Annotated in this window: 62 protein-coding genes, 9 tRNA genes, 5 rRNA genes and 2 other annotated features (2 of these 78 running past the window's edge); all 76 genes read left to right on the forward strand. The window is 41.0% G+C overall.

Annotated elements, in window-relative coordinates:
- Positions 1–1823: ribosomal RNA gene (locus tag NSQ69_RS00440) — 23S ribosomal RNA — on the forward strand (it extends 1099 nt beyond the left edge of the window).
- Between the two features lie 101 nt (positions 1824–1924).
- Positions 1925–2040: ribosomal RNA gene (gene rrf / locus NSQ69_RS00445) — 5S ribosomal RNA — on the forward strand.
- 5 nt (positions 2041–2045) lie between these two features.
- A tRNA-Val gene (locus tag NSQ69_RS00450) sits at positions 2046–2121 on the forward strand.
- 4 nt (positions 2122–2125) lie between these two features.
- A tRNA-Thr gene (locus NSQ69_RS00455) sits at positions 2126–2201 on the forward strand.
- Between the two features lie 14 nt (positions 2202–2215).
- Positions 2216–2291, forward strand: a tRNA-Lys gene (locus NSQ69_RS00460).
- 14 nt (positions 2292–2305) lie between these two features.
- Positions 2306–2386, forward strand: a tRNA-Leu gene (locus NSQ69_RS00465).
- A 29-nt stretch (positions 2387–2415) separates the two neighbouring features.
- A tRNA-Gly gene (locus NSQ69_RS00470) sits at positions 2416–2490 on the forward strand.
- A gap of 16 nt (positions 2491–2506) precedes the next feature.
- A tRNA-Leu gene (locus NSQ69_RS00475) sits at positions 2507–2595 on the forward strand.
- Between the two features lie 3 nt (positions 2596–2598).
- Positions 2599–2672 (forward strand) — tRNA-Arg (locus tag NSQ69_RS00480).
- A 7-nt stretch (positions 2673–2679) separates the two neighbouring features.
- A tRNA-Pro gene (locus NSQ69_RS00485) sits at positions 2680–2753 on the forward strand.
- A 9-nt stretch (positions 2754–2762) separates the two neighbouring features.
- A tRNA-Ala gene (locus NSQ69_RS00490) sits at positions 2763–2838 on the forward strand.
- Positions 2839–2915: 77 nt separating this feature from the next.
- Positions 2916–4467: ribosomal RNA gene (locus tag NSQ69_RS00495) — 16S ribosomal RNA — on the forward strand.
- 146 nt (positions 4468–4613) lie between these two features.
- Positions 4614–7535 (forward strand): 23S ribosomal RNA (locus NSQ69_RS00500).
- A gap of 49 nt (positions 7536–7584) precedes the next feature.
- Positions 7585–7700, forward strand: a 5S ribosomal RNA gene (gene rrf / locus NSQ69_RS00505).
- Together the 16S, 23S and 5S rRNA genes with 9 tRNA genes alongside form the textbook arrangement of a ribosomal RNA operon.
- A 213-nt stretch (positions 7701–7913) precedes the next feature.
- A complete protein-coding gene (gene ctsR / locus NSQ69_RS00510) occupies positions 7914–8375 on the forward strand; it encodes a transcriptional regulator CtsR (protein ID WP_002029353.1) in 462 nt (153 codons plus the stop codon).
- 169 nt (positions 8376–8544) lie between these two features.
- Positions 8545–9093, forward strand: coding sequence for a UvrB/UvrC motif-containing protein (locus NSQ69_RS00515; RefSeq protein WP_341098865.1), 549 nt, complete (start codon positions 8545–8547; stop codon positions 9091–9093).
- A gap of 4 nt (positions 9094–9097) precedes the next feature.
- Entirely contained in the window at positions 9098–10162 is a 1065-nt protein-coding gene (locus NSQ69_RS00520; protein ID WP_341098866.1) for a protein arginine kinase, read from the forward strand.
- A 22-nt stretch (positions 10163–10184) separates the two neighbouring features.
- Positions 10185–12620: an ATP-dependent protease ATP-binding subunit ClpC gene (clpC, locus tag NSQ69_RS00525; protein ID WP_002063405.1), complete on the forward strand. Its 2436-nt coding sequence runs from the start codon at positions 10185–10187 to the stop codon at positions 12618–12620.
- Positions 12621–12714: 94 nt separating this feature from the next.
- Positions 12715–14091, forward strand: coding sequence for a DNA repair protein RadA (radA, locus tag NSQ69_RS00530; protein ID WP_002169331.1), 1377 nt, complete (start codon positions 12715–12717; stop codon positions 14089–14091).
- Between the two features lie 3 nt (positions 14092–14094).
- Positions 14095–15168: a DNA integrity scanning diadenylate cyclase DisA gene (disA, locus tag NSQ69_RS00535; RefSeq protein WP_000392162.1), complete on the forward strand. Its 1074-nt coding sequence runs from the start codon at positions 14095–14097 to the stop codon at positions 15166–15168.
- A 160-nt stretch (positions 15169–15328) separates the two neighbouring features.
- Positions 15329–16432 (forward strand): PIN/TRAM domain-containing protein, encoded by a 1104-nt coding sequence (locus tag NSQ69_RS00540; protein WP_002063406.1) that lies wholly within the window; start codon positions 15329–15331, stop codon positions 16430–16432.
- A gap of 16 nt (positions 16433–16448) precedes the next feature.
- Positions 16449–17129, forward strand: coding sequence for a 2-C-methyl-D-erythritol 4-phosphate cytidylyltransferase (ispD, locus tag NSQ69_RS00545; protein WP_002009811.1), 681 nt, complete (start codon positions 16449–16451; stop codon positions 17127–17129).
- Positions 17130–17242: 113 nt separating this feature from the next.
- Positions 17243–17719: a 2-C-methyl-D-erythritol 2,4-cyclodiphosphate synthase gene (ispF, locus tag NSQ69_RS00550; RefSeq protein WP_000488386.1), complete on the forward strand. Its 477-nt coding sequence runs from the start codon at positions 17243–17245 to the stop codon at positions 17717–17719.
- Positions 17720–17808: 89 nt separating this feature from the next.
- A complete protein-coding gene (gltX, locus tag NSQ69_RS00555; RefSeq protein WP_262449843.1) occupies positions 17809–19266 on the forward strand; it encodes a glutamate--tRNA ligase in 1458 nt (485 codons plus the stop codon).
- Between the two features lie 47 nt (positions 19267–19313).
- Positions 19314–19559 (forward strand) — a binding site (T-box leader).
- A gap of 137 nt (positions 19560–19696) precedes the next feature.
- Positions 19697–20362, forward strand: a complete 666-nt coding sequence (gene cysE / locus NSQ69_RS00560; protein WP_002169329.1) for a serine O-acetyltransferase — start codon at positions 19697–19699, stop codon at positions 20360–20362.
- Entirely contained in the window at positions 20343–21740 is a 1398-nt protein-coding gene (cysS, locus tag NSQ69_RS00565; protein WP_002091500.1) for a cysteine--tRNA ligase, read from the forward strand. Before cysE ends, cysS begins: the two co-directional genes overlap by 20 nt.
- A gap of 2 nt (positions 21741–21742) precedes the next feature.
- The gene (locus tag NSQ69_RS00570) at positions 21743–22150 is read left to right on the forward strand and encodes a Mini-ribonuclease 3 (RefSeq protein ID WP_002063411.1); all 408 of its coding nucleotides are present in this window, start codon (positions 21743–21745) and stop codon (positions 22148–22150) included.
- Positions 22147–22890 (forward strand): 23S rRNA (guanosine(2251)-2'-O)-methyltransferase RlmB, encoded by a 744-nt coding sequence (rlmB, locus tag NSQ69_RS00575; protein WP_002091503.1) that lies wholly within the window; start codon positions 22147–22149, stop codon positions 22888–22890. The genes NSQ69_RS00570 and rlmB overlap by 4 nt, the downstream gene beginning before the upstream one ends.
- Positions 22891–22893: 3 nt before the next feature.
- Positions 22894–23406 (forward strand): NYN domain-containing protein, encoded by a 513-nt coding sequence (locus NSQ69_RS00580; protein ID WP_002169327.1) that lies wholly within the window; start codon positions 22894–22896, stop codon positions 23404–23406.
- Between the two features lie 67 nt (positions 23407–23473).
- Entirely contained in the window at positions 23474–24133 is a 660-nt protein-coding gene (locus NSQ69_RS00585) for an RNA polymerase sporulation sigma factor SigH (RefSeq protein WP_002009799.1), read from the forward strand.
- A gap of 128 nt (positions 24134–24261) precedes the next feature.
- Positions 24262–24408, forward strand: coding sequence for a 50S ribosomal protein L33 (gene rpmG, locus NSQ69_RS00590; protein ID WP_012260172.1), 147 nt, complete (start codon positions 24262–24264; stop codon positions 24406–24408).
- A 32-nt stretch (positions 24409–24440) separates the two neighbouring features.
- The gene (gene secE / locus NSQ69_RS00595) at positions 24441–24620 is read left to right on the forward strand and encodes a preprotein translocase subunit SecE (protein ID WP_002009797.1); all 180 of its coding nucleotides are present in this window, start codon (positions 24441–24443) and stop codon (positions 24618–24620) included.
- Between the two features lie 131 nt (positions 24621–24751).
- Positions 24752–25285 carry a transcription termination/antitermination protein NusG gene (nusG, locus tag NSQ69_RS00600; protein ID WP_002009795.1) on the forward strand — a complete coding sequence of 178 codons (534 nt, stop codon included), beginning with the start codon at positions 24752–24754 and terminating at the stop codon, positions 25283–25285.
- A 168-nt stretch (positions 25286–25453) separates the two neighbouring features.
- A complete protein-coding gene (gene rplK, locus NSQ69_RS00605; RefSeq protein WP_001085872.1) occupies positions 25454–25879 on the forward strand; it encodes a 50S ribosomal protein L11 in 426 nt (141 codons plus the stop codon).
- Between the two features lie 180 nt (positions 25880–26059).
- Positions 26060–26752 (forward strand): 50S ribosomal protein L1, encoded by a 693-nt coding sequence (gene rplA, locus NSQ69_RS00610; RefSeq protein ID WP_002009792.1) that lies wholly within the window; start codon positions 26060–26062, stop codon positions 26750–26752.
- Positions 26753–26801: 49 nt separating this feature from the next.
- Positions 26802–26947 (forward strand) — a sequence feature (ribosomal protein L10 leader region).
- Positions 26948–26986: 39 nt separating this feature from the next.
- Positions 26987–27487 carry a 50S ribosomal protein L10 gene (gene rplJ / locus NSQ69_RS00615; protein ID WP_002009790.1) on the forward strand — a complete coding sequence of 167 codons (501 nt, stop codon included), beginning with the start codon at positions 26987–26989 and terminating at the stop codon, positions 27485–27487.
- Positions 27488–27554: 67 nt separating this feature from the next.
- A complete protein-coding gene (gene rplL, locus NSQ69_RS00620) occupies positions 27555–27914 on the forward strand; it encodes a 50S ribosomal protein L7/L12 (RefSeq protein WP_002009788.1) in 360 nt (119 codons plus the stop codon).
- A 76-nt stretch (positions 27915–27990) separates the two neighbouring features.
- Complete coding sequence (locus tag NSQ69_RS00625; RefSeq protein WP_002124684.1) at positions 27991–28590, forward strand: class I SAM-dependent methyltransferase; 600 nt, start codon at positions 27991–27993, stop codon at positions 28588–28590.
- 291 nt (positions 28591–28881) lie between these two features.
- Positions 28882–32415, forward strand: coding sequence for a DNA-directed RNA polymerase subunit beta (gene rpoB, locus NSQ69_RS00630; protein WP_002113316.1), 3534 nt, complete (start codon positions 28882–28884; stop codon positions 32413–32415).
- 37 nt (positions 32416–32452) lie between these two features.
- Positions 32453–36064 (forward strand): DNA-directed RNA polymerase subunit beta', encoded by a 3612-nt coding sequence (gene rpoC, locus NSQ69_RS00635; RefSeq protein ID WP_002009783.1) that lies wholly within the window; start codon positions 32453–32455, stop codon positions 36062–36064.
- 113 nt (positions 36065–36177) lie between these two features.
- Positions 36178–36426 (forward strand): 50S ribosomal protein L7ae-like protein, encoded by a 249-nt coding sequence (locus NSQ69_RS00640; protein ID WP_000121833.1) that lies wholly within the window; start codon positions 36178–36180, stop codon positions 36424–36426.
- A 114-nt stretch (positions 36427–36540) separates the two neighbouring features.
- Complete coding sequence (gene rpsL, locus NSQ69_RS00645) at positions 36541–36963, forward strand: 30S ribosomal protein S12 (protein WP_001142341.1); 423 nt, start codon at positions 36541–36543, stop codon at positions 36961–36963.
- 29 nt (positions 36964–36992) lie between these two features.
- Complete coding sequence (gene rpsG / locus NSQ69_RS00650; protein ID WP_001137492.1) at positions 36993–37463, forward strand: 30S ribosomal protein S7; 471 nt, start codon at positions 36993–36995, stop codon at positions 37461–37463.
- 206 nt (positions 37464–37669) lie between these two features.
- A complete protein-coding gene (gene fusA, locus NSQ69_RS00655; RefSeq protein ID WP_002113318.1) occupies positions 37670–39748 on the forward strand; it encodes an elongation factor G in 2079 nt (692 codons plus the stop codon).
- Positions 39749–39865: 117 nt separating this feature from the next.
- Positions 39866–41056, forward strand: coding sequence for an elongation factor Tu (gene tuf / locus NSQ69_RS00660; protein ID WP_002009778.1), 1191 nt, complete (start codon positions 39866–39868; stop codon positions 41054–41056).
- 400 nt (positions 41057–41456) lie between these two features.
- Positions 41457–41765: a 30S ribosomal protein S10 gene (rpsJ, locus tag NSQ69_RS00665; protein ID WP_001040595.1), complete on the forward strand. Its 309-nt coding sequence runs from the start codon at positions 41457–41459 to the stop codon at positions 41763–41765.
- Positions 41766–41799: 34 nt separating this feature from the next.
- Complete coding sequence (gene rplC, locus NSQ69_RS00670) at positions 41800–42432, forward strand: 50S ribosomal protein L3 (RefSeq protein WP_000160209.1); 633 nt, start codon at positions 41800–41802, stop codon at positions 42430–42432.
- Positions 42433–42457: 25 nt separating this feature from the next.
- A complete protein-coding gene (gene rplD / locus NSQ69_RS00675) occupies positions 42458–43081 on the forward strand; it encodes a 50S ribosomal protein L4 (RefSeq protein WP_001127261.1) in 624 nt (207 codons plus the stop codon).
- Positions 43081–43371 (forward strand): 50S ribosomal protein L23, encoded by a 291-nt coding sequence (gene rplW / locus NSQ69_RS00680; protein ID WP_001205557.1) that lies wholly within the window; start codon positions 43081–43083, stop codon positions 43369–43371. Before rplD ends, rplW begins: the two co-directional genes overlap by 1 nt.
- Before the next feature lie 28 nt (positions 43372–43399).
- Positions 43400–44230: a 50S ribosomal protein L2 gene (gene rplB / locus NSQ69_RS00685; protein WP_000511584.1), complete on the forward strand. Its 831-nt coding sequence runs from the start codon at positions 43400–43402 to the stop codon at positions 44228–44230.
- Between the two features lie 60 nt (positions 44231–44290).
- Positions 44291–44569, forward strand: a complete 279-nt coding sequence (rpsS, locus tag NSQ69_RS00690; RefSeq protein WP_000124452.1) for a 30S ribosomal protein S19 — start codon at positions 44291–44293, stop codon at positions 44567–44569.
- Between the two features lie 17 nt (positions 44570–44586).
- Positions 44587–44928, forward strand: a complete 342-nt coding sequence (gene rplV, locus NSQ69_RS00695) for a 50S ribosomal protein L22 (RefSeq protein WP_002009773.1) — start codon at positions 44587–44589, stop codon at positions 44926–44928.
- A 3-nt stretch (positions 44929–44931) separates the two neighbouring features.
- A complete protein-coding gene (gene rpsC, locus NSQ69_RS00700) occupies positions 44932–45591 on the forward strand; it encodes a 30S ribosomal protein S3 (protein ID WP_002009771.1) in 660 nt (219 codons plus the stop codon).
- Between the two features lies 1 nt (position 45592).
- Positions 45593–46027, forward strand: a complete 435-nt coding sequence (gene rplP, locus NSQ69_RS00705; RefSeq protein WP_000928969.1) for a 50S ribosomal protein L16 — start codon at positions 45593–45595, stop codon at positions 46025–46027.
- Positions 46017–46217, forward strand: a complete 201-nt coding sequence (rpmC, locus tag NSQ69_RS00710; protein WP_002091523.1) for a 50S ribosomal protein L29 — start codon at positions 46017–46019, stop codon at positions 46215–46217. The genes rplP and rpmC overlap by 11 nt, the downstream gene beginning before the upstream one ends.
- Before the next feature lie 20 nt (positions 46218–46237).
- On the forward strand, positions 46238–46501 hold the full coding sequence (rpsQ, locus tag NSQ69_RS00715; protein ID WP_002091526.1) for a 30S ribosomal protein S17: 264 nt from the start codon (positions 46238–46240) through the stop codon (positions 46499–46501).
- A gap of 43 nt (positions 46502–46544) precedes the next feature.
- Positions 46545–46913: a 50S ribosomal protein L14 gene (gene rplN, locus NSQ69_RS00720; RefSeq protein ID WP_000615912.1), complete on the forward strand. Its 369-nt coding sequence runs from the start codon at positions 46545–46547 to the stop codon at positions 46911–46913.
- A 38-nt stretch (positions 46914–46951) separates the two neighbouring features.
- Positions 46952–47263, forward strand: a complete 312-nt coding sequence (gene rplX / locus NSQ69_RS00725; RefSeq protein WP_000558201.1) for a 50S ribosomal protein L24 — start codon at positions 46952–46954, stop codon at positions 47261–47263.
- Positions 47264–47289: 26 nt separating this feature from the next.
- Complete coding sequence (gene rplE, locus NSQ69_RS00730; RefSeq protein WP_002091528.1) at positions 47290–47829, forward strand: 50S ribosomal protein L5; 540 nt, start codon at positions 47290–47292, stop codon at positions 47827–47829.
- Between the two features lie 33 nt (positions 47830–47862).
- The gene (gene rpsN / locus NSQ69_RS00735) at positions 47863–48048 is read left to right on the forward strand and encodes a 30S ribosomal protein S14 (protein ID WP_001085700.1); all 186 of its coding nucleotides are present in this window, start codon (positions 47863–47865) and stop codon (positions 48046–48048) included.
- A gap of 29 nt (positions 48049–48077) precedes the next feature.
- The gene (rpsH, locus tag NSQ69_RS00740) at positions 48078–48476 is read left to right on the forward strand and encodes a 30S ribosomal protein S8 (protein WP_002009764.1); all 399 of its coding nucleotides are present in this window, start codon (positions 48078–48080) and stop codon (positions 48474–48476) included.
- A gap of 32 nt (positions 48477–48508) precedes the next feature.
- On the forward strand, positions 48509–49048 hold the full coding sequence (gene rplF, locus NSQ69_RS00745) for a 50S ribosomal protein L6 (RefSeq protein ID WP_002009762.1): 540 nt from the start codon (positions 48509–48511) through the stop codon (positions 49046–49048).
- A gap of 31 nt (positions 49049–49079) precedes the next feature.
- Positions 49080–49442, forward strand: coding sequence for a 50S ribosomal protein L18 (rplR, locus tag NSQ69_RS00750; protein ID WP_002009761.1), 363 nt, complete (start codon positions 49080–49082; stop codon positions 49440–49442).
- A 21-nt stretch (positions 49443–49463) separates the two neighbouring features.
- Positions 49464–49964, forward strand: a complete 501-nt coding sequence (gene rpsE / locus NSQ69_RS00755) for a 30S ribosomal protein S5 (RefSeq protein ID WP_002009759.1) — start codon at positions 49464–49466, stop codon at positions 49962–49964.
- A 13-nt stretch (positions 49965–49977) separates the two neighbouring features.
- On the forward strand, positions 49978–50160 hold the full coding sequence (gene rpmD / locus NSQ69_RS00760) for a 50S ribosomal protein L30 (protein WP_002009757.1): 183 nt from the start codon (positions 49978–49980) through the stop codon (positions 50158–50160).
- Between the two features lie 33 nt (positions 50161–50193).
- Positions 50194–50634, forward strand: a complete 441-nt coding sequence (gene rplO, locus NSQ69_RS00765; protein ID WP_002009754.1) for a 50S ribosomal protein L15 — start codon at positions 50194–50196, stop codon at positions 50632–50634.
- Positions 50634–51935, forward strand: a complete 1302-nt coding sequence (gene secY, locus NSQ69_RS00770; protein WP_002124688.1) for a preprotein translocase subunit SecY — start codon at positions 50634–50636, stop codon at positions 51933–51935. The genes rplO and secY overlap by 1 nt, the downstream gene beginning before the upstream one ends.
- A 54-nt stretch (positions 51936–51989) precedes the next feature.
- Positions 51990–52640 carry an adenylate kinase gene (locus tag NSQ69_RS00775; protein WP_002124689.1) on the forward strand — a complete coding sequence of 217 codons (651 nt, stop codon included), beginning with the start codon at positions 51990–51992 and terminating at the stop codon, positions 52638–52640.
- Positions 52640–53386, forward strand: coding sequence for a type I methionyl aminopeptidase (map, locus tag NSQ69_RS00780; protein WP_000582542.1), 747 nt, complete (start codon positions 52640–52642; stop codon positions 53384–53386). Before NSQ69_RS00775 ends, map begins: the two co-directional genes overlap by 1 nt.
- Positions 53387–53454: 68 nt before the next feature.
- Positions 53455–53673, forward strand: coding sequence for a translation initiation factor IF-1 (gene infA, locus NSQ69_RS00785; RefSeq protein WP_001029884.1), 219 nt, complete (start codon positions 53455–53457; stop codon positions 53671–53673).
- A gap of 35 nt (positions 53674–53708) precedes the next feature.
- The gene (gene rpmJ, locus NSQ69_RS00790) at positions 53709–53822 is read left to right on the forward strand and encodes a 50S ribosomal protein L36 (RefSeq protein ID WP_000868344.1); all 114 of its coding nucleotides are present in this window, start codon (positions 53709–53711) and stop codon (positions 53820–53822) included.
- Between the two features lie 21 nt (positions 53823–53843).
- Complete coding sequence (rpsM, locus tag NSQ69_RS00795; protein WP_002009746.1) at positions 53844–54209, forward strand: 30S ribosomal protein S13; 366 nt, start codon at positions 53844–53846, stop codon at positions 54207–54209.
- Positions 54210–54233: 24 nt separating this feature from the next.
- Complete coding sequence (gene rpsK, locus NSQ69_RS00800) at positions 54234–54623, forward strand: 30S ribosomal protein S11 (RefSeq protein WP_002009745.1); 390 nt, start codon at positions 54234–54236, stop codon at positions 54621–54623.
- Between the two features lie 180 nt (positions 54624–54803).
- Positions 54804–55748 carry a DNA-directed RNA polymerase subunit alpha gene (locus NSQ69_RS00805; protein ID WP_002009743.1) on the forward strand — a complete coding sequence of 315 codons (945 nt, stop codon included), beginning with the start codon at positions 54804–54806 and terminating at the stop codon, positions 55746–55748.
- Positions 55749–55783: 35 nt separating this feature from the next.
- The gene (gene rplQ, locus NSQ69_RS00810; RefSeq protein ID WP_000331490.1) at positions 55784–56146 is read left to right on the forward strand and encodes a 50S ribosomal protein L17; all 363 of its coding nucleotides are present in this window, start codon (positions 55784–55786) and stop codon (positions 56144–56146) included.
- A 104-nt stretch (positions 56147–56250) separates the two neighbouring features.
- Positions 56251–56285, forward strand: the 5' portion of a protein-coding gene (locus tag NSQ69_RS00815; RefSeq protein WP_002009740.1) for an energy-coupling factor ABC transporter ATP-binding protein. Its footprint extends 808 nt past the window's final position; the window shows 35 of its 843 coding nt (coding positions 1–35); the start codon lies at positions 56251–56253; its stop codon lies off the right edge, out of view.

A 56285-nucleotide genomic window follows, 5' to 3' on the forward strand; every position in this document is an offset into this window, starting at 1 on the left:
AGGATGTTGGCTCAGAAGCAGCCACCATTTAAAGAGTGCGTAATAGCTCACTAGTCGAGTGACTCTGCGCCGAAAATGTACCGGGGCTAAATACACCACCGAAGCTGCGAATTGATACCAATGGTATCAGTGGTAGGGGAGCGTTCTAAGTGCAGTGAAGTCAGACCGGAAGGACTGGTGGAGCGCTTAGAAGTGAGAATGCCGGTATGAGTAGCGAAAGACGGGTGAGAATCCCGTCCACCGAATGCCTAAGGTTTCCTGAGGAAGGCTCGTCCGCTCAGGGTTAGTCAGGACCTAAGCCGAGGCCGACAGGCGTAGGCGATGGACAACAGGTTGATATTCCTGTACCACCTCTTTATCGTTTGAGCAATGGAGGGACGCAGAAGGATAGAAGAAGCGTGCGATTGGTTGTGCACGTCCAAGCAGTTAGGCTGATAAGTAGGCAAATCCGCTTATCGTGAAGGCTGAGCTGTGATGGGGAAGCTCCTTATGGAGCGAAGTCTTTGATTCCCCGCTGCCAAGAAAAGCTTCTAGCGAGATAAAAGGTGCCTGTACCGCAAACCGACACAGGTAGGCGAGGAGAGAATCCTAAGGTGTGCGAGAGAACTCTGGTTAAGGAACTCGGCAAAATGACCCCGTAACTTCGGGAGAAGGGGTGCTTTCTTAACGGAAAGCCGCAGTGAATAGGCCCAAGCGACTGTTTAGCAAAAACACAGGTCTCTGCGAAGCCGTAAGGCGAAGTATAGGGGCTGACACCTGCCCGGTGCTGGAAGGTTAAGGAGAGGGGTTAGCGTAAGCGAAGCTCTGAACTGAAGCCCCAGTAAACGGCGGCCGTAACTATAACGGTCCTAAGGTAGCGAAATTCCTTGTCGGGTAAGTTCCGACCCGCACGAAAGGTGTAACGATTTGGGCACTGTCTCAACCAGAGACTCGGTGAAATTATAGTACCTGTGAAGATGCAGGTTACCCGCGACAGGACGGAAAGACCCCGTGGAGCTTTACTGTAGCCTGATATTGAATTTTGGTACAGTTTGTACAGGATAGGCGGGAGCCATTGAAACCGGAGCGCTAGCTTCGGTGGAGGCGCTGGTGGGATACCGCCCTGACTGTATTGAAATTCTAACCTACGGGTCTCATCGACCCGGGAGACAGTGTCAGGTGGGCAGTTTGACTGGGGCGGTCGCCTCCTAAAGTGTAACGGAGGCGCCCAAAGGTTCCCTCAGAATGGTTGGAAATCATTCGTAGAGTGCAAAGGCATAAGGGAGCTTGACTGCGAGACCTACAAGTCGAGCAGGGACGAAAGTCGGGCTTAGTGATCCGGTGGTTCCGCATGGAAGGGCCATCGCTCAACGGATAAAAGCTACCCCGGGGATAACAGGCTTATCTCCCCCAAGAGTCCACATCGACGGGGAGGTTTGGCACCTCGATGTCGGCTCATCGCATCCTGGGGCTGTAGTCGGTCCCAAGGGTTGGGCTGTTCGCCCATTAAAGCGGTACGCGAGCTGGGTTCAGAACGTCGTGAGACAGTTCGGTCCCTATCCGTCGTGGGCGCAGGAAATTTGAGAGGAGCTGTCCTTAGTACGAGAGGACCGGGATGGACGCACCGCTGGTGTACCAGTTGTTCTGCCAAGGGCATAGCTGGGTAGCTATGTGCGGAAGGGATAAGTGCTGAAAGCATCTAAGCATGAAGCCCCCCTCAAGATGAGATTTCCCATAGCGTAAGCTAGTAAGATCCCTGAAAGATGATCAGGTTGATAGGTTCGAGGTGGAAGCATGGTGACATGTGGAGCTGACGAATACTAATAGATCGAGGACTTAACCATATAATATGAAGCAATGTTATCTAGTTTTGAAAGAATATAAAAAACTTGTTGACTTTCAAAAGTTAATGAGTTATAATAATTCTTGTCTTAAATGAATATAGTCTGGTAATGATGGCAGAGAGGCCACACCCGTTCCCATACCGAACACGGAAGTTAAGCTCTCTAGCGCCGATGGTAGTTGGGACCTTGTCCCTGTGAGAGTAGGACGTTGCCAGGCAATTCGGAGGATTAGCTCAGCTGGGAGAGCACCTGCCTTACAAGCAGGGGGTCGGCGGTTCGATCCCGTCATCCTCCACCATTTAGCCGACTTAGCTCAATTGGTAGAGCAACTGACTTGTAATCAGTAGGTTGGGGGTTCAAGTCCTCTAGTCGGCACCAGTTTTTAATTGTACGAGCCATTAGCTCAGTTGGTAGAGCATCTGACTTTTAATCAGAGGGTCGAAGGTTCGAATCCTTCATGGCTCACCATTTTAATGAAATATGCGGGTGTGGCGGAATTGGCAGACGCACTAGACTTAGGATCTAGCGCCTTTGGCGTGGGGGTTCGACTCCCTTCACCCGCACTTTTAATAAAATAACTCAAACATGTCTTGCGGAAGTAGTTCAGTGGTAGAATACAACCTTGCCAAGGTTGGGGTCGCGGGTTCGAATCCCGTCTTCCGCTCCAATTTTCAGTATGACATGCCGGGGTGGCGGAACAGGCAGACGCACAGGACTTAAAATCCTGCGGTGGGTGACCACCGTGCGGGTTCGACCCCCGCCCTCGGCACCATATGCGCCCGTAGCTCAATTGGATAGAGCGTTTGACTACGGATCAAGAGGTTAGGGGTTCGACTCCTCTCGGGCGCGTTTTTTTCGGGAAGTGGCTCAGCTTGGTAGAGCACCTGGTTTGGGACCAGGGGGTCGCAGGTTCAAATCCTGTCTTCCCGATACTTGTTTGGGGCCTTAGCTCAGCTGGGAGAGCGCCTGCCTTGCACGCAGGAGGTCAGCGGTTCGATCCCGCTAGGCTCCACCAAAAAAGTTCTTTGAAAACTGAACGAAACAAACAACGTGAACGTCAATTTTTATTTTTAGATGCTAGACAAACTAACTTTATTGGAGAGTTTGATCCTGGCTCAGGATGAACGCTGGCGGCGTGCCTAATACATGCAAGTCGAGCGAATGGATTAAGAGCTTGCTCTTATGAAGTTAGCGGCGGACGGGTGAGTAACACGTGGGTAACCTACCCATAAGACTGGGATAACTCCGGGAAACCGGGGCTAATACCGGATAATATTTTGAACTGCATAGTTCGAAATTGAAAGGCGGCTTCGGCTGTCACTTATGGATGGACCCGCGTCGCATTAGCTAGTTGGTGAGGTAACGGCTCACCAAGGCGACGATGCGTAGCCGACCTGAGAGGGTGATCGGCCACACTGGGACTGAGACACGGCCCAGACTCCTACGGGAGGCAGCAGTAGGGAATCTTCCGCAATGGACGAAAGTCTGACGGAGCAACGCCGCGTGAGTGATGAAGGCTTTCGGGTCGTAAAACTCTGTTGTTAGGGAAGAACAAGTGCTAGTTGAATAAGCTGGCACCTTGACGGTACCTAACCAGAAAGCCACGGCTAACTACGTGCCAGCAGCCGCGGTAATACGTAGGTGGCAAGCGTTATCCGGAATTATTGGGCGTAAAGCGCGCGCAGGTGGTTTCTTAAGTCTGATGTGAAAGCCCACGGCTCAACCGTGGAGGGTCATTGGAAACTGGGAGACTTGAGTGCAGAAGAGGAAAGTGGAATTCCATGTGTAGCGGTGAAATGCGTAGAGATATGGAGGAACACCAGTGGCGAAGGCGACTTTCTGGTCTGTAACTGACACTGAGGCGCGAAAGCGTGGGGAGCAAACAGGATTAGATACCCTGGTAGTCCACGCCGTAAACGATGAGTGCTAAGTGTTAGAGGGTTTCCGCCCTTTAGTGCTGAAGTTAACGCATTAAGCACTCCGCCTGGGGAGTACGGCCGCAAGGCTGAAACTCAAAGGAATTGACGGGGGCCCGCACAAGCGGTGGAGCATGTGGTTTAATTCGAAGCAACGCGAAGAACCTTACCAGGTCTTGACATCCTCTGAAAACTCTAGAGATAGAGCTTCTCCTTCGGGAGCAGAGTGACAGGTGGTGCATGGTTGTCGTCAGCTCGTGTCGTGAGATGTTGGGTTAAGTCCCGCAACGAGCGCAACCCTTGATCTTAGTTGCCATCATTAAGTTGGGCACTCTAAGGTGACTGCCGGTGACAAACCGGAGGAAGGTGGGGATGACGTCAAATCATCATGCCCCTTATGACCTGGGCTACACACGTGCTACAATGGACGGTACAAAGAGCTGCAAGACCGCGAGGTGGAGCTAATCTCATAAAACCGTTCTCAGTTCGGATTGTAGGCTGCAACTCGCCTACATGAAGCTGGAATCGCTAGTAATCGCGGATCAGCATGCCGCGGTGAATACGTTCCCGGGCCTTGTACACACCGCCCGTCACACCACGAGAGTTTGTAACACCCGAAGTCGGTGGGGTAACCTTTATGGAGCCAGCCGCCTAAGGTGGGACAGATGATTGGGGTGAAGTCGTAACAAGGTAGCCGTATCGGAAGGTGCGGCTGGATCACCTCCTTTCTATGGAGAATTGATGAACGCAGTTCATCAATAAACGTTGACTTGTTTTGTTTCGTTCAGTTTTGAGAGAACTATCTCTCAAGTTTAAATGTATGTTCTTTGAAAACTAGATAACAGTGTAGCTCATATTTTTTTAATTTTAGTTTGGTTAAGTTAGAAAGGGCGCACGGTGGATGCCTTGACACTAGGAGTCGATGAAGGACGGGACTAACGCCGATATGCTTCGGGGAGCTGTAAGTAAGCTTTGATCCGAAGATTTCCGAATGGGGAAACCCACTATACGTAATGGTATGGTATCCTTACCTGAATACATAGGGTATGGAAGACAGACCCAGGGAACTGAAACATCTAAGTACCTGGAGGAAGAGAAAGCAAATGCGATTTCCTGAGTAGCGGCGAGCGAAACGGAATCTAGCCCAAACCAAGAGGCTTGCCTCTTGGGGTTGTAGGACATTCTATACGGAGTTACAAAGGAACGAGGTAGACGAAGCGACCTGGAAAGGTCCGTCACAGAGGGTAACAACCCCGTAGTCGAAACTTCGTTCTCTCTTGAATGTATCCTGAGTACGGCGGAACACGTGAAATTCCGTCGGAATCTGGGAGGACCATCTCCCAAGGCTAAATACTCCCTAGTGATCGATAGTGAACCAGTACCGTGAGGGAAAGGTGAAAAGCACCCCGGAAGGGGAGTGAAAGAGATCCTGAAACCGTGTGCCTACAAATAGTCAGAGCCCGTTAATGGGTGATGGCGTGCCTTTTGTAGAATGAACCGGCGAGTTACGATCCCGTGCGAGGTTAAGCTGAAGAGGCGGAGCCGCAGCGAAAGCGAGTCTGAATAGGGCGTTTAGTACGTGGTCGTAGACCCGAAACCAGGTGATCTACCCATGTCCAGGGTGAAGTTCAGGTAACACTGAATGGAGGCCCGAACCCACGCACGTTGAAAAGTGCGGGGATGAGGTGTGGGTAGCGGAGAAATTCCAATCGAACCTGGAGATAGCTGGTTCTCCCCGAAATAGCTTTAGGGCTAGCCTTAAGTGTAAGAGTCTTGGAGGTAGAGCACTGATTGAACTAGGGGTCCTCATCGGATTACCGAATTCAGTCAAACTCCGAATGCCAATGACTTATCCTTAGGAGTCAGACTGCGAGTGATAAGATCCGTAGTCAAGAGGGAAACAGCCCAGATCGCCAGCTAAGGTCCCAAAGTGTGTATTAAGTGGAAAAGGATGTGGAGTTGCTTAGACAACTAGGATGTTGGCTCAGAAGCAGCCACCATTTAAAGAGTGCGTAATAGCTCACTAGTCGAGTGACTCTGCGCCGAAAATGTACCGGGGCTAAATACACCACCGAAGCTGCGAATTGATACCAATGGTATCAGTGGTAGGGGAGCGTTCTAAGTGCAGTGAAGTCAGACCGGAAGGACTGGTGGAGCGCTTAGAAGTGAGAATGCCGGTATGAGTAGCGAAAGACGGGTGAGAATCCCGTCCACCGAATGCCTAAGGTTTCCTGAGGAAGGCTCGTCCGCTCAGGGTTAGTCAGGACCTAAGCCGAGGCCGACAGGCGTAGGCGATGGACAACAGGTTGATATTCCTGTACCACCTCTTTATCGTTTGAGCAATGGAGGGACGCAGAAGGATAGAAGAAGCGTGCGATTGGTTGTGCACGTCCAAGCAGTTAGGCTGATAAGTAGGCAAATCCGCTTATCGTGAAGGCTGAGCTGTGATGGGGAAGCTCCTTATGGAGCGAAGTCTTTGATTCCCCGCTGCCAAGAAAAGCTTCTAGCGAGATAAAAGGTGCCTGTACCGCAAACCGACACAGGTAGGCGAGGAGAGAATCCTAAGGTGTGCGAGAGAACTCTGGTTAAGGAACTCGGCAAAATGACCCCGTAACTTCGGGAGAAGGGGTGCTTTCTTAACGGAAAGCCGCAGTGAATAGGCCCAAGCGACTGTTTAGCAAAAACACAGGTCTCTGCGAAGCCGTAAGGCGAAGTATAGGGGCTGACACCTGCCCGGTGCTGGAAGGTTAAGGAGAGGGGTTAGCGTAAGCGAAGCTCTGAACTGAAGCCCCAGTAAACGGCGGCCGTAACTATAACGGTCCTAAGGTAGCGAAATTCCTTGTCGGGTAAGTTCCGACCCGCACGAAAGGTGTAACGATTTGGGCACTGTCTCAACCAGAGACTCGGTGAAATTATAGTACCTGTGAAGATGCAGGTTACCCGCGACAGGACGGAAAGACCCCGTGGAGCTTTACTGTAGCCTGATATTGAATTTTGGTACAGTTTGTACAGGATAGGCGGGAGCCATTGAAACCGGAGCGCTAGCTTCGGTGGAGGCGCTGGTGGGATACCGCCCTGACTGTATTGAAATTCTAACCTACGGGTCTCATCGACCCGGGAGACAGTGTCAGGTGGGCAGTTTGACTGGGGCGGTCGCCTCCTAAAGTGTAACGGAGGCGCCCAAAGGTTCCCTCAGAATGGTTGGAAATCATTCGTAGAGTGCAAAGGCATAAGGGAGCTTGACTGCGAGACCTACAAGTCGAGCAGGGACGAAAGTCGGGCTTAGTGATCCGGTGGTTCCGCATGGAAGGGCCATCGCTCAACGGATAAAAGCTACCCCGGGGATAACAGGCTTATCTCCCCCAAGAGTCCACATCGACGGGGAGGTTTGGCACCTCGATGTCGGCTCATCGCATCCTGGGGCTGTAGTCGGTCCCAAGGGTTGGGCTGTTCGCCCATTAAAGCGGTACGCGAGCTGGGTTCAGAACGTCGTGAGACAGTTCGGTCCCTATCCGTCGTGGGCGCAGGAAATTTGAGAGGAGCTGTCCTTAGTACGAGAGGACCGGGATGGACGCACCGCTGGTGTACCAGTTGTTCTGCCAAGGGCATAGCTGGGTAGCTATGTGCGGAAGGGATAAGTGCTGAAAGCATCTAAGCATGAAGCCCCCCTCAAGATGAGATTTCCCATAGCGTAAGCTAGTAAGATCCCTGAAAGATGATCAGGTTGATAGGTTCGAGGTGGAAGCATGGTGACATGTGGAGCTGACGAATACTAATAGATCGAGGACTTAACCATATAATATGAAGCAAATGTTATCTAGTTTTGAAGGAATATACCTTCATAGTTTGGTGATGATGGCAGAGAGGTCACACCCGTTCCCATACCGAACACGGAAGTTAAGCTCTCTAGCGCCGATGGTAGTTGGGACCTTGTCCCTGTGAGAGTAGGACGTCGCCAAGCAAGATAAAAACACAAGTCTTTTGACTTGTGTTTTTTTGTGTTTCTTTTTACAATTCATAGTAATTTAAAAAATCTTTACTTAAAGAATCGTCCTTTTGATTAAAGACAGGGAAATGTGGCTAGGATAGTGAATAAGCAAAAGAGTTGCAAATTTTTTTAATACGTATATAATTAAAGTCAAAGATAGTCAAAGTCAATAAAGGTGGCGGATAAATGAGAAATATATCTGATATCATTGAGAAATATCTAAAGCAAGTTATTGACTTAAGCAATAATAATGCGATTGAAATCAAGAGGAATGAGGTCGCTGATCGATTCGATTGTGTGCCGTCTCAAATCAACTATGTAATCAATACCCGTTTTACGTTAGAAAGAGGATTTGTAGTAGAAAGTAAACGAGGTGGAGGAGGTTACATTCGCATTATAAAAGTCAAACTGCATGATGATATAGACATTATTGATCAAATGCTTCATATGATTGATCATAGCGTTGCACAAGGAAATGCTGAAAGTATGATTATACGTTTAATAGAAGAAGGAATTATAACAAATCGTGAAGCTAAACTTATGTTAAGCGTACTAGATCGTTCTGTATTATTAATGGATGTTCCTTCTCGAGATGAACTTAGGGCTCGAATATTATGCGCAATGTTAAGAACACTGAAATATAAATAAATATAACTTTTGTTAAGAATGATAGCTAAGGTAATGCAGTTTAATATTGTAGGGATTTTGAAAGATGACATGTGCTTTTACTAAATGGATTAAGGAAAGAGAACAATCTAGTAATGTATGAAAAGTATCATGAGATAGATCGTTCCTGTTGTAAAGGTGGGGGATAGCGATGACTTGTCAAAACTGTAATATAAGACCAGCAACTTTACATTATACAAAAGTAATCAACGGAAAAAAGGCGGAAGTTCATCTTTGCGAGCAATGTGCAGAACAAAGTGGCTATACGTCTTTCTTTCAATCACCGCAGTCTAATTTTTCATTCCATGACCTATTAGCCGGATTATTGCATAGTGAACCAGTAATGTTTGAAGAAGGGCAAGATGCATTTTCAAATGCAAATATATCAAGATGTCCGAATTGTAAGATGACATATGAACAATTTACAAAAGTGGGACGCTTTGGATGTGCTTCTTGTTACGATACATTTAAGGGGCATTTAAAACCATTGTTAAAACGTCTTCACGGTGGGCATACGGATCATTGTGGAAAAATTCCTGAACGTATAGAAGGAAATATCTACTTAAAGAAAGAATTAGATGAACTAAAACTCAATCTGAAACAATATGTACAGAAAGAGGAATTTGAGAAAGCGGCTGAAGTACGAGATAAAATTCGAGGTCTTGTAAATCAGCTTAGTGAGCATAGAGAGGGGGAATAGTTCTATGTCACTGGACAGAATCATGAATGAAGCGATTAGTCCATGGATGAAGGGAGATGGCCCTGATTCTGATATTGTTTTAAGTAGTCGAATTCGTTTGGCTCGTAATTTTAAAAAATATCAATTCTCTACTATGCAAAACGAGGAAGAAGCTAAGCAGATTCATGAGTTATTTAAGAAGAAGTTTATAAAAAAACCTGTAGAACCTTTTGGGGAGTTTGAACTATTAAAAATGAATGAATTAAATCCTCTTCAAAGGAGAGTTTTAGTTGAGAAGCATTTAATTAGTCCAAATCTTGCAGGAACAGAATACGGAGCATGCCTACTATCAGAAAGTGAACATATAAGTATCATGCTTAATGAAGAGGATCATGTTAGGATTCAGTGCCTATTTTCAGGTTTACAGTTATCAGAGGCGCTTCAAAGTGCCAATCAAATAGATAATTGGATCGAGGAGCAGGTTGAATATGCTTTTGATGAATCGCTTGGATATATTACGAGTTGTCCCACTAACGTCGGTACAGGATTAAGGGCTTCGGTAATGATTCATTTGCCGGGACTGGTTTTAGCGAAAAGAATTAACCGTATTATACAAGTAATTCAAAAATTAGGGTTAGTAGTAAGAGGAATATACGGTGAAGGTAGCGAAGCGTTAGGTAATATATTTCAAGTGTCAAATCAAATGACACTAGGGAAATCAGAAGAAGATATTATTGCAGATTTAAAGAGTGTCATTCAACAAATCATCCATCAAGAAAAAACGGCTAGAGAATTAATTGTACAAAATTCAAGCATTGAGCTTGAAGATAAGGTATATCGTTCTTACGGAATACTAGCTAACAGTCGTTTAATTCAATCTGCAGAAGCAGCCACTTGCTTATCAGATGTACGGCTTGGTATTGACTTAGGATATATACAAGGTATATCGAGAAATATTTTAACTGAGTTAATGGTTCTTACTCAGCCAGGCATTTTGCAACAATATGCAGGAGGACCTTTAGGACCAGAAGAAAGAGATTATCGAAGAGCAACCTTAATCCGTGAGCGATTACGAATTGAACAAAATTAAGCGCAAGTAGGAGGCGATTTCTATGATGTTTGGAAGATTTACAGAACGAGCACAGAAAGTATTAGCTTTATCTCAAGAGGAAGCAATTCGCATTGGGCATAATAATATTGGAACAGAACATATTTTACTTGGGCTTGTACGCGAAGGTGAAGGAATTGCAGCAAAAGCGTTAATTGCTCTTGGATTAAGTCCAGAGAAAGTTCAAAAAGAGGTAGAAGCATTAATTGGACGTGGAACGGAAGCTTCTCAAACAGTACATTACACACCTCGTGCTAAAAAAGTTATTGAGTTGTCTATGGACGAAGCTCGTAAGCTAGGCCATTCCTACGTTGGAACAGAACATATTTTACTTGGTTTAATCCGTGAAGGTGAAGGTGTAGCAGCACGCGTTTTAAATAATTTAGGTGTAAGCCTAAATAAAGCAAGACAACAAGTGTTACAACTCCTTGGAAGTAATGAAGCTAGTTCAGGTCACCAGGGTGGTTCATCAACAAATGCGAATACACCTACACTTGACAGTCTAGCACGTGATTTAACAGTTGTTGCACGTGAAAATCGTTTAGATCCTGTTATTGGACGTAGTAAAGAAATTCAACGTGTAATTGAAGTGTTAAGCCGTAGAACAAAAAACAATCCAGTATTAATTGGAGAACCTGGTGTAGGTAAGACAGCAATTGCGGAAGGATTAGCACAGCAAATTGTAAATAATGAAGTTCCTGAAACTTTAAGAGATAAGCGTGTTATGACATTAGATATGGGTACAGTTGTTGCTGGAACAAAATATCGTGGTGAATTTGAGGATCGTTTAAAGAAAGTGATGGATGAGATTCGCCAAGCTGGTAACATCATTCTATTTATTGATGAGCTTCATACGTTAATTGGTGCAGGAGGGGCGGAAGGTGCAATTGATGCATCGAATATTTTAAAACCATCTTTAGCACGTGGTGAATTACAATGTATTGGTGCAACAACTTTAGACGAATATCGTAAATATATTGAAAAGGATGCGGCATTAGAAAGACGTTTCCAACCAATTCATGTTGATGAACCAAACTTAGAAGAATCAGTTCAGATTTTAAAAGGTTTACGTGACCGTTATGAGGCGCATCACCGCGTATCTATTACAGATGATGCAATCGATGCGGCTGTAAAACTTTCAGATCGTTACATTACAGACCGTTTTTTACCTGATAAAGCAATCGATTTAATTGATGAGGCTGCATCAAAAGTGCGCTTACGTTCTTATACAACACCGCCAAACTTAAAAGAGCTTGAAGTGAAGCTTGAGGAAATTAGAAAAGAAAAAGATGCAGCTGTACAAAGCCAAGAATTTGAAAAAGCTGCTTCCTTACGTGATATGGAACAACGTTTGCGTGAAAAGTTAGAAGATACAAAGCGTCAGTGGAAAGAGAAACAAGGACAAGAAAACTCAGAAGTAACAGTAGAAGATATTGCAAATGTCGTTTCCACATGGACGCGTATTCCAGTTTCTAAACTTGCACAAACAGAGACAGATAAATTATTAAACTTGGAATCAATTTTACATGATCGTTTAATTGGGCAGGATGAAGCAGTTGTAGCTGTGGCAAAAGCTGTTCGTCGTGCGAGAGCGGGATTAAAAGATCCGAAACGTCCAATTGGCTCATTTATTTTCCTAGGACCTACTGGTGTAGGTAAAACAGAACTAGCAAGGGCATTAGCGGAATCTATGTTCGGTGATGAGGATGCAATGATCCGCATCGATATGTCTGAGTACATGGAAAAGCATTCTACTTCTCGTTTAGTTGGATCTCCTCCAGGATATGTTGGATATGAAGAAGGTGGACAATTAACAGAGAAAGTTCGTCGTAAGCCATATTCAGTTGTCTTATTAGATGAAGTAGAGAAAGCTCATCCTGATGTGTTTAATATTTTACTACAAGTATTAGAAGATGGCCGTTTAACAGATTCTAAAGGACGTACAGTTGATTTCCGTAATACAATTGTTATTATGACGTCTAATGTTGGTGCAGACGCATTAAAACGTAATAAACATCTTGGATTTAACGTACAAGATGAGAGCCGCGATTATTCAGATATGAAAGGTAAAGTAATGGATGAATTGAAAAAAGCATTTCGTCCAGAATTCTTAAACCGTATTGATGAAATTATCGTGTTCCATATGCTTGAGAAAAAACATATTCAAGAAATTGTAACTCTTATGGTGAATCAGTTAGTGAATCGCTTAAAAGAACAAGAGATTGAATTGCATTTAACAGAAGGAGCAATTTCAGCAATTGCTGATAAAGGATTTGATCGAGAGTACGGTGCTCGTCCGCTTCGTAGAGCAATTCAAAAACATGTAGAAGATAGACTATCAGAAGAACTGTTAAAAGGTGCTATTGAGAAAGGACAAAAAGTTATCTTTGATATAGAAGGAGAATCATTTGTCATTCATAGTGCGGAAAAGGTAAAATAAGTATAGACAAACAAAGAGGGCTACGCGATAGCCCTCTTTCTTGTACGAGAAGGATAAACGTTTGTAGATGAAAGTGAAGTGAACTATAAAAGATATGGCTAAAAAGAAAACAAAATTTACATGTCAAGAATGTGGTTATCAGTCGCCAAAATATATGGGGAAATGTCCTGGATGTGGTCAATGGAATACGCTTGTTGAAGAGATGGAACCAGTTGTATCATCAAGACGCCTTAATTATGCCAATGCAATTCAATCAGAAGTAACAAAACCAAGACGCTTAACAGAGGTAGAAACAAAGTCTGAGGCGCGTATTGAAACGAAATTTCAAGAGTTTAACCGTGTACTTGGTGGCGGGATTGTAGATGGATCTTTAGTACTTATTGGTGGAGACCCTGGGATTGGGAAATCAACATTGTTATTACAAATTTCATCGCAATTAGCAGATTCTTTATATGATGTACTATACATATCAGGTGAGGAGTCAGCAAAGCAGATCAAACTTCGTGCAGATCGTTTGCATGTAAAGGGTAGTAATCTATTTGTTGTAGCAGAGACTGATTTACAGAGAATTGCAGCGCACATTGAGGAGATGAATCCAGCTTTTGTTGTTATTGACTCCATCCAGACGATACATTTACCTGAAGTGACGTCAGCCCCAGGGAGTGTAACGCAAGTACGTGAATGTACAGCGGAATTAATGAAACTTGCAAAGACGAAAGGGATTCCTATTTTTATCGTCGGACATGTGACAAAAGAAGGGGCAATTGCAGGACCACGTATGCTAGAACATATGGTTGATGCAGTTCTTTACTTTGAAGGAGATCGTCACCATACATATCGTATTTTGCGAGCTGTGAAGAACCGTTTTGGTTCCACAAATGAAATGGGTATCTTTGAAATGAAGGAACTAGGTCTTGCAGAAGTACTAAATCCTTCTGAAATTTTCCTTGAGGAACGTCCAGTTGGAGTTGCAGGATCCACAGTGGTTGCTTCAATGGAAGGAACAAGGCCGGTTTTAGTAGAAATACAAGCATTAATCTCCCCTACTAGTTTTGGAAATCCTCGAAGAATGGCGACGGGAATTGATCATAACCGCGTTTCACTTATTATGGCAGTGCTAGAAAAAAGAACAGGTTTATTGTTGCAAAATCAAGACGCATATTTAAAAGTTGCGGGTGGCTTGAAATTAGATGAACCAGCAATCGATTTAGCTGTCGCCTTAAGTATTGCTTCAAGTTTCAGAGATAAAGCTACTGCACCAGCCGATGCGGTAATAGGAGAAGTAGGCCTAACTGGAGAAATAAGAAGAGTATCAAGAATTGAACAACGTGTACAAGAAGCAGCGAAATTAGGATTTCAACGTGCTATTATTCCTAGAAAAAATTTGGGAGGATGGACAATTCCAGATGGGATTGAGGTAGTAGGTGTTTCTAATTTAGGAGAAGCGCTTCGTTTGACATTAGGAGGCTAGGCTATGGAGGAAAACAAGCAACGTGTCAAAAGTATGATTAATATTCTACAGCTTGTTGCCCCAGGAACACCACTACGCGAAGGGATAGATAACGTACTTCGTGCGCAAACTGGAGGGCTAATTGTTCTTGGGTATAATGAGCAGATTAAAAGTATTGTTGATGGAGGATTTCACATTAATTGTGCATTCTCGCCGGCTAGTTTATATGAATTAGCAAAAATGGATGGGGCACTTATTTTAAATGAAACTGGGAGCAAAATTTTAATTGCAAATGCACAATTAGTTCCAGATCCATCCATTGATTCTATTGAAACAGGTATGCGTCACCGAACGGCAGAGCGTGTAGCAAAGCAGACGGCTAGCCTTGTTGTGGCTATTTCACAAAGACGTAACGTAATTACACTATATCAAGGGAATTTACGTTATACACTAAAAGATATAGGTGTAATTTTAACAAAGGCAAACCAAGCTATTCAAACGTTAGAAAAATATAAAGCTGTATGGAATGATGGGATTACGAATTTGGGCATTCTAGAATTTGAAGAGGTCGTTACAATGTCCGAGGTAGTTCACGTTTTACATAGTGTTGAAATGGTACTGCGTATTAAAAATGAAATAGTGAGCTACATTCATGAGTTAGGAACGGAAGGAAGGTTAATTCGTTTACAACTTACAGAATTACTAGCCGACTTAGAAGCAGAGGCAGCGTTATTAATTAAGGATTATTATCAAGAAAAAACGCAGGATCACCATCAAATTTTGAAAAAGTTACAAGATCTTGCAAATACACAGCTTTTAGAGGATAGCGATTTAGTTAAATTGCTCGGCTATCCAGGGCAAATGAGCTTAGAAGAAAGCGTGACACCGAGGGGATACCGAATCGCAAGCAAAATTTCTCGTGTTCCACCACTTATCATTGAAAATTTAATTAATCGATTTAAAACATTGCAAGGTGTTTGTCGTGCAACTATTAATGAATTGGATGATGTGGAAGGAATTGGGGAAGTTAGGGCGAAGAAAATACGAGAGGGCCTAAAAAGAATTCAAGAGCATCTCTATATGAGTAGACACAATTAAGAATATTACATTGATTCCATAATATAACGACACTAGAACATTTTTGTTATATGATATGGTATATTGGTAAATAAAACTATTTACAAAAAAACACGTCCGCTTTTGCATTCGGCGTTTTGATTAGCAAAACAATGGTTAATAATGAGTAGGAGGTGGTTGGATGTTAAAAAGGATCGTACAGCTCTTCTTTTTAGTGATCGGGGGAGCGTTAGGGATTTTTCTAATCCCAAAAGTTATTAATGTATTGGACGTTGGTGCTGTTCCTTTGCTTGAGGGATCGTACGTTCGTGCAATTATTGGTGCAATTATTTTATTTTTAACAACATTTTGGCTTGTGGATTATATTGTTCAACTTATTAAACATATCGAAGAAGCCCTTGTAAAGGCACCGGTAGCGGATGTTTTATTTGGTACATTAGGGTTGATCTCTGGTCTTATTGTTGCATATTTAATTTTGATACCAATTCGTGAATTCACGATTCCAGTCATTAGTACAGTATTACAAGTGTTCTTTACTCTTTTACTTGGTTATTTAGGATTCCAAGTAGGATTTAAAAAGAGAAATGAATTGCTAGGATTATTTACATTACCCCAGCGTGGAGGTAAGAAGAAAAACAATAGCGAGAACGAAGAGGTAGAGGTAGAAAAATCTACAACTCATTGGAAAATTCTCGATACAAGCGTAATTATTGATGGACGTATTGCGGATATTTGCCAAACGAAGTTTTTAGAAGGAACAATTGTGATTCCACAATTCGTATTAGAAGAGCTTCAGCATATTGCCGATTCTTCTGATGCTTTAAAGCGTAATCGTGGTCGCAGAGGATTAGACATTTTAAATCGTATTCAAAAAGAGCTACCAATTCCGGTGGAAATTTATGAAGGCGATTTTGAGGATATCCAAGAGGTGGATAGCAAGCTTGTAAAGTTAGCTAAAATCACTGGTGGAACTGTTGTAACAAATGATTTCAACTTAAACAAAGTTTCTGAATTACAAGGAGTAACAGTATTAAACATTAACGATTTAGCAAATGCAATTAAACCAGTCGTACTCCCTGGCGAAGAATTAAGTGTTTATGTTGTGAAAGATGGTAAAGAACAAAATCAAGGTGTGGCATATTTAGATGATGGCACGATGATTGTAGTAGAAGACGGTAGAGAATATGTCGGTTCGCAACTTAATGTACTAGTTACAAGTGTGTTGCAAACATCGGCAGGTCGTATGATTTTCGCAAAACGTAAATTATTAGAAAAAGCATTATAAGTAGAGGATTATTAATATGTATACGTTAATTATTCCAGCAGCGGGTCAAGGGAAACGGATGGGTGCTGGCAAAAACAAGTTGTTCTTACTTATAAATGGAGTACCTATCATTGTGCATACATTACGTGCTTTTGAAAAAGATAAAGCATGTAAACGTATTATCATGGCAATTAACGAAGAGGAACGCCCTTATTTTGAGGAGTTAATGCAGAAGTACCCGGTTGAAAAGCAGGTGCAATTTATTCAAGGCGGGGCCGAAAGACAAGATAGTGTGTATAATGCGCTTCAGTATGTGAGTGGTGTTGAATATGTTCTCGTACACGATGGTGCGCGCCCGTTCGTAACGAATAAGATGATGCAAGATGTATTAACTGCAGCAGAGAAATATGGTGCTTCCATTTGTGCGGTGCCAGTGAAGGATACCATTAAGAAAGTAGAACAGGGTGTTGTTGTTGAAACGGTAGAACGTTCTCAGCTTAAAGCGGTTCAAACACCGCAAGGATTTTCTGTTCCTCTTTTATTAGAAGCTCATAGAAGTGCAAAGCAAAGTTGTTTTCTTGGTACAGATGACGCGAGTCTCGTAGAACGTGTAGGGAAGAAAGTAGGCGTAGTAGAGGGGAGTTACTATAATATTAAAGTGACGACTCCAGAGGATTTACTAATTGCTGAAAGTTTCCTTCATGTTCAGAAAAAATAGAAGTGATGGTATTATAGTAAAGAAAAGCTCGGCAGTTGCCGGGCTTTTCTTTATAGAGATAGCAATATAATATAGAATTCATAAAGTAGTTTAGATTGAGGAGGATGTAAAGAATGTTTCGAATTGGACAAGGTTTTGATGTACATGAATTTGCGGAAGGTAGACCGTTAATTATCGGTGGAATTACAATTCCTCATGAAAAAGGATTAATCGGTCACTCGGATGCAGATGTATTGTTACATACGATTGCTGACGCATGTCTAGGAGCAATTGCAGCAGGAGATATTGGAAAACATTTTCCCGATACAGATCCTGCCTTTAAAGATGCGGATTCAGCTGTATTGTTACAAAAGGTTTGGGAATTTGTGCGTGAACAAGGTTATGAGCTAGGGAACCTAGATTGTACAATTATTGCCCAAAAGCCAAAAATGGCACCGCATATTGAAAGCATGCGTAAACGCATTAGTGAACTATTAGAAACGTCTATTGATAATATTAATGTAAAGGCAACAACAACAGAAAAATTAGGATTTACAGGTAGAGAAGAAGGGATTGCTTCTCAAGCGGTTGTTTTATTACAGAAAAAATAGTGGTTTTTAATTCGTAAGATGGATAATCACGTTTTTTTGGTGTACAATTATAGAATGTGTTGACATTAAGATTGGAAGGTGTACCAACTATGGAAAAGCAAGTGAGAGTGCGCTATGCGCCAAGTCCAACAGGACACTTACATATCGGAAATGCGCGTACGGCATTATTTAATTATTTATTTGCTCGTCATCAAGATGGTAAGTTTATTATTCGTATTGAAGATACTGATGTGAAACGTAATGTTGCTGGTGGAGAAGAAAGCCAATTAAAATACTTGAAATGGCTCGGTATGGACTGGGATGAAGGTGTTGATGTTGGTGGTGAATTTGGACCATATCGTCAAACAGAGCGTTTAGATATTTATAAAAAATTATATAAAGATTTATTAGAGCGTGATTTAGCTTACAAATGTTATATGACAGAAGAAGAGCTAGAAGCAGAGCGTGAAGGTCAAATCGCTCGTGGTGAAACACCGCGTTATGCAGGAAACCACCGTGATTTAACTGAGGAGCAAATTAAAGGATTTGAGGCTGAAGGCCGTATTCCAAGTATTCGCTTCCGTGTGCCGGCTGATAGCGACTACACGTTTAAAGATCTCGTAAAAGATGAAGTTGCATTCCATTCAAATGATTTTGGTGATTTCGTTATCGTGAAAAAAGATGGAATTCCAACTTATAACTTTGCGGTAGCGGTAGATGATCACTTAATGGAGATTACACACGTACTTCGTGGTGATGATCATATTTCAAACACGCCAAAACAAATGATGATTTATGAAGCTTTCGGTTGGGATATCCCGAAGTTCGGTCATATGACTTTAATTGTAAACGAAAGCCGTAAAAAGCTAAGTAAGCGTGACGAATCTATTATTCAATTTATTGAGCAATATAAAGAGCTTGGATATCTTCCAGAAGCAATCTTTAACTTTATTGCATTACTAGGTTGGTCACCAGTAGGTGAAGAAGAAGTCTTCTCTCAAGATGAGTTTATCAAAATGTTTGATGCAGCTCGTTTATCAAAATCACCTGCATTATTTGATTCCCAAAAACTAAAATGGATGAACAACCAATATATGAAAAAACAAGATTTAGATACGGTTGTTGAACTAAGCTTACCGCATTTAGTGAAAGCGGGTCGCGTAGGTGAAAACTTAAGCGAACAAGAACAAGCGTGGGTTCGTGATGTAATTGCTTTATATCATGACCAAATGAGCTTTGGAGCTGAAATTGTAGAGCTTTCTGAAATGTTCTTTAAAGATCATGTTGATCATGAAGAAGAGGGACAAGAAGTATTGAAAGGTGAACAAGTACCTGAAGTACTTCGTGCATTTGCCGATCAATTAGAAGCTTTAGAAGCAATGGAGCCAGCGGCAGTTAAGGCGGCAGTTAAAGCAGTTCAAAAAGAAACAGGACATAAAGGTAAAAACCTATTTATGCCAATCCGTGTTGCTACTACTGGACAAACACATGGTCCAGAGCTTCCTAACGCTATTGCTCTTCTTGGAAAAGAAAAAGTTTTAAATCGTATTCAAAAAGTAATTGGTTAACATTTTCTAGGTTTAGCAATATAATAAGTATATCTAAAATCTAATAAGGAAAAGCGACGAGAAGGAGAAGTAGAAAATCAGGCTTTTTACAGAGAGAACCACCCTTAGGCTGGAAGTGGTTTATAAGCGGATTTTTGAAATGCCCCTTCGAGTCTTCTGTTGAACAGCGAAGTATTTCGCGGAACGTCTTAGGGCGCAAAGTAAACAGAAGCGGTGTAAACCGTTATCATGGATGAGTTTGAGGCTTCTTTAGCCTAAACAGAGTGGAACCGCGCTTAAAAGGCGTCTCTGTCTATATGACAGAGGCGTCTTTTTTTTATACCATGTAAATGGTGTGAGTATAAGTTTTATCCCCTTGTATAAAGATTTAGGGGGAAGTGGGGAGTTAGTTCACTCGAAAAAAGCAGCCCATAAAGGGGAGGGAACATCGATGTTTAAGAGGCTTCGGGAAGATATTGAAGTCGTTTTTGAACAGGATCCAGCGGCAAGAAGTTATTTCGAAGTCATTTTAACTTACTCTGGATTACATGCAGTTTGGGCCCATCGAATTGCACATGCTTTTTATAAAAGGGATTTTTTCTTTATGGCACGTTGGATTTCGCAAGTTAGTCGTTTTTTTACTGGCATTGAGATTCATCCAGGAGCAACTATTGGTCGTCGTTTTTTCATTGATCATGGAATGGGGGTTGTAATTGGAGAAACGTGTGAAATTGGCGAAAACGTAACAATTTATCAAGGTGTCACATTAGGTGGTACAGGTAAAGAAAAAGGAAAGAGGCACCCTACAATTCAGGATAATGTATTAATTGCAACAGGTGCTAAAGTACTAGGTTCTATTACTATTGGAGAGAATTCTAAAATTGGAGCAGGATCTGTCGTGTTAAAGGAAGTTCCTGCGCATTCTACAGTTGTAGGTATACCTGGCCGAGTCGTTATTCAAAATGGAGTAAAGATTGGTCAAGAATTAAATCATTCTGATCTTCCGGATCCGATTTTTGATAAATTAAAGGTTATGGAAGTAGAACTTGATAAATTGAGAAAGCAACTCGAAGTAAAGGTAGGAAGGAAGGATAAAAATGACTATTCACATTTATAATACGTTAACGCGTCAAAAAGAAGAGTTTATGCCATTAGAAGAAAATAAGGTAAAGATGTATGTGTGCGGACCTACAGTGTATAACTACATTCACATTGGGAATGCAAGACCACCTATGGTGTTTGATACAGTACGCCGTTACTTAGAATATAAAGGATATGATGTGCAGTATGTATCTAACTTTACTGACGTGGATGATAAATTAATTAAGGCGGCAAACGAATTAGGTGAAGATGTGCCAACAATTGCAGATCGTTTTGTTGAAGCTTACTTTGAAGATGTAACGGCACTAGGTTGCAAACATGCAACGGTTCATCCACGTGTAACGGAAAATATGGATATCATTATTGAATTTATTCAAGAACTTGTGAATAAAGGGTATGCATATGAATCAGAAGGTGATGTGTACTTTAAAACGAAAGAATTCGAAGGTTACGGTAAATTATCACATCAACCGATTGCAGACTTACGTCACGGTGCACGTATTGAAGTAGGAGAAAAGAAACAAGACCCTCTTGATTTTGCTTTATGGAAAGCTGCGAAAGAAGGAGAAATCTTCTGGGAAAGCCCTTGGGGGAAAGGACGCCCAGGGTGGCATATTGAATGCTCAGCAATGGCGCGTAAATATTTAGGGGATACAATTGATATTCATGCTGGTGGTCAAGATTTAGCGTTTCCTCATCATGAAAATGAAATTGCGCAGTCTGAGGCGTTGACAGGAAAAACATTTGCACGTTATTGGATGCATAACGGATATATTAATATTAATAACGAGAAGATGTCTAAGTCGCTTGGAAACTTCATTTTAGTTCACGATATCATTAAACAATATGATCCACAGTTAATCAGGTTCTTTATGCTATCGGTACATTACCGTCACCCAATTAACTTTAGCGAGGATTTATTGCAAAGTACTAATAATGGACTAGAAAGAATTAAAACAGCTTACGGTAACTTAAAGCATCGTATGGAAAGTAGTACGGATTTAACGGACCATAATGAAAAATGGTTAGCTGAAATGGAAAAGTTCCAGGTTGCATTCGAAGAAGCGATGGATGATGATTTCAATACGGCTAATGCGATTACTGAATTATATAACGTAGCAAATCACGCAAATCAATATTTGTTAGAAGAACATACTTCTAAAGTTGTAATTGAAGCGTATGTAAAACAACTTGAAACATTATTTAGTATTTTAGGATTAGAATTAGCGCAAGAAGAGTTGCTTGATGAAGAAATTGAAGCACTAATCCAAAAGCGTATTGAAGCTCGTCAAAATCGTGACTTCGCACTATCTGATCAAATTCGCGATGATTTAAAAGGACGTAATATTATTTTAGAAGATACCGCTCAAGGTACAAGATGGAAAAGAGGATAAGAATGATTGATGCAAAGCAATTAAACAGCTTAGCTTTAGCATATATGGGTGATGCGGTATATGAGCAATATATCCGCTATCACCTCCTTCAAAAGGGGAAAGTTCGCCCTAATCAATTACATCGCTTAGGGACGAGCTTTGTTTCGGCAAAAGCACAGGCGAAAGTTGTTTATCATTTATTAGAAACGGCATTTTTGACAGAAGAGGAAGAGGCGGTATTAAGAAGAGGGCGTAATGCGAATTCGGGTACTGTTCCAAAAAATACAGATGTACAAACATATCGACACAGTACAGCCTTTGAAGCGCTAATCGGTTATCATCACTTGTTGAATAATCGTGAAAGATTGGACGAGATTGTATATAAGGCGATTGACGTTTTGGAAGAAAAGGAAGGGAGCACATCATCATGAGTAGTGAATATATTATCGGACGTAACCCTGTAATTGAAGCTTTAAGAGCGGGGCGAGATATTAATAAAATTTTGGTAGCGGAAGGTGCTGCCAAAGGACAAGTGCAAATTGTACTAGCATTAGCAAAAGAGAATAAGGTTATCTTGCAACACGCACCAAAGAAGAAATTAGATCAATTGGTTGAGGGTAATCATCAAGGTGTAATTGCTCAAGTAGCTGCATATCAATATGCTGAGTTAGAGGATTTGTTTAAATTAGCAGAAAAACGCAATGAAGATCCGTTCTTCTTAATTTTAGATGAAATTGAAGACCCACATAACTTAGGCTCTATTATGCGTACTGCGGATGCAACAGGGGCTCATGGGGTTATTATTCCAAAAAGAAGAGCGGTGGGGCTTACAGCGTCAGTTGCGAAAGCGTCGACTGGGGCAATTGAATATATTCCTGTTGCACGTGTAACAAACTTATCGCGTACAATTGATGAATTAAAAGAACGTGGACTTTGGATTGCTGGTACAGATGCCAAAGGGAAAACAGATTACCGTAATTTAGATGGTAATATGCCAATCGGACTAGTAATTGGTAGTGAAGGAAAAGGTATGAGTCGTATTATTGGTGAAAAGTGTGATTTCCTAATTACTTTACCGATGGTCGGTAAAGTTACATCCTTAAATGCTTCAGTAGCCGCAAGTTTGTTAATGTATGAGGTATATCGTAAACGTCACGAAATTGGTAAATAAAAAATGAACGATATTTTAATCGTTGACGGTTACAACATTATCGGGGCTTGGGGAGACTTGAAGAAACTGCGGGATGTAGATTTACAGTCATCAAGAGACGCACTTATTGATAAGATGGCGGATTATCAAGGCTATACAGGCACAAAGGTAATGATTGTCTTTGATGCCTATACAGTCTATGGTATTGAAAAAAAGATGAAACAATCACGGGTGGAAGTAATATTCACGAGAAAAAATCAAACTGCAGATGAAAAGATAGAACAACTTGCGATTGAGCTTAGAAATGTAAATACACAAATATACGTTGCAACTTCGGATTATACGGAGCAATGGATTATATTTGCGCAAGGTGCACTTCGAAAATCTGCGCGTGAATTAGAGTTGGAAGTGCAAGCGATGGAACAACAAGTAAGAAGGTGTACAAAAGACACGAAAGAAAAGCAACCCGCCATGCGAAAGATATTTAGTGAAGATATTACAGAAAAATTAGAAAAATTAAGAAGAGGAGAGCGTTGAAGCATTGACGCTCTTTATCTTTTTACTGTATAATATTGCTAAATATATAGCGGTCGGAGGGATCAGGGTGGAAGCAGGCTTCGTAAGTGTAGGCGACGTTACATTTCGTGATTTAGAGGATGAGGCAATCGTTGAGTTAGTTCGAAAAGGTAATACTGACGCTCTAGAATATTTAATTCACAAATATAAGAACTTTGTTCGCGCGAAATCAAGATCTTATTTCTTAGTGGGTGCCGATCGAGAAGATATTGTTCAAGAAGGCATGATTGGATTGTTTAAAGCTATTCGTGATTATAAAGGGGACAAGCTGTCTTCGTTCAAAGCATTTGCTGAACTGTGTATCACTCGACAAATTATTACCGCTATTAAAACAGCAACAAGGCAAAAACATATTCCGTTAAATTCGTATGTGTCTTTAGACAAGCCAATTTACGATGAGGAATCTGATCGAACATTATTAGATGTTATTTCGGAATCGAAAGTAACTGATCCAGAAGAGATGATTATAAGTCAGGAAGAATATACAGACATAGAATCTAAAATATCTGAATTATTAAGCGATTTAGAAAGAAAAGTGCTCTCTTTATACTTAGATGGTCGTTCCTATCAAGAAATTTCAGAACAGTTAAACAGGCACGTGAAATCTATTGATAACGCATTGCAGCGTGTAAAAAGGAAATTAGAAAGATATATGGAGATGAGAGAGAGCACAACTTTAAATTCATAGCAATTGCCGCAGGTGTAAAATAATTCACCTGTTTTCTTTTTGTTAAGAGAGTGAAAGTCATGACATTGACATTGTCTTTTGTTGTATGATACATTTTTAGGGACAATGTTACAAGGTTGGTGTAACTAATGAGGAAAAAAGTTGTACTCTCATGTGAAGAGTGTAAAAATCGAAACTACTCTACGATGAAAGATACGAGCTCAGTAGAGCGACTTGAGATAAAGAAGTTTTGTAAAACATGCAATAAGCATACAGTTCACAAAGAAACAAAATAAATAATTGAAATAATAAACTGGAGGTCCCGTAGATGCGTTTAACGAACTTTTTCGGCGATGTAGGTCGCGAAATGAAAAAAGTAAGTTGGCCTAAAAAAGATGAATTACTCCGATCAACAACGACTGTTATCGCGACAGTTGTGTTCTTTGCGATTTTCTTCGCAGTGGTTGATATGGGCATTTCTTCTTTAATTCGGTTAATTCTTGGTTAATTCTTGAATAAGAAGCACTTATCCATGATATAATGTTATTTATAAGAACTGTGTAAAAGCCCGGTGAACGGGTTTTTTCATTTGCGCAAAAAAATGTACGTCAGGGAGGGAAGGACGCTCGTCCTAAATGAATGGAAAAAAGTTGGTATGTTGTCCATACTTATTCTGGATATGAAAATAAAGTAAAAGCAAACCTAGAGAAACGTGTAGAATCAATGGGTATGCAAGATAAAATTTTCCGTGTTGTTGTCCCGGAAGAAGTAGAAGTAGAAATGAAAAATGGTAAAGAAAAAATAACGAAAAGAAAAGTGTTCCCAGGTTACGTATTAGTAGAACTAATCATGACTGACGATTCTTGGTATGTTGTTCGTAATACGCCAGGTGTAACAGGCTTTGTCGGTTCTTCTGGTTCAGGATCTAAACCATCGCCTCTATTAGAAGAGGAAGTTGTTACCATCATGAAGCATATGGGAATGGACAATGAAGTGGTTGATTTCGAATTTGAACTTCATGAAACAGTGCGTGTAAATGAGGGGCCATTCGCGGATTATACAGGTGCGATTGAAGAAATTGATGTGGAAAAGAAAAAAGTTAGCGTGCTTGTAGACATGTTCGGTCGCGAGACTCCGGTTGAACTTGATTTCCATCAAATTGAAAAATTATAAAATGAAACTTGAAATGAATTGTAAAAAGTGATAATATCTTTTAAGTCAGTACGTCTTCGGTAACGGAGACGTTTTTTGAAAAAGATTTTATCATTATGATAAAATATGAAGTGGGAGGGCAAATCACTGCCCAATTGACCACATCACGGACTTAAGGAGGTGTGTCTCGTGGCTAAAAAGGTAATTAAAATGGTAAAACTTCAGATTCCTGCAGGTAAAGCTAATCCAGCTCCGCCGGTTGGTCCAGCATTAGGACAAGCAGGTGTTAACATCATGGGCTTCTGTAAAGAGTTTAACGCTCGTACAGCTGATCAAGCTGGTCTTATCATCCCTGTTGAAATTACGGTATTTGAAGACCGTTCATTCACTTTCATTACTAAAACTCCTCCTGCTGCTGTTCTTCTTAAGAAAGTAGCTGGTATTGAGTCTGGTTCTGGTGAACCAAACCGTAATAAAGTGGCAACTGTTAAGCGTGATAAAGTACGCGAAATCGCTGAAACTAAAATGCCTGACCTAAACGCTGCTAGCGTAGAAGCTGCAATGCGTATGGTTGAAGGTACTGCGCGCAGTATGGGCATCGTTATCGAAGACTAATTCGATTTGTTTTTTGTAAAAAAGGTTGCGGGTCTGGAATTCCAATTCGCAACCTTTATTATCGTAAATGATCATCATTTTTAAATAAATGGATGGGCGCACATCCTCGGGGGTTCCCGGAATGAAGGCGTAAACGTGGGAGGTTATTCCGCTAAAACCACATTCAAGGAGGAAACAAACATGGCTAAAAGAGGTAAAAAGTACGTTGAAGCTGCGAAGCTTGTTGATCGTGCATCTGCTTACTCTGCAACAGAAGCAGTAGAATTAGTAAAGAAAACAAACACAGCTAAATTTGATGCAACTGTAGAAGCTGCATTCCGTTTAGGTGTTGACCCTAAGAAAGCTGACCAACAAATTCGTGGTGCAGTTGTTCTTCCACACGGTACTGGTAAAGTACAACGTGTATTAGTATTCGCTAAAGGCGAAAAAGCAAAAGAAGCTGAAGCTGCTGGCGCTGAATTCGTAGGCGATGCTGATTACATCGGTAAAATCCAAAAAGGTTGGTTCGATTTCGATGTAGTAGTAGCAACTCCTGACATGATGGGTGAAGTTGGTAAACTTGGTCGTGTATTAGGACCTAAAGGTTTAATGCCAAACCCTAAAACTGGAACAGTTACTTTCGATGTAACTAAAGCTGTTAACGAAATCAAAGCTGGTAAAGTTGAATACCGCGTTGATAAAGCTGGTAACATCCACGTTCCAATCGGTAAAGTATCTTTCGAAGATGCTAAATTAGTAGAAAACTTCAAAACAATTGCTGACACGCTACAAAAAGCTAAGCCAGCTGCTGCAAAAGGTACTTACATGAAGAACGCAACTGTTGCTTCTACAATGGGACCTGGCGTACGCGTAGACGTTTCTACACTTGCGTAAAAATTGGAAGTTGACTTCATAAAGAAGTTTTAATATAATCATTTATGTTGTGAATTTTAATAGTGTACCGTAGACAGTAGGAGTCGATTCGACTTAATTTCCTACCTAGGTGTTAATATACGAAGCGGAATCTTTTTTCTGTGACTATATGCCTCCATGTCTACAAGTTGGGCATGGAGGTTTTTAGTGCACTTTCGGTACATCTTCTATATAATCTACAGGAGGTGTAATAACATGAGCAAAGTAATCGAAACTAAACAACAAGTTGTAACTGAAATCGCTGAAAAACTTCGCGCGAGTAAATCTACAATTGTTGTTGACTACCGTGGTTTAACAGTTTCTGAAGCAACAGAATTACGTAAAAACTTACGTGAAGCTGGCGTTGAGTTCAAAGTTTACAAAAACTCTTTAACTCGTCGTGCTGCAGAGTCTGCTGAAATGGCTGAGTTAAACGAATTCTTAACAGGACCAAACGCAATCGCGTTCAGTAACGAGGATGTAGTTGCTCCTGCGAAAGTATTAAACGACTTCGCTAAAAATCATGAAGCTTTAGAAATTAAAGCGGGCGTAATCGAAGGTAAACTTGTAACACTTGATGAGGTTAAAGCTATCGCTACTCTTCCATCACGTGAAGGCTTACTTTCTATGCTTCTTAGCGTTCTTCAAGCTCCAATCCGTAACCTTGCACTTGCTACTAAAGCAGTTGCAGATCAAAAGGAAGAGCAAGGCGCTTAATTTTTTAAAAGATAATTACTTGTTATCTATAAAACAATACAAACCTATTTAAGGGAGGATATTTACAATGACTAAAGAACAAATCATTGAAGCAGTTAAATCTATGACTGTATTAGAACTTAACGACTTAGTAAAAGCTATCGAGGAAGAATTCGGCGTAACTGCTGCTGCTCCTGTAGCTGTAGCTGGTGGCGCTGGTGAAGCTGCTGCTGAGCAAACTGAATTTGACGTAGTACTTGCAAGTGCTGGCGCTCAAAAAATCAAAGTTATCAAAGCTGTACGTGAAATCACTGGTCTTGGCTTAAAAGAAGCTAAAGAATTAGTTGACAACACTCCAAAAGCAATCAAAGAAGGCGTTACTAAAGAGGAAGCTGAAGAAATGAAAGCTAAACTTGAAGAAGTTGGCGCTGCTGTAGAAGTTAAGTAATTAACTTTTGGTGCTTTAAAAAAAGCTCGCTCTTATGCGAGCTTTTTTTTTAACTGTAAAGAAAAGAGGTGGCCATATGGCAGACCATTATTTTTCTAACGACCCTTCTAGTAAAAGTGATCGTAAACGATGGGAAGTTACACTTCGTGAATCTCGATTTACTTTTTTATCTGACCATGGGGTGTTCTCGAAAAACGAAGTGGACTTTGGTTCTCGTCTTTTAATTGAAGCGTTTCAAATGCCAGATGTTAAAGGTAATGTGTTAGACGTAGGATGTGGGTACGGTCCAATCGGTTTGTCGTTAGCGAAAGAGTTTCAAAATCGTGAAATTCACATGGTGGATGTGAATGAAAGGGCCTTGGGACTTGCAAAAGAAAATGCCGCTAATAACAGAATTGAAAATATACGTATTTTGCAAAGTAGTGTCTATGAAAATGTAGATGGCAAGTATGCTGTTATTCTATCTAATCCTCCAATTCGTGCTGGTAAAGATATCGTGCATGAGATTTTAGAAAAGGCTGTGGAGTATTTAGTTTCAGGTGGAGAATTGTGGATTGTTATTCAAAAGAAACAAGGTGCGCCATCTGCGATGAAAAAACTAGAAGAAGTATTTTCTGAAGTTGAAGTTGTAGAAAAGAAAAAAGGATATTATATCATAAAATCAAAAAAGCGTTGACGGTTATTTTTGGCTATGTTAACATTATACAATGCCAATATATGATTTTCTGCGTTGAGAAAGATGTATATTTTTGCTTCTCTTGGAAAAGATAGTAAAATCAGCAGATTATGAAACAGAATGATGGTTTTCTTATAGAAGCCATTTTTCTTTTTTGAGCAGGTAGAAAGACTCAACGTATCTATCTTTAAGAGAAAAAAACTACGCTAATAGCAGTAGTTGTATTTATTTGTGATTTTGCACAAATTTTTTTGTGCATTTATAATACTCATGATTTGAGGGGTGAAGCAGTTGACAGGTCAACTAGTTCAATACGGACGCCACCGCCAACGAAGAAGTTATGCCCGTATTAGTGAAGTATTAGAGTTACCAAATCTTATCGAAATTCAAACCTCTTCTTATCAGTGGTTTCTTGATGAGGGTTTGCGAGAAATGTTCCAAGACATTTCTCCGATCGAAGACTTTACGGGAAATCTATCGCTTGAATTTATCGACTACAGCTTGGGTGAACCTAAATACTCTGTAGAAGAATGCAAAGAGCGTGATGTGACGTATGCAGCACCACTTCGTGTAAAAGTGCGTCTAATCAACAAGGAAACTGGTGAAGTAAAAGAACAAGATGTGTTCATGGGAGATTTCCCACTCATGACAGAGACTGGAACATTCGTAATTAACGGTGCAGAACGTGTTATCGTTTCCCAGTTAGTTCGCTCTCCAAGCGTATACTATAGTGGCAAAGTGGATAAAAACGGAAAACGTGGTTTTACTGCTACTGTAATTCCAAACCGCGGAGCTTGGTTAGAGTATGAAACAGATGCTAAGGATGTTGTATATGTGCGTATTGACCGTACGCGTAAACTTCCTGTAACTGTTTTGTTACGCGCATTAGGGTTTGGCTCTGATCAAGAAATCACCGAGCTTTTAGGTGATAACGAATACTTAAGCAATACGTTAGAAAAAGACAACACAGATAGCACAGAGAAAGCATTGCTTGAAATTTATGAGCGTCTACGCCCTGGTGAACCACCAACAGTAGAAAATGCAAAGAGCTTACTTGTGTCTCGTTTCTTTGATCCGAAGCGCTACGATTTAGCAAATGTAGGTCGCTATAAGATCAACAAAAAGCTACACATTAAAAACAGATTGTTTAACCAACGTTTAGCTGAAACACTGGTGGATCCAGAAACTGGTGAAATTTTAGCGGCAGAAGGAACAGTCTTAGATCGTCGTACACTGGATCGCATTCTACCTTACTTAGAGAAAAACATTGGATTCAAAACAGCGAAACCAATGGGTGGAGTGGTAGCAGGCGATGTTGAGCTGCAATCTATTAAGATCTATGCTCCAGAATCAGAAGGCGAACGATCTATAAACGTAATTGGGAATGCAAATATTACTCGTGATATAAAACACATCACACCAGGTGATATTCTTGCTTCTATTAGCTACTTCTTTAACTTGCTATATAAAGTAGGAGATACAGATGATATTGACCACTTAGGAAATCGTCGTCTGCGTTCTGTAGGAGAGTTACTACAAAACCAATTCCGTATCGGTCTTTCTCGTATGGAACGTGTTGTTCGTGAGAGAATGTCGATTCAAGATACAAATGCAATTACACCACAAGCGTTAATTAACATTCGCCCGGTTATTGCATCTATTAAAGAGTTCTTCGGAAGTTCTCAGTTATCTCAGTTCATGGATCAAACAAACCCATTAGCAGAGTTAACTCACAAACGAAGACTATCTGCATTAGGACCCGGTGGTTTAACGCGTGAGCGCGCAGGCTTTGAAGTACGTGACGTTCACTACTCTCACTATGGTCGTATGTGTCCAATTGAAACGCCAGAGGGACCAAACATCGGTTTGATTAACTCATTATCTTCGTTTGCGAAAGTAAATGAGTTTGGTTTCATTGAAACGCCATACCGTCGTGTTGACCCAGAAACTGGTCTTGTAACAGGGCAGGTTGATTATTTAACAGCAGATGAAGAAGATAACTATGTTGTAGCCCAAGCGAATATGAAATTATCTGAAGTAGGGGAATTCCTTGATGAAGATATCGTAGCTCGTTTCCGTGGTGAAAACATTGTCACAAATAAAGAACGCATCGACTACATGGATGTATCTCCAAAACAAGTAGTGTCGGCAGCGACAGCTTGTATTCCGTTCTTAGAAAACGATGACTCTAACCGCGCACTTATGGGAGCGAACATGCAACGTCAGGCGGTTCCGTTAATAAATCCGGAATCTCCGATTGTAGGTACAGGTATGGAGTACGTATCAGCAAAAGACTCAGGTGCTGCAGTAATCTGTAAACAGCCTGGTGTTGTTGAGCGCGTAGAAGCACGTGAAGTTTGGGTACGTCGCTATGTAGACGTTGACGGTCAAACAGTAAAAGGCGACTTAGATCGCTACAAAATGCAAAAATTCATTCGTTCTAACCAAGGAACTTGCTACAACCAACGTCCAATCGTAAGTGTTGGAGACCAAGTTGTAAAAGGTGAAATCCTTGCGGATGGTCCTTCTATGGAATTAGGTGAACTGGCGCTTGGACGTAACGTGCTTGTTGGCTTTATGACATGGGACGGTTATAACTATGAGGATGCGATCATCATGAGTGAGCGCCTTGTAAAAGATGATGTGTACACTTCTATCCATATTGAAGAATATGAATCAGAAGCTCGTGATACGAAGCTTGGACCAGAAGAAATTACACGTGATATCCCGAATGTTGGAGAAGATGCACTTCGTAATCTTGACGAGCGCGGTATTATTCGCGTCGGTGCTGAAGTAAAAGATGGAGATCTACTTGTTGGTAAAGTAACGCCAAAAGGTGTAACAGAATTAACGGCAGAAGAACGTCTATTACATGCAATCTTCGGTGAAAAAGCACGTGAAGTACGTGATACATCACTACGTGTACCACACGGTGGTGGCGGTATTATCTTAGACGTAAAAGTGTTTAACCGTGAAGATGGCGATGAATTGCCACCAGGCGTGAATCAACTTGTACGTGCATATATCGTTCAAAAGCGTAAAATTTCTGAAGGTGACAAAATGGCCGGTCGTCATGGTAACAAAGGTGTTATCTCCCGTATTTTACCGGAAGAAGATATGCCTTACTTACCAGATGGTACGCCAATCGATATCATGTTAAACCCATTAGGGGTACCATCTCGTATGAATATCGGTCAGGTATTAGAGCTTCATCTTGGTATGGCAGCAAGATACCTTGGTATTCACATTGCAACACCGGTATTCGATGGTGCTCGTGAGGAAGATGTATGGGGCACAATTGAAGAAGCTGGTATGGCAAATGACGCGAAAACAATCCTGTATGACGGACGTACTGGTGAGCCATTCGATAACCGTGTATCTGTTGGTGTCATGTATATGATCAAACTTGCGCACATGGTTGACGATAAACTTCATGCTCGTTCTACTGGACCATACTCACTTGTAACGCAGCAACCTCTTGGAGGTAAAGCTCAGTTCGGTGGACAGCGTTTCGGTGAGATGGAGGTTTGGGCACTTGAAGCTTATGGTGCTGCTTATACTCTTCAAGAAATCTTAACAGTGAAGTCTGATGATGTTATTGGACGTGTTAAGACGTATGAAGCAATTGTTAAAGGTGAAAATGTTCCAGAACCAGGCGTTCCTGAATCATTCAAAGTATTGATTAAAGAACTGCAAAGTTTAGGTATGGACGTTAAAATGATGTCTATCAACGATACAGAAATTGAAATGCGTGATACGGAAGATGACGATGATCATCAATCAGCAGATAAATTGAATGTTGAAGTTGAGACAACTAAGGAATAATTGGGATAACCTGTAGACTAAAAGGGAGGTAGGCCCCTTGATAGATGTAAATAACTTTGAATATATGAAGATTGGACTTGCTTCACCTGACAAGATTCGTTCTTGGTCATACGGTGAAGTTAAGAAACCAGAAACAATTAACTATCGTACGTTAAAGCCTGAAAAAGATGGCTTGTTCTGTGAGCGTATTTTCGGACCACAAAAGGACTGGGAATGTCATTGCGGGAAATATAAACGTGTACGTTATAAAGGTGTAGTTTGTGATCGATGTGGCGTTGAAGTAACGCGTGCAAAAGTTCGTCGTGAACGTATGGGTCATATCGAATTAGCTGCTCCTGTATCTCATATTTGGTATTTCAAAGGTATCCCGAGCCGCATGGGACTTGTCTTAGACATGTCCCCTCGCGCGCTTGAAGAAGTAATTTATTTCGCTTCTTATGTTGTAACAGAAAGTGGAGATACACCACTTGATAAGAAGCAATTACTTTCTGAAAAAGAATACCGTGCATATCGTGATCGATATGGCAGTACATTCCATGCTGCTATGGGTGCAGAAGCGATTAAAAAATTACTGCAAGACATCGATTTAGATAAAGAAGTAGACTTCTTAAAAGAAGAATTAAAAACAGCACAAGGACAACGCCGTACTCGTGCTATTAAACGTCTAGAAGTATTAGAAGCATTCCGTAACTCTGGAAATCACCCATCTTGGATGATCTTAGAGGTTCTTCCAGTTATCCCACCAGAACTACGCCCGATGGTACAGTTAGATGGTGGACGTTTTGCTACTTCTGACTTAAACGACTTATATCGTCGTGTAATTAACCGTAACAACCGTTTGAAACGTCTATTGGACTTAGGTGCACCAAGCATTATCGTTCAAAACGAAAAACGTATGTTACAAGAAGCTGTAGACGCATTAATCGATAATGGTCGCCGTGGCCGTCCAGTTACTGGACCAGGTAACCGTCCATTAAAATCACTATCTCACATGCTTAAAGGTAAACAAGGACGTTTCCGTCAAAACTTATTAGGTAAACGTGTTGACTACTCTGGCCGTTCTGTAATCGTCGTAGGACCGAACTTAAAGATGTACCAATGTGGATTGCCGAAAGAAATGGCACTTGAATTGTTTAAACCTTTCGTTATGAAAGAGTTAGTTGGAAAAGGATTAGCACACAACATTAAGAGTGCTAAACGTAAAATCGAGCGTGTACACCCTGAAGTTTGGGACGTTTTAGAATCTGTGATCAAAGAGCATCCAGTACTTCTAAACCGCGCACCAACACTTCACCGTCTTGGTATCCAGGCGTTTGAACCTACACTAGTAGAAGGTCGTGCAATCCGTCTTCACCCACTTGTATGTACTGCATACAACGCGGACTTTGACGGTGACCAAATGGCGGTTCACGTTCCGTTATCATCAGAGGCACAAGCAGAAGCTCGTATCCTTATGTTAGCGGCACAAAACATCTTGAATCCAAAAGACGGAAAACCAGTTGTTACTCCATCTCAGGATATGGTATTAGGTAACTATTACTTAACACTTGAGCGCGAGGGTGCAATCGGTGAAGGTATGGTCTTCAAAGATGCAAACGAAGCAATACTTGCATACCAAAATGGATATGTACATCTGCACACACGTGTTGCAGTTGCTGCGAGTTCGGTAAATAATGTAACGTTTACTGAAGAGCAAAAGAGTAAGCTTCTATTAACAACAGTTGGTAAATTAATATTTAACGAAATCTTACCAGAGTCGTTCCCTTATATTAATGAACCAACAAACTCAAACCTTGAAAAAGAAACACCAGCGGAATATTTCGTTGAAAAAGGTGCGAACATTAAAGAAATTATTGCTAGTCGCGAAGAAGTGGCACCATTTAGCAAGAAAATCCTTGGTAATATTATTGCGGAAGTATTCAAACGTTTCCAAATTACAGAAACGTCTCGCATGCTTGACCGTATGAAAAACTTAGGATTTAAATACTCTACAAAAGCTGGTATTACAGTTGGGGTATCAGATATTCTTGTATTAGGTGAAAAAGATGAAATTCTCCATGAAGCACAAGCAAAAGTAGATAATGTAATTAAACAATTCCGTCGCGGTTTAATCACGGAAGAAGAACGTTACGATCGTGTTATCTCTATTTGGAGTAATGCAAAAGATGTTATCCAAGGAAAGCTGATGAAATCCTTGAATAAACGCAACCCAATCTTCATGATGAGTGATTCCGGTGCCCGTGGTAACGCATCGAACTTTACTCAGCTTGCTGGTATGCGTGGTCTGATGGCCAATCCATCTGGTCGTATCATTGAGCTTCCGATCAAATCGAGTTTCCGTGAAGGTTTAACAGTACTTGAGTACTTCATCTCTACGCATGGTGCGCGTAAAGGTCTTGCCGATACAGCACTTAAAACTGCCGATTCTGGTTACTTAACACGTCGTCTTGTAGACGTTGCACAAGATGTAATTGTTCGTCAAGATGATTGTGGAACAGATCGCGGTTTACTAATTGGTGCGATTAAAGAGGGTAATGAAGTTATTGAGTCACTATATGATCGTCTTGTTGGACGTTTTGCAAGAAAAACTGTAAAACATCCTGAAACAGGTGAAGTATTAGTTGTTGAAAATCAATTAATTACTGAAGATATTGCTCATATCGTTGAAAAGTCGGGTGTTGAAACTGTAAACATTCGTTCAGCGTTTACGTGTAATACTCGCCATGGTGTATGTAAGAAGTGTTACGGTCGTAACTTAGCAACTGGTACAGACGTAGAAGTAGGAGAAGCGGTAGGTATTATCGCAGCTCAATCTATCGGTGAGCCAGGTACACAGTTAACGATGCGTACGTTCCATACAGGTGGGGTTGCCGGGGATGATATCACACAAGGTTTACCTCGTATCCAAGAGATCTTCGAAGCTCGTAATCCGAAGGGTCAGGCAGTTATCAGTGAAATTGACGGTGTTATCGCAGCGATCAACGATGTTAAAGATCGCCAAGAAGTAGTTGTACAGGGTGAAGTTGAAGCTCGTACGTATGCTATTCCTTACGGTGCTCGTCTGAAAGTAACTCTAGGACAGCCAATTAGCCACGGTAAAGAGTTAACAGAAGGTTCTATTGATCCGAAGGAATTACTAAAAGTAACGGACATTACAGCAGTTCAAGAATACTTATTACGTGAAGTTCAAAAAGTATACCGTATGCAAGGGGTAGAAATTGGTGACAAACACGTAGAAGTAATGGTACGTCAAATGCTACGTAAAGTTCGTGTAAGTGATGCGGGTGAAACAGATGTATTACCAGGAACATTACTAGATATCCATCAGTTTACTGATGCGAATGCGAAGGTGTTACTGAAAGGTAAACAACCAGCAACGGCTAGACCGGTTCTACTTGGTATTACAAAAGCTTCACTTGAGACAGATTCGTTCTTATCTGCGGCGTCATTCCAAGAAACAACTCGTGTTCTAACAGATGCAGCAATTAAGGGTAAACGCGATGAGCTTCTAGGATTGAAAGAGAATGTTATTATCGGTAAGCTTGTTCCTGCTGGAACAGGTATGAATCGTTATCGCAAAGTGGATCTTGTAAAAACAACACAAGATAACATGAATGTAGAAAACGATGAAGTTTATGTGGAACAGTAAAATTTTCCGTCGTAAATTTTGTATAAAAACAGCTGATCCTAGTTGACATTGTATGAGACAAAATGTTACTATAATCAAGGTTGCTCCTGAATGATGCTTTGGAGGATATTTAAATGTCTTATCAAAAAGTGTCAAATGCTGAAAATGTAGTCGTTGGTCATAAACGAACATTGGAGGCAATCAAAAATGGTATAGTTAAAGAAGTTGTTATTGCGGAAGATGCTGATGTGCGGTTAACCCATGTTATCATTCGTACTGCCTTGCAACATAACATACCCATAACCAAAGTTGAATCAGTTCGTAAGCTTGGAAAAGTTTCGGGGATTCAAGTGGGAGCTTCAGCAATAGGAATAATAAGTTAAAACTGTTTTTGTGAGGAGAGAGCATTTGCTCTTCCTTGCAAAAACTTTGTTTTCAACTAATAATGAACCACCTGGATATGTGGTCATACAAACATGCGAAGGGAGGATAATCAAATGCCTACTATTAACCAATTAGTGAGAAATGGTCGTACTGATAAAGTATGGAAGTCTAAATCACCTGCGTTAAACAAAGGTTTTAATTCTTTAAAGAAAAAATCAACTGATATCTCTGCACCTCAAAAACGTGGTGTGTGTACTCGTGTTGGTACAATGACTCCGAAGAAACCTAACTCAGCGTTACGTAAATACGCTCGTGTACGTTTAACAAACGGTATTGAAGTTACAGCTTACATCCCAGGTATCGGTCATAACCTACAAGAGCATAGCGTAGTATTAATTCGCGGTGGTCGAGTAAAGGATTTACCAGGGGTACGTTACCACATCGTTCGTGGTGCGCTTGATACAGCTGGTGTTGACAAACGTATGCAAGGACGTTCTAAATATGGTACTAAGCGACCAAAACCTGCTAAAAAATAATAAACTTATAATGAAAGGAGGAACTCAATATGCCTCGTAAAGGACCTGTTGCGAAACGTGACGTGTTACCAGATCCAATGTACAATTCTAAACTTGTAACACGCCTAATCAACAAAATGATGGTTGACGGTAAAAAAGGTAAATCTCAAACAATTCTTTATAACGCTTTCGATATCGTTCGTGAACGTTCAGATAAAGAACCAATGGAAGTATTCGAGCAAGCTCTTAAGAACATCATGCCTGTTCTTGAAGTACGCGCTCGTCGTGTTGGTGGTGCTAACTACCAAGTTCCAGTTGAGGTTCGTCCAGAACGCCGTACAACTTTAGGTCTTCGCTGGTTAGTAAACTATGCTCGTCTTCGTGGTGAAAAAACTATGGAAGAGCGTCTAGCTTACGAAATCTTAGATGCAGCTAACAACGCTGGTGCATCTGTTAAGAAACGTGAAGACACTCATAAAATGGCAGAAGCTAACAAAGCATTTGCTCATTACCGTTGGTAGGATTCAACGTAAAATAAATGTAAGCATAAACCGCTTTATTTGTCGCTTATGGAAGTGTGGAGAGGGAGAATGCCTCTCCCTTTCGTTGGGCGCTCGTTTTACATAATGAGGGTACTGGACACTGGCATATGTAACAATATAAAGTGGCTTTTTTGCTACTTAAAATAAAATAATCCAATCCATATATGGAAGGAGCAAGACACCAAATGACTAGAGAGTTCTCTTTAGAAAACACTCGTAATATTGGTATCATGGCTCACATCGATGCTGGTAAAACAACAGCAACTGAGCGTATTCTGTATTACACAGGACGTATTCATAAAATCGGTGAAACTCATGAAGGTGCATCTCAGATGGACTGGATGGAGCAAGAGCAAGAACGTGGTATCACAATTACTTCTGCTGCAACTACAGCACAATGGAAAGGTCACCGTGTAAATATCATTGACACTCCAGGACACGTAGATTTCACAGTAGAAGTAGAACGTTCTTTACGCGTACTTGATGGCGCAGTAGCAGTACTTGATGCACAATCTGGTGTAGAACCACAAACAGAAACTGTTTGGCGTCAGGCTACTACTTATGGTGTACCTCGTATCGTATTCGTTAACAAAATGGATAAGATTGGTGCAGATTTCTTATACTCTGTAGGAACAATCCACGATCGTTTACAAGCAAACGCACATCCAATTCAGTTACCAATCGGTGCTGAAGATGAGTTCAATGGTATCATTGACCTTGTTGAAGAATGTGCTTACATGTACGCTAACGATTTAGGAACAGACATCGAGCGTGTCGAAATTCCTGAAGAGCATAAAGAATTAGCTGAAGAATACCGTGGAAAACTTATTGAAGCGGTAGCTGAGCTTGATGAAGAAATGATGATGAAGTACCTAGAAGGTGAAGAAATCACTGTAGAAGAGCTTAAAGCTGGTATCCGTAAGGCTACAACTTCTGTAGAATTCTTCCCAGTAATCTGTGGTTCTGCATTCAAAAATAAAGGTGTTCAAATTCTGTTAGACGCAGTTATCGACTACCTACCATCTCCATTAGATGTACCTGCTATTAAAGGTACTCTTCCGGATACAGATGAAGCTATCGAGCGTAAGTCTAGCGATGAAGAACCATTCGCAGCTTTAGCATTCAAAATCATGACTGATCCTTATGTTGGTAAGTTAACGTTCTTCCGTGTGTACTCTGGTGTGTTAAACTCTGGATCATACGTGAAAAACTCAACTAAAGGTAAGCGTGAGCGTGTAGGTCGTATCCTACAAATGCACGCTAACAGCCGTGAAGAGATTTCAACAGTTTACGCTGGTGATATCGCTGCTGCTGTAGGTTTAAAAGATACTACTACTGGTGATACTCTTTGTGACGAGAAGAGCCTTGTTATCCTTGAGTCTATGGAATTCCCAGAACCAGTTATCTCTGTAGCTATCGAACCAAAATCTAAAGCTGACCAAGATAAAATGGGTACAGCATTATCTAAGCTTTCTGAAGAAGATCCAACATTCCGTGCTCACACTGACCAAGAAACTGGCCAAACAATCATCGCTGGTATGGGTGAACTTCACCTTGATATCATCGTTGACCGTATGCGCCGTGAATTCAAAGTGGAAGCAAACGTTGGTGCTCCTCAGGTAGCATACCGTGAGACTTTCCGCGCTGCTGCGAAAGTTGAAGGTAAGTTCGCTCGTCAATCTGGTGGTCGTGGACAATTCGGTCACGTTTGGATTGAGTTTGAACCTAATGAAGAAGGTAAAGGTTTTGAATTCCAAAACAAAATCGTCGGCGGTGTAGTTCCACGTGAATACATCCCAGCTGTTGGAGCGGGTCTTGAAGACTCACTTAAAAATGGTGTACTAGCTGGTTATCCACTAGTTGACATCAAAGCTGCGTTAGTTGACGGATCTTACCATGATGTCGATTCATCTGAGATGGCGTTCAAAATCGCTGCATCTATGGCGCTTAAAGCTGCGGTTTCTAAATGTAGCCCAGTAATTCTTGAGCCAATGATGAAAGTTGAAGTTGTAATTCCTGAAGAGTACATGGGTGACATTATGGGCGACGTAACATCTCGTCGTGGACGTGTAGAAGGTATGGAAGCTCGCGGTAACGCTCAAGTTGTTCGCGCTATGGTTCCACTTTCTGAAATGTTCGGTTATGCAACGGCATTACGTTCTAACACTCAAGGACGCGGAACATTCTCAATGACATTTGATCATTATGAAGAAGTACCGAAGTCTGTTTCTGAAGAAATTATTAAAAAAAATAAAGGTGAATAATTGATTTTTATCGATTGTTCAAGTATAACTACTTATGTAAGCTTAGAAAGTGAGACGCAAGTTTCACTTTCTAGTCTAAATATAAAATAACCCATATAAACTAAGGAGGAATTTAGAATGGCTAAAGCTAAATTCGAACGTTCTAAACCCCATGTTAACATCGGTACAATCGGCCACGTTGACCATGGTAAAACTACATTAACTGCTGCGATCACTACAGTTCTTGCAAAAGCTGGTGGTGCTGAAGCACGCGGATACGATCAAATCGACGCTGCTCCAGAAGAAAGAGAGCGCGGAATCACAATCTCAACTGCACACGTTGAGTACGAAACTGAAACTCGTCACTATGCACACGTTGACTGCCCAGGTCATGCTGACTATGTTAAAAACATGATCACTGGTGCTGCTCAAATGGACGGCGGTATCTTAGTAGTATCTGCTGCTGATGGTCCAATGCCTCAAACACGTGAGCACATCCTTCTTTCTCGTCAAGTAGGTGTTCCTTACATCGTTGTATTCTTAAACAAATGCGACATGGTAGATGACGAAGAATTATTAGAATTAGTAGAAATGGAAGTTCGCGACCTATTATCTGAATACGGATTCCCAGGCGACGATATTCCTGTAATTAAAGGTTCTGCTCTTAAAGCTCTTCAAGGAGAAGCTGAGTGGGAAGAAAAAATCATCGAATTAATGACTGAAGTTGATGCTTACATCCCAACTCCAGAACGTGAAACTGACAAACCATTCTTAATGCCTATCGAGGATGTATTCTCTATCACAGGTCGTGGTACAGTTGCAACTGGTCGTGTTGAGCGTGGAATCGTTAAAGTTGGTGACGTAGTAGAAATCATCGGTCTTGCTGAAGAGAATGCTACTACAACTGTAACTGGTGTAGAAATGTTCCGTAAGCTTCTTGACCAAGCTCAAGCTGGAGACAACATCGGTGCTCTACTTCGTGGGGTTGCTCGTGAAGACATCCAACGTGGACAAGTTCTTGCTAAAACTGGCTCTGTAAAAGCACACGCTAAATTCAAAGCTGAGGTTTTCGTATTATCTAAAGAAGAAGGTGGACGTCATACTCCATTCTTCGCTAACTACCGTCCACAGTTCTACTTCCGTACAACTGACGTAACTGGTATCATCCAATTACCAGAAGGTACTGAAATGGTAATGCCTGGTGACAACATCGAAATGACTATCGAACTTATCGCTCCAATCGCTATCGAAGAGGGAACTAAATTCTCTATTCGTGAAGGTGGACGTACAGTAGGTTACGGTGTAGTTGCTACAATCGTTGCTGAGTAGTCTTTAATTAGATTATTAAAAACTCAAGGGATTCTCCCTTGAGTTTTTTTATTGCTTATTACTATAGAAGAAAGAGATGTATTTTCTATTTTTGGATGAGTTTCTTCTATAGTATATAAAACGAAAACAACACCCAAAAACTGTAAGGTGAATAAGAGTAGATGAAAACTTGATATTCTTTAAAGTGCCATGTATAATAGCAAAAGTAGAGAAAAGCAGATGCGAACAAAAAGATGCTTGCATCTAGACGAATAACATTGTATAATAGACAATGTTGGTCTTTGACTGCGATGAAGTGGAAGGTTGCTGACACACCCGGCCGCTTTGCCATGGCATGGTGTGGGGAAATTTCCATGGAGAAGGTCTATTTTAGAAATAGGCGAACGAAGGAGGGAAAATAATGGCAAAAGAAAAAATTCGTATCCGTTTAAAAGCTTATGATCACCGTATTCTTGATCAATCAGCTGAGAAAATTGTAGAAACAGCTAAGCGTTCTGGGGCAACAGTTTCTGGTCCGATCCCATTACCAACTGAGAAGACTATTTACACAATTCTTCGTGCTGTTCATAAGTACAAAGATTCTCGTGAACAATTCGAAATGCGCACACACAAACGTCTAATCGACATCGTGAGTCCTACTCCGCAAACAGTAGATTCATTAATGCGTTTAGATTTACCATCTGGTGTAGATATCGAAATCAAACTATAATTCATATAACTTAAAAATGTAGGAGGTGTAACTCATGACCAAAGGAATCTTAGGAAGAAAGATCGGTATGACTCAAGTATTTGCTGAGAACGGTGAGTTAATCCCAGTAACGGTAATCGCTGCTAATCCAAACGTTGTTCTTCAAAAGAAAACAACTGAAACTGATGGCTACAACGCAATTCAGTTAGGATTTGAAGATAAACGTGAAAAGTTAACTAACAAACCTGAACAAGGCCACACTGCTAAAGCATCTACAACTCCTAAGCGCTTCATTCGCGAAATCCGCGATGCAGACGTGGACGGATTAGAGGTTGGTCAAGAGGTAAAAGTTGAAGTTTTCGCTGCAGGTGAAATCGTTGACGTAACAGGAATTTCTAAAGGTAAAGGTTTCCAAGGTGTTATTAAACGCCACGGACAATCTCGCGGACCTATGTCTCATGGTTCTCGCTATCACCGTCGTCCAGGTTCAATGGGGCCAGTTGCTCCGAACCGTGTATTCAAAGGCAAAAAACTTGCTGGACGTATGGGTGGAGACCAAGTTACTATCCAAAACTTAGAAATCGTTCAAGTTGACACTGAGCGCAACTTATTACTAGTAAAAGGTAACGTTCCAGGTGCTAAGAAATCTCTTGTAGTTGTTCAAGGCGCTGTGAAGGTTAGCAAATAATTCACAATAGGAAGGAGGAATTCCAATGCCAAAAGTTACTGTATATAACCAAACTGGTTCACAGGTTGGTGAAATCGAATTAGCTGAAGCTATTTTCGGTATCGAACCAAATGAAGCTGTACTATTTGAAGCTGTAATGATGCAACGTGCATCTTTACGTCAAGGTACACACAAAGTAAAAACTCGCTCTGAAGTTCGTGGTGGTGGTCGTAAACCATGGCGTCAAAAAGGAACTGGACGTGCTCGTCAAGGTTCTATCCGCTCTCCTCAATGGCGTGGTGGTGGTACGGTATTCGGACCTACACCAAGAAGCTATGCGTACAAACTTCCTAAGAAAGTTCGTCGTTTAGCAATCAAATCTGCATTAGCTACTAAAGTAGTTGAGAACAACATTGTAGTTCTTGAGGACCTAGTGTTAAATGCACCAAAAACAAAAGACATGGTAGCAGTACTTAAAGGATTAACTGTTGAGAAGAAAGCTCTTATCGTAACTGCTGATGCAAACGAATCTGTAGAGTTATCTGCTCGCAATATCCCTGGAGTAACAGTAATCACTGCTGATGGCGTAAACGTGCTAGATGTGCTTCATCATGATAAGCTAATCATGACAAAAGCGGCAGTGGAAAAAGTAGAGGAGGTGCTTGCATAATGAGAGATCCTCGTGATATCATTAAGCGCCCAGTTATCACTGAACGTTCTATGGAAATGATGGCTGAAAAAAAATACACGTTCGACGTGGACGTTAAATCTAATAAAACAGAGGTTAAAGACGCTATAGAAGCGATCTTTGGTGTTAATGTAGACAAAGTAAATATCATGAACTACAAGCCGAAAGCAAAACGTGTTGGTCGTCACGCTGGTTTTACTAGCCGTCGTCGTAAAGCAATCGTTAAGCTAACTGCTGACAGCAAAGAAATCGAAATCTTCCAAGGCGTTTAATTCTTACTAAAGAAGGAGGGAAATTGAGATGGGAATTAAAAAGTATAATCCAACTACTAACGGTCGTCGTAACATGACTACGAATGATTTCGCTGAAATCACGACCGACAGACCAGAAAAGTCTTTACTTGCTCCTTTAAGCAAAAAGGCTGGTCGTAATAACCAAGGTAAAATTACTGTACGTCATCAAGGTGGCGGACATAAGCGTCAATACCGTATCATCGACTTTAAGCGTAACAAAGATGGAATTCCAGGACGCGTTGCTACGATCGAATACGATCCAAACCGCTCTGCGAATATCGCATTAATTAACTACGTTGACGGTGAAAAACGTTACATTCTTGCTCCTAAAACTTTAGAAGTAGGTATGGAAGTTATGTCTGGCCCTGAAGCTGACATTAAAATCGGTAACGCATTACCATTAATCAACATTCCAGTAGGTACTGTTGTTCATAATATCGAGCTTAAGCCTGGTCGTGGAGGACAATTAGTCCGTTCTGCTGGTACATCTGCTCAAGTACTTGGTAAAGAAGGAAAATACGTACTTGTACGTTTAACTTCTGGTGAAGTACGTTTAGTATTATCTGCTTGTCGCGCTTCAATCGGTCAAGTTGGTAACGAACAACACGAACTTATCAAAATCGGTAAAGCAGGTCGCTCTCGCTGGTTAGGTAAGCGCCCAACAGTTCGTGGTTCTGTAATGAACCCGGTTGATCACCCACACGGTGGTGGTGAAGGACGCTCTCCAATCGGACGTAAGTCTCCAATGTCTCCATGGGGTAAACCAACTCTTGGATTCAAGACTCGTAAGAAAAACAAAGCGTCTGATAAATTTATCGTTCGTCGTCGTAAAAAATAATGGGATTGTAGTACGGTTCATTTCAAGAACCGTACGCCAATCACGAAGGGAGGCACCAAAATGGCTCGTAGCTTAAAAAAAGGACCATTTGTCGATGATCACTTAATGAACAAAATGGAAAAATTAGTTGCATCTGAGCAAAAACAAGTTGTTAAAACTTGGTCTCGCCGTTCAACAATCTTCCCTCAGTTCATCGGACATACAATTGCTGTATATGATGGTCGTAAACACGTACCTGTGTACATCACTGAGGATATGGTTGGCCATAAGTTAGGTGAATTCGCACCAACTCGTACGTATAAAGGTCACCTTGCTGACGATAAGAAAACTAGAAGATAATGAGAGGAGGCACTTCAATGCAAGCTAAAGCAGTAGTGAGAACAGTTCGTATTGCTCCTCGTAAGGTTCGTTTAGTAGTAGACTTAATCCGAGGTAAGCAAGTGGGTGAAGCGATTGCTATCCTTAACCACACACCAAAAACTGCTTCTCCAGTTGTAGAAAAAGTTTTAAAATCTGCAATCGCAAATGCAGAGCACAATTATGAGATGGATATTAACAACCTAGTTGTTGAAAAAGTCTTCGTTGACGAAGGTCCAACGTTGAAACGTTTCCGTCCACGTGCAATGGGTCGTGCAAGCCAAATTAACAAACGCACAAGCCACATCACAGTTGTGGTATCAGAAAAGAAGGAGGGATAATCGATGGGTCAGAAGGTTAATCCAATTGGTCTTCGTGTCGGTATTATCCGCGACTGGGAATCTCGTTGGTTCGCTGAGAAAGATTATGCTACGTTATTACATGAAGACATCAAAATCCGTGAGTACATTACTGTACGCTTAAAAGATTCTGCTGTTGCTAAAGTAGAAATCGAACGTGCAGCAAATCGTGTAAATGTTACAATTCACACTGCAAAACCTGGTATGGTAATTGGTAAAGGTGGTACTGAAGTTGAAGCACTTCGTAAAGCTCTTAACCAATTAACAGGCAAGCGTGTACACATTAACATTTTAGAAGTTAAGAGAGCTGATCTTAACGCTAAATTAGTGGGCGAAAACATCGCTCGTCAATTAGAAAACCGTGTATCATTCCGTCGTGCACAAAAGCAAGTTATTCAACGTGCTATGCGTGCAGGAGCAAAAGGTATTAAAACACAGGTTTCTGGTCGTCTTGGCGGGGCTGATATCGCTCGTGCAGAATCTTACAGTGAAGGAACTGTTCCACTTCATACACTTCGCGCTGATATTGACTATGCAGCAGTTGAAGCTGATACAACATACGGTAAATTAGGCGTAAAAGTATGGATCTACCGTGGAGAAGTCCTTCCTACAAAAAAGAAAGCTTCTGAGGAAGGAGGAAAATAATATGTTAATGCCAAAACGCGTAAAATATCGTAGAGAGCATCGTGGTAAAATGCGTGGTCGTGCAAAAGGTGGAACTGAAATTGCTTTCGGTGAATTCGGTTTACAAGCACAAGCTGCTTCATGGATTACAAACCGTCAAATCGAAGCTGCTCGTCGTGCAATGACTCGTTACATGAAACGTGGCGGTAAAGTATGGATTAAAATTTTCCCTTCTAAACCTTACACTGCAAAACCTCTAGAAGTACGTATGGGTTCCGGTAAAGGGGCACCAGAAGGCTGGGTAGCAGTAGTAAAACCTGGGAAAATTATGTTTGAAATCGCGGGTGTATCTGAAGAGGTAGCACGCGAAGCATTACGTCTTGCAGCTCACAAACTACCTGTGAAATGTAAGTTCGTAAAACGTGAAGAAAATGGTGGTGAATCTAATGAAAACTAATGATATTCGTGAATTAACCACTGCCGAAATCGAAACAAAAGTTAAAGCTTTAAAGGAAGAATTGTTCAATCTTCGCTTCCAACTTGCTACAGGACAATTAGAGAATCCAACTCGCATCCGTGAAGTGCGTAAAGCGATTGCTCGTATGAAAACTGTAGTTTGTGAAAGAGAGATCGGAATTAATCGATAAATTGAGGGGAGGTTTGCATAGTGAGCGAACGTAACCAACGCAAAGTTTATACTGGTCGTGTTGTGTCTGATAAAATGGACAAAACGATTACAGTTTTAGTTGAAACTTACAAAACTCATTCCTTGTACGGAAAACGTGTTAAGTATTCTAAAAAGTACAAAGCCCATGATGAGCAAAACCAAGCAAAACTTGGCGATATCGTTAAAATCATGGAAACTCGCCCGCTTTCTGCTACTAAGCGTTTCCGTTTAGTTGAAATCGTTGAAGAAGCGGTTGTTATCTAAATAGACGAATCGGAATTTTTAGTCCGAAGGGAGGTTTCATAACATGATCCAACAAGAATCTCGTTTGAAAGTTGCTGACAACTCTGGTGCACGTGAACTTTTAACAATTAAAGTATTAGGCGGCTCTGGTCGTAAATATGCTAATATTGGTGATATTATCGTTGCTACGGTAAAACAAGCAACACCAGGTGGCGTTGTTAAAAAAGGTGACGTTGTTAAGGCAGTAGTGGTACGTACGAAGAGCGGAGCTCGTCGTCCGGACGGTTCTTATATTAAATTTGATGAAAACGCAGCGGTTATCATCAAAGACGATAAGAGCCCACGTGGTACTCGTATCTTCGGACCAGTAGCTCGTGAATTACGTGATAGCAACTTCATGAAGATCGTTTCTTTAGCTCCAGAAGTTCTATAATTTAAGGTATTGCCTTGCTAAGGAGGTGCAGAATTAAGATGCATGTAAAAAAAGGTGATAAAGTTCAGGTAATCACTGGTAAAGACAAAGGAAAACAAGGCGTTATCCTTGTGGCTTTCCCAAAGCAAAACCGTGTTATCGTTGAGGGTGTTAACATCGTTAAAAAACACTCTAAGCCATCTCAATTAAATCCACAAGGTGGAATTATTACGAAAGAAGCACCTATTCACGTTTCTAATGTTATGGTATTAGATCCGAAAACAGGCGAACCTACTCGCGTAGGCTTCAAAGTAGAAGATGGTAAAAAAGTTCGTATTGCAAAAAAATCTGGTGAATTATTAGATAAATAATTTTCTTAAGAAAGGAGGTCACTTCATTGAATCGCCTTAAAGAGAAGTTCCAAAAGGAAATTACTCCTGCTCTAATGAGCAAGTTTAACTATAAATCTGTGATGGAAGTACCGAAAATCGAAAAGATCGTAATCAACACTGGTGTTGGTGACGCGGTATCTAACTCAAAAGCTTTAGACAATGCAGTAGAAGAATTAACGCAAATCGCAGGTCAAAAACCTGTTGTAACTCGCGCTAAAAAATCAATCGCTGGTTTCCGTCTTCGTGAAGGTATGCCAATCGGTGCGAAAGTAACTTTACGCGGACAACAAATGTATGAGTTCTTCGACAAATTAGTATCAGTTTCTTTACCACGTGTACGTGATTTCCGTGGTGTTTCTAAGAAATCATTCGATGGTCGTGGGAACTACACATTAGGTGTTAAAGAGCAACTAATTTTCCCTGAGATTGATTATGATAAAGTAAGTAAAGTCCGCGGTATGGACATCGTAATCGTTACTACAGCGAAAACTGATGAAGAAGCTCGTGAACTTTTAACACAATTCGGTATGCCATTCCAAAAATAATGGAAGCCAACGCTAAGTAGAGGAGGCGAAAACGTGGCTAAAAAATCTATGATCGCGAAACAAAAGCGTACTCCTAAGTTTAAAGTACAAGAGTATACACGTTGCGAACGCTGCGGTCGTCCGCATTCTGTATACCGCAAATTTAAGCTTTGCCGTATTTGTTTCCGTGAACTTGCATATAAAGGTCAAATTCCTGGTGTTAAAAAAGCTAGTTGGTAAAACCCACAAATGGGAAGGAGGTAAAACACATGGTGATGACAGATCCAATTGCAGACATGCTTACTCGCATCCGTAATGCGAACATGGTACGTCATGAGAAATTAGAGGTTCCTGCTTCTAAAATCAAAAAAGAGATCGCTGAACTTTTAAAACGTGAAGGTTTCATTCGTGATGTAGAATACATTGGGGATAACAAACAAGGTATCCTTCGTATTTTCCTGAAATATGGTGCAAACAATGAACGTGTAATCACTGGATTAAAACGTATCAGTAAACCTGGCTTACGCGTTTACGCAAAAGCTGATGAAGTACCACGTGTACTTAACGGATTAGGTATCGCTCTTGTTTCTACATCTAAGGGAGTAATGACAGACAAAGACGCTCGTCAATTACAAACTGGTGGAGAAGTAGTAGCATACGTTTGGTAATATATATTTAAAACGAACGGAGGTGTGACCACATGTCTCGTATTGGTAAAAAGATTCTTGAAATCCCTGCAGGTGTTACTATTACAGTTGCAGAAGACAATACTGTAACAGTAAAAGGCCCTAAAGGTGAATTAACTCGTACTTTCAAAACTGATATGTCTATCAAAATTGAAGAAAATACACTAACAGTTGAGCGTCCATCTGAACAGAAGGAACACCGTGCATTACACGGTACAACTCGTGCTTTAATCGGAAACATGGTTGAAGGTGTAACTACAGGTTTCGTACGCGGACTTGAATTAGTCGGTGTTGGTTACCGTGCTCAAAAACAAGGAGATAAACTTGTTTTAAGCGTAGGTTATTCTCATCCAGTAGAAATGACTCCAGAAGCAGGACTTGAAGTTGAAGTACCTGTACCAACTAAAATCGTAATTAAAGGTATCGACAAGCAACGTGTTGGCGAATTTGCTGCTAACATCCGCGCTGTACGTGCTCCTGAACCATATAAAGGTAAAGGTATTCGTTACGAAGGCGAAGTTGTTCGTCGTAAAGAAGGTAAAACTGCTAAGTAAACCCGTTAGGTGAAAGAAAGGAGTGACAAGAATGATCACTAAAGCTGCTAAAAATGCGACTCGTAAGAAAAGACATGCACGTGTACGTGCTAAACTTACTGGTACTGCAGAACGTCCACGTTTAAACGTGTACCGTTCTAACCAACATATTTACGCTCAAGTTATTGATGATGTAAATGGTGTAACATTAGTAAGTGCATCTACTCTTGATAAAGACCTTGCTCTTAACGGTACTAGCAATACTGAAGCTGCTACGAAAGTTGGAGAATCAGTTGCTAAGCGTGCTGTAGAGAAAGGCGTTAAAGAAGTAGTATTTGATCGCGGTGGTTACTTATACCATGGCCGTGTTAAAGCTCTAGCTGAAGCTGCTCGTGAGGCTGGATTACAATTTTAATGGTCAAAGGAGGGAAAATTGATGCAACGCATTGACCCAAGTAAATTAGAACTTGAAGAACGTGTAGTTACGATAAATCGTGTCGCGAAAGTTGTTAAGGGTGGTCGTCGTTTCCGCTTTGCTGCACTAGTTGTAGTTGGCGATAAAAACGGTCATGTTGGATTCGGTACTGGTAAAGCACAAGAGGTACCAGACGCAATCCGTAAAGCTATCGAAGACGCTAAGAAAAACCTAATCGCTGTACCATTAGTTGGTACAACAATTCCTCACACAATCAACGGTCATTTTGGAGCTGGTGAAGTATTCTTAAAACCTGCTGCTGAGGGTACTGGTGTTATTGCTGGTGGACCTGTTCGTGCGGTACTAGAATTAGCTGGTGTACAAGATATTCTTTCGAAATCTCTTGGTTCTAACACACCAATCAACATGATTCGCGCTACTGTGAACGGATTAAGCGAACTTAAGCGCGCTGAAGATGTTGCAAAATTACGCGGTAAATCTGTAGAAGAGCTACTAGGTTAAGGAGGGAAAACAAATGGCGAAAAAGTTAGAAATTACCCTCACTCGTAGTGTAATTGGTCGTCCACAAGATCAACGTGCGACGGTAGAAGCTTTAGGTCTTAAAAAGTTGAATTCAACTGTAGTTAAGGAAGAAACTCCTGCTATTCTTGGTATGATCAACAAAGTTTCTCACCTTATCTCTGTAAAAGAAGCTTAAGGATAACTCATTAATATAAGGAGGTGCCTGGGAATGAAACTTCATGAATTAAAACCTGCAGAAGGTTCTCGTAAAGTACGTAACCGTGTCGGTCGTGGTATCGGTTCTGGTAACGGTAAAACTGCTGGTAGAGGTCATAAAGGACAAAACGCACGTTCTGGCGGCGGTGTTCGTCTTGGCTTCGAAGGTGGTCAAACTCCACTATTCCGTCGTTTACCAAAACGCGGCTTCACAAACATTAACCGTAAAGAGTTTACTATTGTAAACTTATCAACGTTAAATCGTTTTGAAGATGGTACAGAAGTAACACCTGAATTATTGCTGGAAACTGGCGTTATCAGCAAATTAAACGACGGTGTTAAAATTCTTGCAAGCGGAGCAGTAGAGAAAAAATTAACTGTTAAAGCGCACAAGTTCTCTTCAAGTGCTAAAGAAGCAATTGAAGCAGCTGGCGGATCAGTTGAGGTGATCTAATGTTTCGTACAATCTCCAACTTTATGCGCGTTGCTGAGATAAGACGTAAAATATTATTCACTTTAGCGATGTTAGTCGTATTCAGGATTGGCACGTTTATCCCAGTGCCATTTACAAATGGAGACGTACTGAAAGCACAAGATCAATTAAATGCCTTAGGTATCCTAAATACATTTGGCGGTGGCGCCTTGAAAAACTTCTCCATCTTCGCGATGGGAATCATGCCGTATATTACAGCATCCATCATCGTGCAATTATTGCAGATGGATGTTGTTCCTAAATTTTCGGAATGGTCGAAGCAAGGCGAAATGGGCCGTCGTAAACTAACGCAATTCACGCGTTACTTTACAATTGTTCTTGCGTTTATTCAGGGGTTTGGTATGTCAATCGGTTTTAACGGTATGGTAGGTGGGCAATTAATTTTGAATCCAGGTTGGAGCACTTATTTATACATTGCTACGGTACTGACTGCTGGTACTGCATTTTTAATGTGGTTAGGTGAACAGATTACAGCTAAAGGTGTAGGTAATGGTATTTCCATTCTTATCTTTGGCGGTATTGCCGCAGCGATCCCAAGTGTTATATCTCAAGTGTATCAACAACAGTTTCAAAATATCGGAGATCAATTGTTCATGAGTATCGTTAAAGTTGCATTGATTTTACTAGCTGTGCTAGCGGTTATTGTTGGTGTTATTTTCATTCAACAGGCTGTTAGAAAGATCCCAATTCAATACGCGAAGCGTGTAACAGGAGGGAATGGGAATCATGCTGGAGCACAAAACACTCATTTACCACTTAAGGTAAATAGTGCGGGTGTTATTCCAGTCATTTTTGCTGTTTCATTCTTAATTACGCCTCCAACTATTGCACAGTTCTTCCCGAAACATGATGTGTCGCAGTGGATTATTGCAAACTTTAACTATTCTCACCCAGTGGGAATGATCATATATGTTGCGCTCATTGTAGCCTTCACATATTTCTATGCATTTGTTCAGGTTAATCCAGAGCAAATGTCAGAGAATCTAAACAAGCAAGGTGGATATGTTCCAGGTATTCGTCCGGGTAAGAATACAGAACAATATCTAACAAAAATCTTGTATCGTTTGACCTTTGTGGGATCAATTTTCCTAGCAGCGATTGCAATCTTACCAGTTATCTTTACGAAATTGGGAAATCTTCCTCCATCTGCACAGATTGGTGGAACGAGTATGTTAATCGTTGTCGGCGTTGCTTTAGAAACAATGAAGCAGCTAGAAAGCCAATTGGTAAAACGCCATTACAAAGGGTTTATCAAGCAGTGAGTAAGTGGGAAGAACTGTCTTCCCTACATGCTCATGTACTGAGGGGGAACAAGGATGAACTTGATTTTAATGGGGCTTCCTGGTGCTGGTAAAGGTACACAAGCCGAACAGATTATTGCCAAGTATAACATCCCTCACATCTCAACAGGAGATATGTTCCGTGCAGCTATGAAGGCTGAAACTGAACTTGGTTTACAAGCAAAATCTTTTATTGATAAAGGTGCGCTTGTTCCAGATGAAGTTACAATTGGAATTGTTCGTGAACGTTTAAGCCAAGAAGACTGTATTAAAGGCTTCTTATTAGATGGTTTCCCACGAACTGTTGCACAAGCATCAGCTCTTGAAGAGATTATGAAAGATCTTGGCAAAAAAATCGACTATGTTTTAAACATTAATGTGGATTCAGGGTTGTTATTAACACGCCTTACAGGCCGTCGCATTTGTAAAGAATGCGGTGCGACTTACCACTTAGAATTCAATCCGCCAGCAAAAGCTGATGTGTGCGATAAATGTGGTGGCGAATTATATCAACGCTCTGATGACAATGAAGAAACTGTAGCAAATCGTTTAGATGTAAATATTAAGCAAACAAAACCTTTGCTTGATTTCTACGAGGAGCTTGGCTACTTACAAAGCATTAATGGTGAGCAAGATATCAATAAAGTATTTGCTGATATCGATGTTCTCATCGGAGACTTAGCGTAATGATCATCTGCAAAACTCCTCGCGAGATAGAAATCATGCGAGAAGCTGGCAGGATCGTTGCTTTAACTCATCAAGAGTTGAAACAACATATTACTCCAGGAATTACAACGAAAGAGCTCGATCAAATAGCGGAAAAGACGATTCGAAAATATGGTGCTACGCCATCTTTTAAAGGATACAACGGATTTCCGGGGAGCATTTGTGCTTCTGTAAATGAAGAGCTTGTACACGGGATTCCAGGGAAGCGTAAGCTCGAAGAGGGCGATATCATTAGTATCGATATTGGTGCGAAATACAATGGGTACCATGGTGATTCTGCATGGACGTATCCAGTTGGAAACATTTCTGAATCTGTTCAAAAGCTACTTGATGTCACAGAAAAATCGTTGTATCTTGGTCTAGAACAAGTAAAACCAGGCGAAAGATTATCAAATATCTCGCATGCGGTTCAAACACATGCTGAAGAGAATGGGTTCTCGATCGTTAGGGAGTATGTTGGTCACGGAATCGGGCAAGACTTACATGAGGACCCTCAAATCCCGCACTATGGTCCACCAAATAGAGGCCCTAGATTAAAGCCGGGAATGGTCATCTGTGTTGAGCCGATGGTGAATCAAGGAAGACGATATGTAAAAACACTATCTGATGACTGGACAGTGGTAACGGTAGATGGTAAATGGTGTGCCCATTTTGAGCACACGATTGCTCTTACAGAAGCAGGATACGAAATCCTTACCACTTTATAAGTAGCTGGCTCTCCGGGATTTCAGAGCAGTGTAAAATGTTACTGATTTGAAGAAGGGAGAACTATTGAATGGCTAAAGATGATGTAATTGAAGTCGAAGGTACCGTTCTTGAAACGTTGCCAAATGCTATGTTCAAAGTAGAATTAGAGAATGGGCATGTCGTATTGGCTCACGTTTCTGGTAAAATCCGTATGAATTTCATTCGTATTTTACCAGGAGACAAAGTTACGGTAGAATTATCTCCGTACGATTTAAATCGTGGTCGTATTACGTACCGTTTTAAATAATATAGCACTCCGTAATCTTTAAGGAGGTTCGAGACATGAAAGTAAGACCGTCAGTTAAACCAATCTGCGAAAAATGTAAAGTTATTCGTAGACGTGGAAAAGTAATGGTTATTTGTGAAAACCCTAAACATAAACAAAAACAAGGTTAATCAGAAGGAGGTGCATTCAAAATGGCACGTATCGCAGGTGTAGATATTCCTCGTGACAAGCGCGTTGTTATTTCTTTAACTTACGTATTCGGCATTGGTCGCACAACTGCTGAAAAAATTCTTACAGAAGCTGGTATTTCTTCGGAAACACGAGTTCGTGATTTATCGGAAGATGAATTAGGACGTATCCGTGATATCATCGATCGTATTAAAGTTGAGGGAGACCTTCGTCGTGAAGTATCTCTTAACATTAAACGTCTAATGGAGATCGGTTCTTACCGTGGTCTTCGTCACCGTCGTGGTTTACCAGTTCGTGGTCAAAACTCTAAAAACAATGCTCGTACACGTAAAGGTCCACGTCGTACAGTAGCAAATAAAAAGAAATAATAAGTAAAGGAGGTTGAACTAACAATGGCACGTAAAACAAACACTCGTAAAAAACGTGTGAAAAAGAATATTGAAGCTGGTATAGCTCATATTCGTTCTACTTTCAACAACACAATCGTAACACTTACAGATACTCATGGTAACGCACTTTCTTGGTCTAGTGCTGGTGCACTTGGTTTCCGTGGATCTCGTAAATCTACTCCATTCGCTGCGCAAATGGCTGCTGAAGCTGCTTCTAAAGTTGCAATGGAGCATGGTTTAAAAACTTTAGAGGTTACTGTTAAAGGTCCTGGTGCTGGTCGTGAAGCTGCAATTCGTGCTCTTCAAGCGGCAGGTCTAGAAGTAACAGCAATTAGAGATGTTACTCCAGTTCCTCATAATGGATGTCGTCCACCAAAACGTCGTCGTGTGTAATTTTTCTGTATAGAATTTTCCCTTTTGTCTATAATGGATATGATGCATTATCGAGAAATTTCGTACAGAAACATCGCTTGTTGTGCACAATCGGGAACTGCCTAAGGGGGACTTTCGGTTAAACAGAGGTTCTTCCTTTGTTTAACCGGGGTTTCGACGTTTTGAAGGAGGGTTTAGTTAATGATTGAAATCGAAAAACCGAAAATCGAAACGGTTGAACTTAACGAAGATGCTAAGTATGGCAAATTCGTGATTGAACCGCTTGAGCGTGGATATGGTACTACTTTGGGTAACTCCTTACGTCGTATTCTTTTATCCTCACTCCCTGGTGCCGCTGTAACTGCTATCCAAATCGATGGCGTTTTACACGAATTTTCAACAGTTGAGGGCGTAGTAGAAGACGTTACGACGATGATCTTAAACTTGAAAAAGTTAGCTCTTAAAATCTACTCTGAAGAAGAGAAGACGTTGGAAATCGATGTACAGGGCGAAGGTATTGTCACAGCTGCTGATATTACTCACGATAGTGATGTTGAAATCTTAAATCCAGATTTACACATTGCGACGTTAGCAAAAAATGCGCATTTCCGCATGCGTTTAACTGCAAAGCGTGGCCGTGGGTATACGCCAGCTGATGCAAATAAAAGCGAAGATCAACCAATAGGAGTAATTCCTATTGATTCTATTTATACTCCAGTATCACGTGTGACTTACCAAGTGGAAAAGACACGTGTCGGACAAGTGGCTAATTATGATAAGCTTACGCTTGATGTATGGACGGATGGAAGCATCGGGCCAAAAGAAGCTATCTCTTTAGGTGCCAAAATCTTAACTGAGCATTTAAATATCTTTGTTGGTTTAACTGACGAAGCACAAAATGCTGAGATTATGGTCGAGAAGGAAGAAGATCAAAAAGAAAAAGTTCTTGAGATGACTATCGAAGAACTAGATCTTTCTGTTCGTTCTTATAATTGCCTAAAACGTGCAGGAATTAATACTGTACAAGAGCTTGCGAACAAAACAGAAGAAGATATGATGAAAGTTCGTAACTTAGGACGTAAATCCTTAGAAGAAGTTAAACATAAACTTGAGGAATTAGGTTTAGGTTTACGTAAAGACGACTGAGGATTTAAACCCATCAACAAAGGAGGGAACTACGAATGGCATACAGAAAATTAGGCCGTACAAGTGCGCAACGTAAAGCTATGTTACGTGATTTAGCTACTGATTTAATTATCAACGAGCGCATCCAAACGACAGAAACTCGTGCAAAAGAACTTCGTTCTGTAGTGGAAAAAATGATCACTTTAGGTAAACGCGGAGATCTTCATGCTCGTCGTCAAGCAGCAGCTTTCATCCGTAATGAGGTTGCTAACGCTGAGACTGGTCAAGATGCACTTCAAAAATTATTCGCTGATGTAGCTCCACGCTATGCTGAGCGCCAAGGCGGATACACTCGTATTGCAAAAATTGGTCCACGTCGCGGAGACGCAGCACCAATGGTAATTATCGAGTTAGTATAATGATGATTAAAAGGGCAGGACAGTTCTTTTCAAGTAACTGGTCATGGCCCTTTTTTTTTAAGTATAAAAATAGGCTAACTTGACGAAAGAAAGGGTGCCTTGTATTGAAAAAAGAGAAACTTCGGACAGAAAATATATC

The sequence above is a fragment of the Bacillus sp. FSL R10-2201 genome (assembly GCF_038008665.1).
In the GTDB taxonomy this organism is placed as follows: Bacteria; Bacillota; Bacilli; order Bacillales; family Bacillaceae_G; genus Bacillus_A; species Bacillus_A mycoides.

Excerpts from the sequence above, each read along its gene's own strand:
- ctsR (WP_002029353.1), top strand. The coding sequence starts at position 7,914 with ATGAGAAATATATCTGATATCATTGAGAAATATCTAAAGCAAGTTATT.
- NSQ69_RS00515 (WP_341098865.1), top strand. The coding sequence starts at position 8,545 with ATGACTTGTCAAAACTGTAATATAAGACCAGCAACTTTACATTATACA.
- NSQ69_RS00520 (WP_341098866.1), top strand. The coding sequence starts at position 9,098 with ATGTCACTGGACAGAATCATGAATGAAGCGATTAGTCCATGGATGAAG.
- clpC (WP_002063405.1), top strand. The coding sequence starts at position 10,185 with ATGATGTTTGGAAGATTTACAGAACGAGCACAGAAAGTATTAGCTTTA.
- radA (WP_002169331.1), top strand. The coding sequence starts at position 12,715 with ATGGCTAAAAAGAAAACAAAATTTACATGTCAAGAATGTGGTTATCAG.
- disA (WP_000392162.1), top strand. The coding sequence starts at position 14,095 with ATGGAGGAAAACAAGCAACGTGTCAAAAGTATGATTAATATTCTACAG.
- NSQ69_RS00540 (WP_002063406.1), top strand. The coding sequence starts at position 15,329 with ATGTTAAAAAGGATCGTACAGCTCTTCTTTTTAGTGATCGGGGGAGCG.
- ispD (WP_002009811.1), top strand. The coding sequence starts at position 16,449 with ATGTATACGTTAATTATTCCAGCAGCGGGTCAAGGGAAACGGATGGGT.
- ispF (WP_000488386.1), top strand. The coding sequence starts at position 17,243 with ATGTTTCGAATTGGACAAGGTTTTGATGTACATGAATTTGCGGAAGGT.
- gltX (WP_262449843.1), top strand. The coding sequence starts at position 17,809 with ATGGAAAAGCAAGTGAGAGTGCGCTATGCGCCAAGTCCAACAGGACAC.
- cysE (WP_002169329.1), top strand. The coding sequence starts at position 19,697 with ATGTTTAAGAGGCTTCGGGAAGATATTGAAGTCGTTTTTGAACAGGAT.
- cysS (WP_002091500.1), top strand. The coding sequence starts at position 20,343 with ATGACTATTCACATTTATAATACGTTAACGCGTCAAAAAGAAGAGTTT.
- NSQ69_RS00570 (WP_002063411.1), top strand. The coding sequence starts at position 21,743 with ATGATTGATGCAAAGCAATTAAACAGCTTAGCTTTAGCATATATGGGT.
- rlmB (WP_002091503.1), top strand. The coding sequence starts at position 22,147 with ATGAGTAGTGAATATATTATCGGACGTAACCCTGTAATTGAAGCTTTA.
- NSQ69_RS00580 (WP_002169327.1), top strand. The coding sequence starts at position 22,894 with ATGAACGATATTTTAATCGTTGACGGTTACAACATTATCGGGGCTTGG.
- rpmG (WP_012260172.1), top strand. The coding sequence starts at position 24,262 with ATGAGGAAAAAAGTTGTACTCTCATGTGAAGAGTGTAAAAATCGAAAC.
- secE (WP_002009797.1), top strand. The coding sequence starts at position 24,441 with ATGCGTTTAACGAACTTTTTCGGCGATGTAGGTCGCGAAATGAAAAAA.
- nusG (WP_002009795.1), top strand. The coding sequence starts at position 24,752 with ATGGAAAAAAGTTGGTATGTTGTCCATACTTATTCTGGATATGAAAAT.
- rplA (WP_002009792.1), top strand. The coding sequence starts at position 26,060 with ATGGCTAAAAGAGGTAAAAAGTACGTTGAAGCTGCGAAGCTTGTTGAT.
- rplJ (WP_002009790.1), top strand. The coding sequence starts at position 26,987 with ATGAGCAAAGTAATCGAAACTAAACAACAAGTTGTAACTGAAATCGCT.
- rplL (WP_002009788.1), top strand. The coding sequence starts at position 27,555 with ATGACTAAAGAACAAATCATTGAAGCAGTTAAATCTATGACTGTATTA.
- NSQ69_RS00625 (WP_002124684.1), top strand. The coding sequence starts at position 27,991 with ATGGCAGACCATTATTTTTCTAACGACCCTTCTAGTAAAAGTGATCGT.
- NSQ69_RS00640 (WP_000121833.1), top strand. The coding sequence starts at position 36,178 with ATGTCTTATCAAAAAGTGTCAAATGCTGAAAATGTAGTCGTTGGTCAT.
- rpsL (WP_001142341.1), top strand. The coding sequence starts at position 36,541 with ATGCCTACTATTAACCAATTAGTGAGAAATGGTCGTACTGATAAAGTA.
- rpsG (WP_001137492.1), top strand. The coding sequence starts at position 36,993 with ATGCCTCGTAAAGGACCTGTTGCGAAACGTGACGTGTTACCAGATCCA.
- fusA (WP_002113318.1), top strand. The coding sequence starts at position 37,670 with ATGACTAGAGAGTTCTCTTTAGAAAACACTCGTAATATTGGTATCATG.
- tuf (WP_002009778.1), top strand. The coding sequence starts at position 39,866 with ATGGCTAAAGCTAAATTCGAACGTTCTAAACCCCATGTTAACATCGGT.
- rpsJ (WP_001040595.1), top strand. The coding sequence starts at position 41,457 with ATGGCAAAAGAAAAAATTCGTATCCGTTTAAAAGCTTATGATCACCGT.
- rplC (WP_000160209.1), top strand. The coding sequence starts at position 41,800 with ATGACCAAAGGAATCTTAGGAAGAAAGATCGGTATGACTCAAGTATTT.
- rplD (WP_001127261.1), top strand. The coding sequence starts at position 42,458 with ATGCCAAAAGTTACTGTATATAACCAAACTGGTTCACAGGTTGGTGAA.
- rplW (WP_001205557.1), top strand. The coding sequence starts at position 43,081 with ATGAGAGATCCTCGTGATATCATTAAGCGCCCAGTTATCACTGAACGT.
- rplB (WP_000511584.1), top strand. The coding sequence starts at position 43,400 with ATGGGAATTAAAAAGTATAATCCAACTACTAACGGTCGTCGTAACATG.
- rpsS (WP_000124452.1), top strand. The coding sequence starts at position 44,291 with ATGGCTCGTAGCTTAAAAAAAGGACCATTTGTCGATGATCACTTAATG.
- rplV (WP_002009773.1), top strand. The coding sequence starts at position 44,587 with ATGCAAGCTAAAGCAGTAGTGAGAACAGTTCGTATTGCTCCTCGTAAG.
- rpsC (WP_002009771.1), top strand. The coding sequence starts at position 44,932 with ATGGGTCAGAAGGTTAATCCAATTGGTCTTCGTGTCGGTATTATCCGC.
- rplP (WP_000928969.1), top strand. The coding sequence starts at position 45,593 with ATGTTAATGCCAAAACGCGTAAAATATCGTAGAGAGCATCGTGGTAAA.
- rpmC (WP_002091523.1), top strand. The coding sequence starts at position 46,017 with ATGAAAACTAATGATATTCGTGAATTAACCACTGCCGAAATCGAAACA.
- rplN (WP_000615912.1), top strand. The coding sequence starts at position 46,545 with ATGATCCAACAAGAATCTCGTTTGAAAGTTGCTGACAACTCTGGTGCA.
- rplX (WP_000558201.1), top strand. The coding sequence starts at position 46,952 with ATGCATGTAAAAAAAGGTGATAAAGTTCAGGTAATCACTGGTAAAGAC.
- rpsH (WP_002009764.1), top strand. The coding sequence starts at position 48,078 with ATGGTGATGACAGATCCAATTGCAGACATGCTTACTCGCATCCGTAAT.
- rplF (WP_002009762.1), top strand. The coding sequence starts at position 48,509 with ATGTCTCGTATTGGTAAAAAGATTCTTGAAATCCCTGCAGGTGTTACT.
- rplR (WP_002009761.1), top strand. The coding sequence starts at position 49,080 with ATGATCACTAAAGCTGCTAAAAATGCGACTCGTAAGAAAAGACATGCA.
- rpsE (WP_002009759.1), top strand. The coding sequence starts at position 49,464 with ATGCAACGCATTGACCCAAGTAAATTAGAACTTGAAGAACGTGTAGTT.
- rpmD (WP_002009757.1), top strand. The coding sequence starts at position 49,978 with ATGGCGAAAAAGTTAGAAATTACCCTCACTCGTAGTGTAATTGGTCGT.
- rplO (WP_002009754.1), top strand. The coding sequence starts at position 50,194 with ATGAAACTTCATGAATTAAAACCTGCAGAAGGTTCTCGTAAAGTACGT.
- secY (WP_002124688.1), top strand. The coding sequence starts at position 50,634 with ATGTTTCGTACAATCTCCAACTTTATGCGCGTTGCTGAGATAAGACGT.
- NSQ69_RS00775 (WP_002124689.1), top strand. The coding sequence starts at position 51,990 with ATGAACTTGATTTTAATGGGGCTTCCTGGTGCTGGTAAAGGTACACAA.
- map (WP_000582542.1), top strand. The coding sequence starts at position 52,640 with ATGATCATCTGCAAAACTCCTCGCGAGATAGAAATCATGCGAGAAGCT.
- infA (WP_001029884.1), top strand. The coding sequence starts at position 53,455 with ATGGCTAAAGATGATGTAATTGAAGTCGAAGGTACCGTTCTTGAAACG.
- rpmJ (WP_000868344.1), top strand. The coding sequence starts at position 53,709 with ATGAAAGTAAGACCGTCAGTTAAACCAATCTGCGAAAAATGTAAAGTT.
- rpsM (WP_002009746.1), top strand. The coding sequence starts at position 53,844 with ATGGCACGTATCGCAGGTGTAGATATTCCTCGTGACAAGCGCGTTGTT.
- rpsK (WP_002009745.1), top strand. The coding sequence starts at position 54,234 with ATGGCACGTAAAACAAACACTCGTAAAAAACGTGTGAAAAAGAATATT.
- NSQ69_RS00805 (WP_002009743.1), top strand. The coding sequence starts at position 54,804 with ATGATTGAAATCGAAAAACCGAAAATCGAAACGGTTGAACTTAACGAA.
- rplQ (WP_000331490.1), top strand. The coding sequence starts at position 55,784 with ATGGCATACAGAAAATTAGGCCGTACAAGTGCGCAACGTAAAGCTATG.